The organism is Streptomyces sp. AC627_RSS907, assembly GCF_019049165.1.
The window spans coordinates 1-44,727 of the sequence record NZ_JAGMUE010000070.1 but is presented as its reverse complement, the minus strand read 5'-3'; the positions used below and the strand labels follow the sequence as shown (position 1 = coordinate 44,727).

Annotated in this window: 35 protein-coding genes, 1 tRNA gene, 1 other RNA gene and 1 pseudogene; 27 read left to right on the top strand and 11 right to left on the bottom strand. The window is 73.3% G+C overall.

Annotated elements, in window-relative coordinates:
• Positions 1 to 417: pseudogene (locus tag KUM32_RS17465) on the top strand (hypothetical protein); the annotation flags it as partial.
• 111 nt (positions 418 to 528) lie between these two features.
• Here the strand turns inward: KUM32_RS17465 and KUM32_RS17460 are convergent.
• Positions 529 to 720, bottom strand: a complete 192-nt coding sequence (locus KUM32_RS17460; RefSeq protein ID WP_217142836.1) for a hypothetical protein — start codon at positions 718 to 720, stop codon at positions 529 to 531.
• Between the two features lie 249 nt (positions 721 to 969).
• On the opposite strand from KUM32_RS17460, the gene ftsE reads away from it, so the two are divergent.
• From ftsE to ssrA, 5 genes are all read left to right on the top strand, one after another.
• Complete coding sequence (ftsE, locus tag KUM32_RS17455) at positions 970 to 1,659, top strand: cell division ATP-binding protein FtsE (protein WP_217142835.1); 690 nt, start codon at positions 970 to 972, stop codon at positions 1,657 to 1,659.
• A 29-nt stretch (positions 1,660 to 1,688) separates the two neighbouring features.
• Positions 1,689 to 2,606, top strand: coding sequence for a permease-like cell division protein FtsX (gene ftsX, locus KUM32_RS17450; RefSeq protein ID WP_217142834.1), 918 nt, complete (start codon positions 1,689 to 1,691; stop codon positions 2,604 to 2,606).
• Between the two features lie 68 nt (positions 2,607 to 2,674).
• Positions 2,675 to 3,847, top strand: a complete 1,173-nt coding sequence (locus KUM32_RS17445; RefSeq protein WP_217142833.1) for a S41 family peptidase — start codon at positions 2,675 to 2,677, stop codon at positions 3,845 to 3,847.
• 62 nt (positions 3,848 to 3,909) lie between these two features.
• Complete coding sequence (gene smpB / locus KUM32_RS17440) at positions 3,910 to 4,389, top strand: SsrA-binding protein SmpB (RefSeq protein WP_189231037.1); 480 nt, start codon at positions 3,910 to 3,912, stop codon at positions 4,387 to 4,389.
• Positions 4,390 to 4,516: 127 nt separating this feature from the next.
• Positions 4,517 to 4,917, top strand: a transfer-messenger RNA (tmRNA) gene (gene ssrA / locus KUM32_RS17435).
• A gap of 79 nt (positions 4,918 to 4,996) precedes the next feature.
• Here ssrA and KUM32_RS17430 read toward each other — a convergent pair.
• Together KUM32_RS17430 and KUM32_RS17425 are read right to left on the bottom strand one after the other, a co-directional pair.
• Positions 4,997 to 5,998, bottom strand: a complete 1,002-nt coding sequence (locus KUM32_RS17430; protein ID WP_217142832.1) for a LacI family DNA-binding transcriptional regulator — start codon at positions 5,996 to 5,998, stop codon at positions 4,997 to 4,999.
• A 193-nt stretch (positions 5,999 to 6,191) separates the two neighbouring features.
• Complete coding sequence (locus KUM32_RS17425; RefSeq protein WP_217142831.1) at positions 6,192 to 7,490, bottom strand: MFS transporter; 1,299 nt, start codon at positions 7,488 to 7,490, stop codon at positions 6,192 to 6,194.
• Positions 7,491 to 7,573: 83 nt separating this feature from the next.
• Here KUM32_RS17425 and KUM32_RS17420 point away from each other — a divergent pair, with 83 nt between their 5' ends.
• From KUM32_RS17420 to KUM32_RS17390, 7 genes are all read left to right on the top strand, one after another.
• Positions 7,574 to 8,545, top strand: a complete 972-nt coding sequence (locus tag KUM32_RS17420) for a LysR family transcriptional regulator (protein ID WP_217142830.1) — start codon at positions 7,574 to 7,576, stop codon at positions 8,543 to 8,545.
• 467 nt (positions 8,546 to 9,012) lie between these two features.
• Positions 9,013 to 10,374, top strand: coding sequence for a NarK/NasA family nitrate transporter (locus KUM32_RS17415; RefSeq protein WP_217142829.1), 1,362 nt, complete (start codon positions 9,013 to 9,015; stop codon positions 10,372 to 10,374).
• Positions 10,375 to 10,505: 131 nt separating this feature from the next.
• Complete coding sequence (locus KUM32_RS17410) at positions 10,506 to 11,669, top strand: uroporphyrinogen-III synthase (protein WP_217142828.1); 1,164 nt, start codon at positions 10,506 to 10,508, stop codon at positions 11,667 to 11,669.
• 723 nt (positions 11,670 to 12,392) lie between these two features.
• A complete protein-coding gene (locus KUM32_RS17405; RefSeq protein ID WP_217142827.1) occupies positions 12,393 to 12,983 on the top strand; it encodes an ABATE domain-containing protein in 591 nt (196 codons plus the stop codon).
• Between the two features lie 367 nt (positions 12,984 to 13,350).
• The gene (locus KUM32_RS17400; protein ID WP_217142826.1) at positions 13,351 to 15,672 is read left to right on the top strand and encodes a UvrD-helicase domain-containing protein; all 2,322 of its coding nucleotides are present in this window, start codon (positions 13,351 to 13,353) and stop codon (positions 15,670 to 15,672) included.
• Between the two features lie 470 nt (positions 15,673 to 16,142).
• On the top strand, positions 16,143 to 17,558 hold the full coding sequence (locus KUM32_RS17395; RefSeq protein WP_217142825.1) for an NAD-dependent malic enzyme: 1,416 nt from the start codon (positions 16,143 to 16,145) through the stop codon (positions 17,556 to 17,558).
• Positions 17,559 to 17,910: 352 nt separating this feature from the next.
• Positions 17,911 to 18,192 (top strand): HU family DNA-binding protein, encoded by a 282-nt coding sequence (locus KUM32_RS17390; protein ID WP_003990598.1) that lies wholly within the window; start codon positions 17,911 to 17,913, stop codon positions 18,190 to 18,192.
• 364 nt (positions 18,193 to 18,556) lie between these two features.
• Here the strand turns inward: KUM32_RS17390 and murA are convergent, their stop codons facing one another.
• On the bottom strand, positions 18,557 to 19,903 hold the full coding sequence (murA, locus tag KUM32_RS17385) for a UDP-N-acetylglucosamine 1-carboxyvinyltransferase (RefSeq protein ID WP_217142824.1): 1,347 nt from the start codon (positions 19,901 to 19,903) through the stop codon (positions 18,557 to 18,559).
• 235 nt (positions 19,904 to 20,138) lie between these two features.
• Between murA and KUM32_RS17380 the strand changes: the two genes are divergently transcribed.
• The 7 genes from KUM32_RS17380 (at position 20,139) to KUM32_RS17350 (ending at position 29,445) form a co-directional block, all read left to right on the top strand.
• Positions 20,139 to 20,711 (top strand): YqgE/AlgH family protein, encoded by a 573-nt coding sequence (locus KUM32_RS17380; protein ID WP_217142823.1) that lies wholly within the window; start codon positions 20,139 to 20,141, stop codon positions 20,709 to 20,711.
• Between the two features lie 148 nt (positions 20,712 to 20,859).
• Positions 20,860 to 21,144 (top strand): DUF3039 domain-containing protein, encoded by a 285-nt coding sequence (locus KUM32_RS17375; protein WP_217142822.1) that lies wholly within the window; start codon positions 20,860 to 20,862, stop codon positions 21,142 to 21,144.
• Between the two features lie 176 nt (positions 21,145 to 21,320).
• Positions 21,321 to 22,934, top strand: a complete 1,614-nt coding sequence (locus KUM32_RS17370) for a beta-N-acetylhexosaminidase (protein WP_217142821.1) — start codon at positions 21,321 to 21,323, stop codon at positions 22,932 to 22,934.
• Between the two features lie 241 nt (positions 22,935 to 23,175).
• Positions 23,176 to 24,069: a xanthine dehydrogenase family protein subunit M gene (locus KUM32_RS17365; protein WP_217142820.1), complete on the top strand. Its 894-nt coding sequence runs from the start codon at positions 23,176 to 23,178 to the stop codon at positions 24,067 to 24,069.
• The gene (locus KUM32_RS17360) at positions 24,066 to 26,282 is read left to right on the top strand and encodes a 2Fe-2S iron-sulfur cluster-binding protein (protein ID WP_217142819.1); all 2,217 of its coding nucleotides are present in this window, start codon (positions 24,066 to 24,068) and stop codon (positions 26,280 to 26,282) included. The genes KUM32_RS17365 and KUM32_RS17360 overlap by 4 nt, the downstream gene beginning before the upstream one ends.
• Complete coding sequence (locus KUM32_RS17355) at positions 26,279 to 28,594, top strand: molybdopterin cofactor-binding domain-containing protein (protein WP_217142818.1); 2,316 nt, start codon at positions 26,279 to 26,281, stop codon at positions 28,592 to 28,594. Before KUM32_RS17360 ends, KUM32_RS17355 begins: the two co-directional genes overlap by 4 nt.
• 173 nt (positions 28,595 to 28,767) lie before the next feature.
• Positions 28,768 to 29,445, top strand: coding sequence for an SUKH-4 family immunity protein (locus KUM32_RS17350; RefSeq protein WP_217142837.1), 678 nt, complete (start codon positions 28,768 to 28,770; stop codon positions 29,443 to 29,445).
• Here the strand turns inward: KUM32_RS17350 and KUM32_RS17345 are convergent.
• Positions 29,414 to 29,512: transfer RNA gene (locus tag KUM32_RS17345), tRNA-OTHER, on the bottom strand. The two genes, KUM32_RS17350 and KUM32_RS17345, sit on opposite strands and share 32 nt — an antisense overlap.
• 92 nt (positions 29,513 to 29,604) lie before the next feature.
• Between KUM32_RS17345 and KUM32_RS17340 the strand changes: the two genes are divergently transcribed.
• The 4 genes from KUM32_RS17340 to KUM32_RS17325 all read left to right on the top strand — a co-directional run bounded on the left by KUM32_RS17340 (position 29,605) and on the right by KUM32_RS17325 (position 35,116).
• Positions 29,605 to 31,086 (top strand): MFS transporter, encoded by a 1,482-nt coding sequence (locus tag KUM32_RS17340; RefSeq protein ID WP_217142817.1) that lies wholly within the window; start codon positions 29,605 to 29,607, stop codon positions 31,084 to 31,086.
• A gap of 167 nt (positions 31,087 to 31,253) precedes the next feature.
• Positions 31,254 to 33,050: a DEAD/DEAH box helicase gene (locus KUM32_RS17335; RefSeq protein ID WP_217142816.1), complete on the top strand. Its 1,797-nt coding sequence runs from the start codon at positions 31,254 to 31,256 to the stop codon at positions 33,048 to 33,050.
• Between the two features lie 300 nt (positions 33,051 to 33,350).
• Positions 33,351 to 34,010: an IclR family transcriptional regulator gene (locus tag KUM32_RS17330; protein WP_217142815.1), complete on the top strand. Its 660-nt coding sequence runs from the start codon at positions 33,351 to 33,353 to the stop codon at positions 34,008 to 34,010.
• 326 nt (positions 34,011 to 34,336) lie between these two features.
• The gene (locus KUM32_RS17325) at positions 34,337 to 35,116 is read left to right on the top strand and encodes a S16 family serine protease (RefSeq protein WP_217142814.1); all 780 of its coding nucleotides are present in this window, start codon (positions 34,337 to 34,339) and stop codon (positions 35,114 to 35,116) included.
• A gap of 7 nt (positions 35,117 to 35,123) precedes the next feature.
• Here KUM32_RS17325 and KUM32_RS17320 read toward each other — a convergent pair whose 3' ends face one another.
• From KUM32_RS17320 to KUM32_RS17300, 5 genes are read right to left on the bottom strand one after another with little or no spacing between them, the layout of a single operon-like run.
• Positions 35,124 to 36,092, bottom strand: a complete 969-nt coding sequence (locus KUM32_RS17320; RefSeq protein ID WP_217142813.1) for a glycine betaine ABC transporter substrate-binding protein — start codon at positions 36,090 to 36,092, stop codon at positions 35,124 to 35,126.
• Entirely contained in the window at positions 36,089 to 36,934 is an 846-nt protein-coding gene (locus tag KUM32_RS17315; protein ID WP_217142812.1) for an ABC transporter permease, read from the bottom strand. The genes KUM32_RS17320 and KUM32_RS17315 overlap by 4 nt, the downstream gene beginning before the upstream one ends.
• Positions 36,931 to 38,271: a betaine/proline/choline family ABC transporter ATP-binding protein gene (locus KUM32_RS17310; RefSeq protein ID WP_217142811.1), complete on the bottom strand. Its 1,341-nt coding sequence runs from the start codon at positions 38,269 to 38,271 to the stop codon at positions 36,931 to 36,933. Before KUM32_RS17310 ends, KUM32_RS17315 begins: the two co-directional genes overlap by 4 nt.
• A complete protein-coding gene (locus tag KUM32_RS17305) occupies positions 38,264 to 38,911 on the bottom strand; it encodes an ABC transporter permease (protein ID WP_217142810.1) in 648 nt (215 codons plus the stop codon). The genes KUM32_RS17310 and KUM32_RS17305 overlap by 8 nt, the downstream gene beginning before the upstream one ends.
• Before the next feature lie 26 nt (positions 38,912 to 38,937).
• Positions 38,938 to 39,420 carry an Lrp/AsnC family transcriptional regulator gene (locus KUM32_RS17300; RefSeq protein WP_217142809.1) on the bottom strand — a complete coding sequence of 161 codons (483 nt, stop codon included), beginning with the start codon at positions 39,418 to 39,420 and terminating at the stop codon, positions 38,938 to 38,940.
• Between the two features lie 125 nt (positions 39,421 to 39,545).
• Here KUM32_RS17300 and hppD point away from each other — a divergent pair, with 125 nt between their 5' ends.
• On the top strand, positions 39,546 to 40,691 hold the full coding sequence (gene hppD / locus KUM32_RS17295; RefSeq protein WP_217142808.1) for a 4-hydroxyphenylpyruvate dioxygenase: 1,146 nt from the start codon (positions 39,546 to 39,548) through the stop codon (positions 40,689 to 40,691).
• A 148-nt stretch (positions 40,692 to 40,839) separates the two neighbouring features.
• Positions 40,840 to 42,276, top strand: coding sequence for an FAD-binding oxidoreductase (locus KUM32_RS17290; RefSeq protein WP_217142807.1), 1,437 nt, complete (start codon positions 40,840 to 40,842; stop codon positions 42,274 to 42,276).
• 20 nt (positions 42,277 to 42,296) lie between these two features.
• Here the strand turns inward: KUM32_RS17290 and KUM32_RS17285 are convergent, their stop codons facing one another.
• Positions 42,297 to 42,710, bottom strand: a complete 414-nt coding sequence (locus tag KUM32_RS17285; RefSeq protein ID WP_217142806.1) for an SsgA family sporulation/cell division regulator — start codon at positions 42,708 to 42,710, stop codon at positions 42,297 to 42,299.
• Positions 42,711 to 42,974: 264 nt separating this feature from the next.
• On the opposite strand from KUM32_RS17285, the gene KUM32_RS17280 reads away from it, so the two are divergent.
• A complete protein-coding gene (locus tag KUM32_RS17280; protein WP_217142805.1) occupies positions 42,975 to 44,582 on the top strand; it encodes an RDD family protein in 1,608 nt (535 codons plus the stop codon).
• Positions 44,583 to 44,727 lie beyond the last annotated feature (145 nt).

The window sequence follows — 44,727 nt, the reverse complement described above, 5'->3', positions numbered from 1 at the left end:
GGCTCAGGCAACGGCGGCGGTTCCGGCAACGGCGGTGGCGGCAACGGCGGCGGTTCCGGCGACAACGGTGGCTCCGGCAACGGCGGCGGCTCCGGCAGCGGCGGCAACAGCGGCGGTGCGGCGTCCTCCGGCGGTAACGGCGGCGGCTCCACCGGCGGCGACAGCACCGGCGGCACCACCCCCGACGGCGGCGGCAACGACAACGTCCCCCAGGACGAGGGCTCCTCGGCCCTGACCGACACCGGCGACGAGGCCCCGGCCTCCGACACCACCGCCCAGGGCAGCGGTGACGAGCTCGCCGAGACCGGCGCCGCGGAGACCACGTTCCTGCTGGTCGGCGCCGCCACGATGATCGCCGGCGGCATCGGCTTCCGCCTGCTGCCGCGCATGATGAACGGCCGCGGCGCGGCTGCCTGAGGGTAGTCACCCGCGTACGCACGGCACGTGCGCGAAGGGGGCCCGGAGCGCACATCGCTCCGGGCCCCCTTCCATGCCTTCTCCAGGGGCGCTGAGGCCCCTCTGCGGGCGTCAGACGGTCTGGTGGGCCAGCAGGGCCACCGCCGCGACCAGCACCGCCAGGAGCGCGACCAGCGTCATCGGATTCAGCCCCGCGAAGAAGTTGCCCTGCTGCAGCCGCTCGCGGTTCGCCCGGCACACCGGGCACCGGCCCTCACTCACGGGCGCCGCGCAGTTCGCGCACACCAACCGGTCGTACGTCATGCGCTCGCCCTCCTTGCCACCGGCTCCGTCAGAACAACGCCCGCGACGACGCGAACGTTCCCCTCTCCACTGTGCCAGGTTCCGTGGGGTGCCGCGCGCCTTCCCCCAGGGGCCGCGACCGGGCGGCGGCACCGGACAGGGCGAGGACAAAACGCGCAACTGTCACGCAACCCCGACCGGCGACTGCGGTCCGCTCCCCGCTTCGCGTAGGGTCACGCTCATCTACCCCCGGCGACCCGTGGTGCATCCGTGATCCGATTCGACAACGTCTCCAAGGTCTACCCCAAACAGAGCCACCCAGCCCTCAGGGACGTCTCCCTGGAGGTCGAGAAGGGCGAGTTCGTCTTCCTCGTCGGGTCCTCCGGCTCCGGAAAGTCCACCTTCCTGCGGCTGATCCTCCGCGAGGAGCGGTGCAGTCACGGGCAGGTGCACGTCCTGGGCAAGGACCTCGCCCGCCTGTCCAACTGGAAGGTGCCGCAGATGCGGCGCCAGCTGGGGACGGTGTTCCAGGACTTCCGCCTGCTGCCGAACAAGACGGTCGCCGAGAACGTCGCCTTCGCCCAGGAGGTCATCGGCAAGTCCCGCGGCGAGATCCGCAAGTCCGTGCCGCAGGTGCTCGACCTCGTCGGTCTCGGCGGCAAGGAGGACCGCAGGCCCGGCGAGCTGTCCGGTGGCGAGCAGCAGCGCGTCGCCATCGCGCGTGCCTTCGTCAACCGGCCCAAACTGCTGATCGCCGACGAGCCCACGGGCAACCTCGACCCGCAGACCTCGGTCGGCATCATGAAGCTGCTCGACCGCATCAACCGGACGGGCACCACCGTGATCATGGCCACCCACGACCAGAACATCGTGGACCAGATGCGCAAGCGCGTCATCGAGCTGGAGAAGGGCCGCCTCGTCCGCGACCAGGCGCGCGGCGTCTACGGCTACCAGCACTGACGAGGAACGGAAAGGCTTAACGAGACGCCATGCGCGCCCAGTTCGTGCTCTCGGAGATCGGTGTCGGTCTCCGTCGCAATCTGACGATGACCTTCGCGGTGATCGTGTCCGTCGCCCTGTCGCTGGCCCTGTTCGGCGGGTCGCTGCTGATGAGCGACCAGGTCAACACCATGAAGGGCTACTGGTACGACAAGGTCAACGTCACGGTCTACCTCTGCAACAAGAGCGACGCGAAGTCCGATCCCGCCTGCGCCAAGGGCGCGGTGACCGAGGACCAGAAGAAGCAGATCCTGGCCGACCTCGAAGAGATGAACGTCGTCGAGAAGGTGACGTACGAGTCGCAGGACGAGGCGTACAAGCACTACAAGGAGCAGTTCGGCGACTCGCCGCTGGCCAGCTCCCTCACCCCGGACCAGATGCAGGAGTCGTACCGGATCAAGCTGAAGGACCCGGAGAAGTACCAGGTCATCGCGACCGCCTTCGGCGGCCGGGACGGCGTGCAGTCCGTGGCGGACCAGCGCAGCACCCTGGACAACCTCTTCCAGCTCCTCAACGGCATGAACTGGGCGGCGCGCGCGGTGATGGCGCTGATGCTGGTCGTCGCGCTGATGCTGATCGTCAACACGGTGCGCGTCTCGGCGTTCAGCCGGCGGCGTGAGACCGGCATCATGCGGCTGGTCGGCGCCTCGGGCTTCTACATCCAGGCGCCGTTCATCATGGAGGCGGCGGTCGCCGGGCTCATCGGCGGCGCGGTCGCCTGCGCGTTCCTGGTGACCGCGCGGTACTTCCTCATCGACCACGGGCTCGCCCTGTCCGAGAAGCTGGCCCTGATCGACTTCATCGGCTGGGACGCCCTGTTGACGAAGCTTCCGCTCATCCTGGCCACCAGTCTGCTGATGCCCGCGTTGGCCGCGTTCTTCGCGTTGCGCAAGTATCTGAAGGTGTGACACATGCCAAGAGGGTCGAACGGTTCAGCGGCCGTTCGGCCCTCTCGCGTTGTCCTAGACTCACCGGCATGTCAGGTCGTGACCCGTTCTGTCAGCCCCGCCGCGCACGCCACGGGGCCGCCCTGACCTTGCTGTTCGCAAGTGTTCTCGTCACGGGAGCGGCCACCGGCTCGTTTCCCGAGGACGACCGGAAGTCCCCGTCCGACACGGCACGTTCGGCCGCCCCGGCCGGACACCACGAGGACGTGGCCCGGGCGGCGGCCGAGGCGATGGCCGACGGCGAGTCCCCCACCGTCGCCGCCGAGCGCGCCGTCAGCCGCAGCGGTGACCGCTGGGGCGCCGTCTACTCCCCGGGCGAGTTCGAGGAGTTGGAGGAGTCCCTCGACGGCCGGTACACCGGCGTCGGGCTCTCCGCGCGCCGGGAACGCGACGGCCGCATCGAGGTGACGAAGGTGCGCTCCGGCTCGCCCGCCGCCGACGCCGGGATCCGCGAGGGCGACCGGCTGCGCAGCGTCGACGGCCGGAAGGTCGACGGGCGTCCCGTCACCGAGGTCGTCTCCCTGCTGCGCGGCGACGCCGAGGACGAGCCCGCCGGCACCGTCGTCCGGCTCGGACTGGAACGCGGCACGCGCGCGTGGACCGAGAGCGTACGGCGGGCGCGGCTGTCCACGGACCCCGTGACCGTGCGCACGCTCGCCGACGGGGCCACCGTCGTTGGCGTCGCCTCCTTCACCAAGGGCGTCGGCGCACAGGTGCGCACCGCCGTGGAGCGGGTCCCGGCCGACGCCGGCGTCGTCCTCGACCTGCGCGGCAACGCGGGCGGCCTGGTCGGTGAGGCCGTCACCGCCGCCTCCGCCTTCCTCGACGGCGGCCTCGTCGCCACGTACGACGTCGACGGGGACCAGCGGGCCCTGCACGCCGCACCCGGCGGTGACACCGCCAGGCCCCTGGTCACGCTCGTCGACGGCGGCACGATGAGCGCGGCCGAGCTGCTCACCGGCGCCCTCCAGGACCGCGGGCGGGCGGTCGTCGTGGGCTCCCGCACCTTCGGCAAGGGCTCGGTGCAGATGCCGAGCCGGCTCCCCGGCGGCTCGGTGGCGGAGCTCACGGTCGGGCACTACCGCACCCCCTCCGGCCGGGGCGTCGACGGCACGGGCATCACGCCCGACCTGGAGGTCGACCCGTCGGGCCCGGCCGCGCTGGAGCGGGCGGGGACGGTGCTGAGCGGCCTGGGACGCTAGGGGCCGCGCCGCGTAATCCGCTTTCCCCGGGTCCCCTCCGTAGTGCCAAAATGGGCTGCACTATGGCTAAGGAAAAAGGGCGCAAGCTGATCGCGCAGAACAAGAAGGCGCGGCACGACTACCAGATCCTCGACACCTACGAGGCCGGACTGGTCCTCACCGGGACCGAGGTGAAGTCACTGCGCCAGGGGCGGGCGTCGCTGGTCGACGGTTTCGTGCAGCTGGACGGACACGAGGCCTGGCTGCACAACGTGCACGTGCCGGAGTACAGCCAGGGCACCTGGACCAACCACAGCGCCCGCCGCAAGCGGAAGCTGCTGCTGCACCGCGTGGAGATCGACAAGCTGGAGTCGAAGTCCCAGGAGACCGGGCACACGATCGTGCCCCTCGCGCTGTACTTCAAGGACGGCCGCGCCAAGGTCGAGATCGCGCTGGCGCGCGGCAAGAAGGAGTACGACAAGCGGCAGACCCTGCGGGAGAAGCAGGACCGGCGCGAGGCGGAGCGCACGATCTCGGCGATCCGGCGCAAGCAGCGGGCCTGACCCCGGGAATACGCTGGCACGGGCGTGCGTTGGTCACGTACGATGGCACCTGCACCTCACAGCGGGTGCGAGCCTCGGTGGGGGCCCTCTTCGGAGGTTCCTTCTCGGGGGATTGAAAAATCAACATGGGGATGATCGGTTTCGACAGCGGCTGTCGAAGCAGGGGAAGCGTGTCGAGGAAGCGGCCATGATCTCGTAAACCACAGGCCGAAAAAAATAATCGCCAACACCAAGCGCGATTCCTCCCAGCAGGCCTTCGCCCTCGCTGCCTGATCTCAGGTAGCAGAGCGAGCCTCCTACTAAAGGGAGTGTCAGCCCGGGGCTGTTCCCGACCCGGATCCTGGCATCAGCTAGGGGACTAAACCTTGATCCCGGTCACGGGGTGAAGAGGGAAACCACACAGTGACTGAGCCCGTCGGAGACTTGTCCGCGTGATCTCCGGGGCTGAGAAAATCGCAGCGGACTGCACACGGAGAAGCCCTGGTTCCACACCGTTGGACGCGGGTTCGATTCCCGCCATCTCCACAATTCCCATGTGGGCCAAGGCCCCGTCGCTCAGCGCGGCGGGGCCTTCGTCATGCCCGGACGCCCGTGGTACGGACGCCCGTCACGCCCGTACGGCGGCCGTGCTCGCGCGGATCGTCAGGTGCGGTGCGAGCAGTGTGGTGCGGGGAACGGGAGCGCCCGCGAGCTTCCTCATCACCAGGTCCACCGCCCTGGCGCCGGCCTCGGGGGACGGGACGGCGACCGCGGTGACGGGGACGCGGGCCGCGGCGGCGTGCTCGTCGGGACAGATCGCCGTGACGGAAAGATCGCCGGGCACCCGCGGTCCGAGGCGTTCGAAGGCGTCGATCAGCGGCTCCAGCAGGGACTCGTCGTGGACGACGACGCCGGTCGGCGTGGGCCGGGCGCGCAGCAGCCGTTCGGCGACCCCCCGGGCGGCCTCGGCGGCGGTGCCGGGGGTCGCCCGGCACGGGTGCACGGACGACAGCAGCCCGGCGCGGTCGGCGGCGGCCGTGAAGCCGCTCACCACCGGGTGGGCGAACGCGGCCCGTCGGTCGTACGCCTCCGGCGGCGGCCCCACCAGCGCCACCACGCGGTGACCGAGCCCGGCGAGATGCTCCACGCACACCTCTCCGGCCGCCCGGAAATCGAGGTCGACGCAGGTCAGCCCGTCCGGGTCGGCGGGCAGGCCGAGCAGCACGGCCGGCCGGCCGAGCGTGCGCAGCCACGGCAGCCGAGGGTCGTGCGGCTGGACGTCCATCACGATCAGCGCGTCCGCGCCCGGCCACACACCCCGACCGTCCTCCTCCCGGGTGAGCAGCAGCACGTCGTGGTCGTACGTCCGGGCCGCCGCCACCACGGACGCCGCGAAGCCCATCACCACCGGCAACCGCACGTCGGCGCGCGGCGGAAGGGCCAGCGCCAGCACCCGCGAGCCGCCGTCGCGTGCCCGCGGGTCCGTGGACGGCCGGTAGCCCAGCTCCCGGACGGCGGCCTCGACGCGCCGCCGGGTCGCCTCGGAGATCGGCCGCTTCCCGCTGAGCGCGTACGACACGGTGCTGGGGGAGACCCCGGCCCGCCGCGCCACGTCGGTGATCCGCGCCATCAGCCCGCCTCCGGTGTCACCGCACGATGTGATGCCGTCACCATTTCGGTCCTCCGGGGCCGTCGAGCCGTCGAAGCGCTTCGACGGAGGAAGGTAGGCGGGGGCGGCGGGGTCGTCAATGGGGTGGACGGGACCGATGAGCCGGAGGCGGAGACGGGGGACGGGGTGAGAGGGACGAGGAAGAGGGGCGGGGTCAGCGGCGTCCGTGGGACCGGCCGGGCAGGGGGAGCAGCGTGAGGAGGAGGGCCGCCGCGGCTGCCGTCACCGGTACGCCGTAGCCGGCCGTGGGCGACGCGTGTTCCGCCGTCCAGCCGCCCACCGCGCTGCCGCAGGCGATACCGCCGAGCAGGCCGGTCACCGCGAGGGTCATGCCCTCGTTGAGGCGGCCCTCGGGAGTGCGGTGCTGGACCAGGGTCATGGTGGTCACCATCGTCGGGGCGGTGGCCATGCCCGCGACCAGCAGCGTGGCGGCGAGGAGCGGCAGGGAGCCGGTGAGGGACGCCGCGAGCAGCGGCAGCGTGAGCAGCGCCGTCATCGCGGCGACGCACCACGGCAGGCGGTCCTCGGCCGGCCCGGCCGGCTTCAGCGCGCCGTACAGCAGGCCCGCGGCGCAGGAACCGGCGGCCTGCAGGGCCAGGACCACGCCGGCGGCCGTACGGTGCCCCTGTGCGTCCGCGAACGCGATCGTGACGACCTCCATGGCGCCGAAGACCCCGCCCATCGCCAGGCAGACCGCCAGCAGCGGGGGTATGCCGGGCGCCCGGAGGGGGGCCGCGGTGCGGGGGCGCGGGCGGGCCGGCGGTTCCGTCGAGCGCTGGGCGGTGAAGAGCAGCATGCCGGTCACCAGCAGCACCACGCCGACGAGGGTGCCGGCCTCCGGGAACAGCGTCGTGCACAGGGACGCCGCGAGCACCGGCCCGAGCATGAAGCACAGCTCGTCGGCGGCCTGTTCGAAGGAGTTCGCGGTGTGCAGGGCACCGGGGTCGTCCTTCAGCAGGTGGGCCCAGCGGGCGCGGGCCATGCCGCCGGTGTTCGGCGTCGTGGCGGTGGCGGCGTAGGCGGCGAACAGGGTCCAGTCCGGGGCGCCGTACCGCACGCACAGCAGCAGGGCGAGGGAGCCGAGGGCGGCGACCAGGGTGGCGGGCAGGGCCACCCTGGCCTGGCCGTGCCGGTCCACGAGCCGCGCGGTCCAGGGGGCGACCAGTGCCGTCGCCGCCAGCCCGGTCGCGGTGACGGCGCCGGCCAGGGCGTACGAACCACGGGTGCCGGCGATCATCACGACCGCGCTCACGCTGAACATGCCCATGGGCAGGCGGGCCATGAGGTTCCCGGCCGTGAACGCCCGGGCCCCGGGGGTGGAGAGAAGGCGCCGGTACGGACCGGCCGGCCGGCGCCGGGCGCGCGGGTGGAAGTCGGCGACGACGAGGGTGTCGGCGGTGACGGTGAGGAAGGTGCTCTGCGGGGACGGGCGTTCGGAGGTCGGTTGCGGCATGCGTCCACCGTCCCCCGGGGCCGCTCAAGGGGTCCAACACCTTCGCCGTACCCATTCACGCACAGCTGTTGTAAATTCGCCGGATGCCCGCACCCGCCCCCGTGGACCCCCGCCTCCTGCGGGCCTTCGTCGCCGTCGCCGAGGACCTGCACTTCACCCGGGCCGCCGCCCGTCTGTACGTCGCCCAGCAGGCGCTCAGCCGAGACGTGCGGCGCCTGGAGCGGGAGTTGGGCGTCGAGTTGTTCGTCCGGACCACCCGGCAGGTGACGCTGACGGCCGACGGGGAGCGGCTGCTGCCGTACGCCCGGCGCGTCCTCCAGGCGCAGGACGAACTGCTGGCCGCTTTCGGGCAGGCCCGCCCGCTGCTGGTGGACGTCAACTCCCCGGGCCTGGCCACCGGACGACTGGTGCTGGAGCGGGCCCGCGCGCTCGCGCCGGAGCACGAGTTGATGGCACGTTACGAAAGCGGGCTGACAGGCGCCGCCGGTGAACTGCTCGCCGGCCGACTCGACGCCTCGTTCGGCCGGTTCGCCGGCCTCGCCCCCGCCCTGCGGGCGGGCCTCGGCCACCAGCCGGTCCGCTACGAGCCCATGGCGGTGGTGCTGCCCGGGGGCCACCCGCTGGCCCGGCTCCCGGAGGTGCCGCTCGCCGCACTGGCCGGCGAGACCGTGTACGCCGGGGCCGGCAATCCGCGCACACCCGAGTGGACCGAGCTCGCGCACCGCCTGTTCGAGGGCCGCGGCATCGACGTGGCGCCGCCCGCGCCGCTGGCGGTCGGGGACGAGGAGTTCCAGCGGATCATGGACAAGTCGGGCAACCCGGTCCTCGCCGTGGTGAGCTTCCCGCCCATGGGTTCGACCGTCGTGCGTCCGCTCGTCGACCCCGTGCCGCTGTCGCCGGTGTCCCTGGTCTGGCGCAAGGGGCTGGTGCACCCGGCGTTCGACGCCCTCCGCCGGGCGGTCACCCAGCTCGTGGCCGAAGAACGCTGGCTCCGCATCCCGGCCGGAGCGTGGATCCCGGACGCCGACGCCGCCGTGATGGCGGTCCACGACTGACACGAGGAGAACGTCTCACGCGGAGAACGTCTCACGCGGAGAACGTCTCACGCGGAGAACGTCTGATGTCCGCCCGCGTCGTCTTCCGGCAGTCCTGGGCCTGTCCCGGTGGGCGCGGGGCCCGCGCGCGGTGCCGTGCCGGCGGTCGGTCCGGTGCCTTCGTCCTGGCCGCGGTCGTCCGGGTGCACGACCGCGGCCGTCCGGGTGTGCTCGCCGGCGCCGCCGGGTGCCGGCTTCCGCGGGTGCACGGGCGGCCCGAGGCCCGGTGGAACCCCGACGCGAACCCCCGCTGCGAACCCCCGGCCGCCCCGGCCGCCCCGGCCTCCACAGGCCCGCCCACGACCTCTCACCCGGCCGCCCGGCGGGGTGAGAGCAACGTTCCCTCGCGGTCACCCACAGCCCCACCGGGCCGAAACGCGCCCTTCCTACCTTCGGTGCAACCGAGCCCCGGAGCGCGTGGAGGCGTCATGACAGTCCCTGGCGGCCGCTGGATCCAGCACTGGGATCCCGAGGACGAGACCTTCTGGAAGGAGACGGGGGAGCGGATCGCGCGGCGGAACCTGTTCTTCTCCGTCCTCTCCGAGCACATCGGGTTCTCGGTCTGGACGCTGTGGTCCGTGCTGGTGCTCTTCATGGGGCCCGAGTACGGGCTGACACCGGCCGACAAGTTCCTGCTGACGTCCGTGGTGACGCTGGTCGGGGCCGTCGTGCGGGTGCCGTACACGTTCGCCGTGGCGGTCTTCGGCGGACGGAACTGGACGATCATCTCCGCCGGGCTGCTGCTCGTACCGACCGTCGCGGCCTTCACGGTCATGGAGCCGGGCACGTCCTTCTCCACCTTCCTCCTCGTCGGCCTCCTGGCCGGCATCGGCGGCGGCAACTTCGCCTCCTCCATGACCAACATCAACGCCTTCTTCCCGCTCAGGAAGAAGGGCTGGGCGCTCGGCCTCAACGCCGGGGGCGGGAACATCGGCGTGCCGGTCATCCAGCTCACGGCGCTCGCGATCATCGGGGCGAGCGGCGGGCCGAGGGTGCTGCTCGGCATCTACATCCCGCTGATCCTGGTGGCCGCCGTCCTCGCCGCCCGCTTCATGGACAACCTCGCCTCCGTGAAGAACGACACCGGCGCCGCCAAGGACGCCGCCCGGGACGCCCACACCTGGATCATGGCCGTGCTGTACATCGGCACGTTCGGTTCGTTCATCGGCTACAGCTTCGCCTTCGGGCAGGTGCTCCAGACCCAGTTCGGGCGCACGCCGCTCCAGGCCGCGTACCTCACCTTCATCGGCCCCCTGCTCGGCTCGCTGATCCGGCCGCTGGGCGGCAGGCTCGCCGACCGGTACGGCGGCGCGCGGATCACGCTGTGGAACTTCGTCGCGATGGCCGCCGCCACCGCCGTACTCGTCGCGGCCAGCATGACCGAGTCGCTCGCGCTGTTCGTGGCCGTGTTCGTGGTGCTGTTCGTGCTCAGCGGGCTCGGCAACGGGTCGACGTTCAAGATGATCCCCGGCATCTTCCAGCACAAGGCGCTCGCCGAGGGGCTGGCGGGGGAGGAGGCCGTGGCATACGGGCGGCGGCTCTCCGGTGCCTCCATGGGGCTGATCGGCGCGGTGGGCGCCCTCGGCGGCGTCGCCATCAACCTCGCCTTCCGGCAGTCCTTCCTCTCCGTCGGCTCGGGCACCGGCGCCTTCGTCGCCTTCCTCGCCTACTACGCCGTCTGTTTCGCCGTCACCTGGGCGGTATACCTTCGCCGCCCTGCCGTACGGGCGTCCGACGGCCCGGCGGGCCCGGCGGAGACGAAGGCACCGCTCAGCTACGCCGAGGTGTGACGTAACACTGGTGACATGAGACGGAACCGAGCCTGTCACGCAGCGTTGGCAGGCTCGTTCGGCACGTGACTGGTCACGTGGGTGTGCGGTGGATGTGCACATGGGTGTGAACGATCGGAGCGCGGCGAGCCATGGACGACGAACAGCAGCGACCTGTCCAGCGACCTGACCACGGCCCCCTGGCCGGCTTCACCGTGGGCGTGACCGCCGCCCGCCGGGCCGACGAACTGGGCGCGCTGCTCCAGCGACGCGGTGCCGCCGTCCTGCACGCCCCGGCACTGCGGATCGTGCCGCTCGCCGACGACAGCGAGCTGCTGGCCACGACCAAGCAGCTCATCGACCAGGCACCGGACGTCGTCGTGGCGACCACCGCCATCGGCTTCCGGGGCTGGATCGAGGCCGCCGACGGCTGGGGTCTCGGCGACGCCCTCCTGGGCCGGCTGCGCGAGGTGGAACTGCTCGCGCGCGGGCCCAAGGTCAAGGGCGCGGTACGGGCCGCCGGGCTGACGGAGGAGTGGTCGCCGGCCTCCGAGTCCATGGCCGAGGTGCTGGACCGGCTCCTGGAGGAGGGCGTCGACGGCCGCCGGGTCGTCGTACAGCTGCACGGCGAGCCGTTGCCGGGGTTCGTGGAGGCGCTGCGGGAGGGCGGCGCCGAGGTGGTCGGCGTGCCCGTCTACCGGTGGCTGCCGCCGGAGGACCTCGGGCCCGTCGACCGGCTGCTGGACGCCGCCGTCGCCCGGGGCCTGGACGCCGTGACGTTCACCAGCGCGCCGGCCGCCGCGTCCCTCCTCGCCCGCGCCGAGGAACGCGGGCTGCTGCCCGGACTGCTCGCCGCCCTCGGCCACGACGTGCTGCCGGCCTGCGTGGGCCCGGTCACGGCGGTGCCGCTCCAGGCGCACGGCGTCGACACGGTCCAGCCCGAACGCTTCCGGCTCGGTCCCCTCGTCCAGCTCCTGTGCCAGGAACTCCCGGGCCGCGCGCGTGCCCTGCCAGTCGCCGGGCACCGGATGGAGATCCGCGGGCACGCGGTGCTGGTCGACGGGGAGCTGAGGCCGGTGCCGCCCGCGGGCATGGCCCTGCTGCGCGCGCTCTCCCGGCGGCCCGGCTGGGTCGTGCCCCGCGCGGACCTCCTGCGGGCCCTGCCGGGCGCGGGGCGCGACGAACACGCCGTCGAGACGGCCATGGCCCGCCTCCGCACGGCCCTCGGCGCGCCGAAGCTGATCCAGACGGTGGTGAAACGCGGCTACCGCCTGGCCCTGGACCCGGCGACGGACGCCAAGTACGCGGACACGTGAGGTGGGCACGCCGACCGGATCCCGTCGCGCCGCGCGGGGTGTCCGGCCGGGACGTCCGGTGGGGACGTCCGGTGGGGACGTCCGGCCGAGGTGTCCCGTCGGGGACGGGGTGGCGGGAGCGCGTGTGCGTCGGCCGGTCGTTCTGCGGGCGGGGGCCAGTCGGCGGGCATGGCGGGGGTGCGGATGTGTTTCGGTGGGTCGTTCTGCGGGTGGGGACCAGTCGGCGGGCGCGGTGGCGGGGCGGGTGTGGGTCGGCCGGGGTGTGCGTCGGCCGGTCGTTCTGTGCTGTGGACCGGCCGGCGGGCGCGGTGACGCGAACGGGCGCACCCCTGCCCGTCGTTCCCCCTGCCTCCGGTCGGCGGGCGCGGTGACGCGAACGGGCGCACCCCTGCCCGTCGTTCCCCCTGCCTCCGGTCGGCGGGCGCGGTGACGCGAACGGGCGCACCCCTGCCCGTCGTTCCCCCTGCCTCCGGTCGGCGGGCGCGGTGACGCGACGGACGTGCTCCGGGCGCGCGCGGGTGTGTGGGCAAGGTCCGGTCCGCGCGCGGGAGCTGTGCTGGACGCGGCCCGGGCGCGGGCGTGGGCGCGGGTGCCCACGCGGGAGCGGTGCGAGGGGTTCCGGGCGGGGGAGCGGGCAGGCACTGTAGAGGGTGGCGGAGGGAGCGGCCCACCCGTTCCCCTTTCCGGCCCGCCCCACCGGGCAACCTAGGCGGTGACAGGAACATGGCACTGGGTACGGCCACCGACCCGTACGAGCTGCGGTTCGACACCGGGCGGATCTGTCTGGACCTCATCGCCACCACCCACCCCATGGAACGGCTGGACTCCGTCGAGGTGCTGCGCGCCTGGATCACCGGCTCCGGACTCGTCCCGGCGGGCACCCCGCTGACCCACGCCGACGCCTCCTGGCTGGCCGGCTTCCGCGAACTGCGCCGTGAGACAGCGAGGCTGGTGCGCGGCCGGGCCGGGCCCGGAACCCGTCCGTACGACCTCGCGCTCGCCCGCGTCAACGACCTCGCCGGTGCCGCGCCCCCGGCCCCGCGGGCGGTGCGCGGCGCCGACGGCGCTCTGGTGAGGGAGCTGACCGGTCCGCCGGAGTGCGGGGCACTGCTCGGTGCCGTCGCCCGGGACGCGGTGGACCTGCTCACCGACCCCGTCGCACGGGCGAGTCTGCGGCAGTGCGCGGGCGACAACTGCCCGATCGTGTACGTCGACACCTCCCGCGGGCGCCGCAGGCGCTGGTGCTCCAGTGAGATCTGCGGCAACCGCGAGCGCGTCGCCCGGCACCGCCGCCGCGCCGCCCTGGCCCGCTGACCCGCGCGCACCCGGGTCCTCCGGCTGCTCCCGGTGGCGTGACGGGAAGGTCCGGAGAAACGGGGCGGGGAGGACCGGCAGCCCGGCCGGGTCCGCCTTCGCCGCCTTGCCCGACGGGGCACGGCGGGCGGGAGACGCCCAGCTCCCGGACGGTTCCGGACCGGGGCCACGGCGTCCCGGACGCCACCACCGACCAGGCCGGGAAGCCGCTCCACGGGCACGGCGGCGCCGCCCCCCAGCCCGCCCGGACCGGTCACTCCGCGGTGCTGGCCTGCGCCGGCGAGCGGCTGGTCCAGGCCGACGCGTGGCTTCCGGAGCCCCCTTCGCGTACCTTTGACGGCTGCCCAGCACGTCAGAAGGGGGCCCGGTGGCCGCACAGGCTCAACAGGATTCAGCGGTCGACTCGGTTCACGGCGCCGCGGCGGAAGCCGCACACGACTCCGTGCGGGACCGAGAGACCCGCGTGGAACAGGCACACCTGGACCGGGTGTACCGCCGCCTCGAGGAGAAGATCCACGAGGCGGAGTTCCTCATGCACGACGCCGCACAGCGCGGCCACGTCGGTACGCCCGGTGCGCTGGCCGAGCGCGACGCCCAGGTCTTCCGGGCCGGCATCCACCTCAACCGTCTGAACAACGAGTTCGAGGACTTCCTCTTCGGCCGGATCGACCTGCTCCTCGGCAAGGACGGCAAGAAGGGCCCGGACGGCGCGTACACGGCGGTGGAGCCCGCGGAGGGCGCCCTCCGGCCGGACAACACCGCCGACATCGCCGAGACCCTGCACATCGGCCGCATCGGCGTCCTGGACGAGGACTACGCCCCGCTGGTCATCGACTGGCGGGCGCCCGCCGCGGCCCCGTTCTACCGGTCCACGCCGGTCGACCCGGGCCGGGTCGTGCGCCGCCGGGTGATCCGCTCCAAGGGGCGGCGCGTCCTCGGCGTCGAGGACGACCTCATGCGGCCCGAGATCACGGCGTACCTGGACGGCGACGAGCTGCCCGTCATCGGTGACGGCGCCCTGATGGCCGCCCTCGGCCAGGCCCGCACCCACACGATGCGGGACATCGTCGCCTCCATCCAGGCCGAGCAGGACATGGTGATCCGCGCCCCCGCCGCCTCCGTGACCTACGTCGAGGGCGGCCCCGGCACCGGCAAGACCGCCGTCGCCCTGCACCGGGCGGCGTACCTGCTCTACCAGGACCGGCGCCGCTACGCGGGCGGCATCCTGATCGTCTCGCCCACCCCGCTGCTGGTGGCGTACACCGAGGGCGTGCTGCCCTCCCTGGGGGAGGAGGGCCAGGTCGCCATCCGCGCCATCGGCTCCCTGGTCGACGGCGCCGAGGCCACGCTGTACGACTCCCCGGCCACCGCCCGCGTCAAGGGTTCCTCCCGCATGCTCAGGGTGCTGCGCAAGGCCGCGCGCGGGGCCCTGGAGCCGCAGGACTCGCCGACCCTGCTGCGGGTCGTCGCCTTCGGCCGCCGCCTCGAGCTGGAGGGCGAGGAACTGGCCGCCATCCGCCAGGCCGCCCTCGGCGGCACCGCGCCCGTCAACCTGCTGCGCCCCCGCGCCCGCAGGCTGCTCCTGGACGCCCTGTGGGAGAAGTCCGGCGCCGGCGCCCGCCACACCGACCCCGAGCTGGCCGCCGAACTGCGGTCCTCCTTCGACGAGGACGTCACCTCCGAGGACTCCTTCACCGCCTTCCTGGACGCCTGGTGGCCGGAGCTCACCCCCGGCGCCGTGCTGGCGGCCATGGCGGACGAGCGGCGCCTCGGCCGCTGGGCCCGGCGCGTCCTCAACCCCGGCGAGATCCGCAAGGTGGCCCGTTCGCTGCGGCGCGAGGGCCACTCCGTGCACGACATCGCCCTGCTCGACGAGCTCCAGGCCATCGTCGGCACCCCGGCCCGCCCCCGCAAGCGGCGCGAGCTCGACCCGCTGGACCAGCTCACCGGCCTGGAGGAGCTGATGCCGCAGCGCGAGGAGACCCAGCGCGAGCGCGCCGAGCGCCTCGCGCAGGAGCGCACCGAGTACGCGCACGTCATCGTCGACGAGGCCCAGGACCTCACCCCCATGCAGTGGCGGATGGTCGGCCGCCGCGGCCGGCAGGCCACGTGGACCGTCGTCGGCGACCCGGCCCAGTCCTCCTGGTCCGACCCCGACGAGGCGGCGGCGGCCCGCGACGAGGCCCTGGGCAGCCGTCCGCGGCGCCGCTTCCAGCTCACGGTGAACTACCGCAACCCGGCCGAGATCGCCGCCCTGGCGGCCAAGGTGCTCGCCCTCGCCATGCCGGGCTCCCCGTCGCCGACGGCCGTGCGGTCCACGGGCGTGGAGCCGGGCTTCGTGGTGGTGCGGGACTCTCTCGCCGAGACGGTCCGGGAGGAGGCGGCCCGGCTGCTGGACCTCGTCGACGGCACCGTCGGCGTCGTGGTCGCCATGAACCGCCGGGAGGAGGCCCGGCGCTGGCTGGCCGGACTGGGGGACCGGGTGGTGGCGCTGGGCAGCCTGGAGGCGAAGGGCCTGGAGTACGACGCCACCGTCGTCGTCTCGCCGGCCGAGATCGCCGACGAGTCGCCCGCCGGGCTGCGGGTGCTGTATGTCGCCCTGACCCGGGCGACCCAGCAGCTGACGGTCGTCTCGTGCGAGCGGGACGAGCCGGACGCCGCGGGGGTGCCGGACCTGCTCCGCGACTGAGGCACCCGGATGTGCGAGAGGCCCGCGCCGTCGTCGGACGGCGCGGGCCTCTCGTGCGTCTGAGTGGCACCGACCCGCCATGCTCGCCTCGCGGCAAGTGGTCGCTCGTAGCGACGAAGGTTGGGCCCGGGGGCTTGGATCGAGCCGGTGCCACATCCAAGGTAACAAACGATTCCCGCAAGACAATTCCCGTGCCCGGAGGTCCGTACCCGGGGGTCCGTTCGCGGGCCGGTGCGCCCCTCCCGTCGTCCCTCCCGTCGTCCCTTCCGGCGCCCTGTCCCGGTCGCCCCTTCCGCCGGTGGCCAACTTCTCGTATGGTGGAAGTTGTTTTCCGAAAGAGTCCCACTCTCCGGTTGGACGGCGCGCGAACAAAAGGTTCGCAATCCAGGGCGGCTACCGCGTACTCGGTGGTAGGTGCGACGATCGGACGGCACAGCACAGCTACACGGTGAAAGCAGAGGAAGTCGGCCATGGCAACGGCGCCCAGCGTCTCCTACTCGATGACGGTCAGGCTGGAGGTGCCCGCGAGCGGAACCGCAGTCTCGCAGCTCACCACCGCCGTGGAGTCCTCCGGAGGCTCGGTCACCGGCCTCGACGTCACGGCCTCCGGCCACGACAAGCTCCGGATCGACGTCACCATCGCGGCCGGTTCGACCTCGCACGCCGACGAGATCGTGGAGCAGCTGCGCGGTATCGAGGGTGTCAGTCTCGGCAAGGTCTCCGACCGCACCTTCCTCATGCACCTCGGCGGCAAGATCGAGATGGCGTCGAAGCACCCCATCCGCAACCGCGACGACCTCTCCATGATCTACACGCCGGGCGTGGCCCGCGTCTGCATGGCGATCGCCGAGAACCCCGAGGACGCCCGCCGCCTCACCATCAAGCGCAACTCCGTTGCGGTCGTGACCGACGGCTCGGCGGTGCTGGGCCTCGGCAACATCGGCCCGAAGGCCGCGCTGCCGGTCATGGAGGGCAAGGCGGCCCTGTTCAAGCGCTTCGCCGGCATCGACGCCTGGCCGCTGTGCCTCGACACCCAGGACACCGACGCGATCGTCGAGATCGTCAAGGCCATCGCCCCGGGCTTCGCCGGCATCAACTTGGAGGACATCTCCGCCCCCCGCTGCTTCGAGATCGAGGCCCGGCTGCGCGAGGCCCTCGACATCCCCGTCTTCCACGACGACCAGCACGGCACGGCGATCGTCGTCCTCGCCGCGCTGACCAACGCCCTGCGGGTCGTGGGCAAGGGCATCGAGAACGTGCGGGTCGTGATGTCCGGCGCCGGCGCGGCCGGTACGGCCATCCTCAAGCTGCTGCTCGCCGCGGGCGTGAAGAACGCCGTCGTCGCCGACATCCACGGCGTCGTGCACTCCGGACGCGCCGACCTGGTCGACGCCGCGCCCGGGTCCGCGCTGCGCTGGATCGCCGACAACACCAATCCCGAGGGTCTCACCGGCACCCTGAAGGAGGCCGTGCACGGCGCCGACGTCTTCATCGGCGTCTCCGCCCCCAACGTCCTGGACGGCGAGGACGTGGCCGCCATGACCGAGGACGCGATCGTGTTCGCGCTCGCGAATCCGGACCCCGAGGTCGACCCGGCGGTCGCCCGCCGGACCGCGGCGGTCGTCGCCACCGGCCGCTCCGACTTCCCGAACCAGATCAACAACGTCCTGGTGTTCCCGGGTGTGTTCCGCGGTCTGCTGGACGCCCAGTCCCGCACCGTCAACACCGAGATGATGCTCGCCGCCGCGCAGGCCCTCGCGGACGTGGTGACCGAGGACGAGATCAACCCCAACTACATCATCCCCAGCGTCTTCAACGACAAGGTCGCCGGTGCCGTCGCGGGCGCCGTGCGGGAGGCGGCCAAGTCCGCCGGAGCCGCGTCCTAGGCCCGGAGACACGGGGCAGCGGCCCCCCGCAGCGGTTGTGAGGATCGCCACGGCGGGCCGCCGTACCGGCGCGTCGTGGGATGGCGGGCCTCTCCTCGCCCTCTAGGGTGGCGCAAGGCTCAGGCCCTCTCGGCGTGTGACTCCCAAGGGTGTTCTCACGACTCCTGGGGGTGCCGGATTGGCTTTACCGCCGCAGGTGGAGGCAGGATGCCTCCCTGGGCGCGAGGGTCTGACGACCGACCCGGGTCCGGGGAGTGTCCGAGGCCCCTGGCAGCATCGGCATCGCTGTGCCCATCATGCGGCTCCGCCGCGTGGCACGCCTCAATGGCAAGAAGAACACGGGAGTAACAACATGAACCGCAGTGAGCTGGTGGCCGCGCTGGCCGACCGCGCCGAGGTGACCCGCAAGGACGCCGACGCCGTGCTGGCCGCGTTCGCCGACGTCGTCGGCGACATCGTCTCCAAGGGCGACGAGAAGGTCACCATCCCCGGCTTCCTGACCTTCGAGCGCACCCACCGTGCCGCTCGCACCGCCCGCAACCCGCAGACCGGCGAGCCGATCCAGATCCCGGCCGGCTACAGCGTCAAGGTCTCCGCGGGCTCCAAGCTCAAGGAAGCCGCGAAGGGCAAGTAAGCGCTCCGCTTCGAGCGCCGGGTGACTGCGGGCCGCCTCGCGGCTCGCGGGTCGTCCGTGGCCGGCCGCGCACGCGCGGCGGAGCCGCGGTCGACACGGACCCGCGCCCCCTGAGGGGGCGTCCACCACACGCCGATGGGGCGGTCACCCGAATCCGGGTGACCGCCCCATCGGCGCTTCCGCAGCGTCCTGCCGGCTCCCGCCGGGCCGGGCGCTCCGCCCGACGGCGGAGCTGACCAGGCGGCCGGCCGAGTGCCCCGCCGGGCGGCTCGGCCTTCGCCCCGGCACCACTGGCTTCTCCGTGCCGCCCCTGCCCGGGAGGCGGTGGACGACCCCCGGGCAGGCGGTGGAGGTGATCAGACGGTCAGCCGAGCGCCTTGCCGGGCAGTTCGACCTTGGCCCCCAGCTCCACCAGCTTCTCCATGAAGTTCTCGTAGCCCCGGTTGATGAGGTCGATGCCGTGGACCCGGGACGTGCCCTGCGCGGCGAGGGCGGCGATCAGGTACGAGAAGCCGCCGCGCAGGTCGGGGATGACCAGGTCGGCGCCCTCCAGCCTGGTCGGCCCGGAGACCACGGCCGAGTGCAGGAAGTTGCGCTGGCCGAAGCGGCAGTGGGAGCCGCCCAGGCACTCGCGGTACAGCTGTATGTGGGCGCCCATCTGGTTGAGCGCGGAGGTGAAGCCGAGGCGGGACTCGTAGACCGTCTCGTGGACGATGGACAGGCCGGTGGCCTGCGTCAGGGCGACCACCAGGGGCTGCTGCCAGTCCGTCTGGAAGCCCGGGTGCACGTCCGTCTCCAGGGCGATGGACTTCAGCTGGCCGCCCGGGTGCCAGAAGCGGATGCCCTCGTCGTCGATCTCGAAGGCGCCGCCCACCTTCCGGAAGGTGTTCAGGAACGTCATCATCGAGCGCTGCTGCGCTCCGCGGACGTAGACGTTCCCCTCGGTCGCCAGCGCCGCGGACGCCCAGGAGGCGGCCTCCAGGCGGTCCGAGAGGGCACGGTGGGTGTAGCCGCCGAGCTCGTCCACACCGGTGATGCGGATCGTGCGGTCGGTGTCCATCGCGATGATCGCGCCCATTTTCTGCAGGACGCAGATCAGGTCCTCGATCTCCGGCTCCACGGCCGCGTTGGACAGCTCCGTGACGCCCTCGGCGAGCACGGCCGTCAGCAGCACCTGCTCGGTCGCGCCGACGGACGGGTACGGCAGCCGGATCTTCGTGCCGCGCAGCCGCTGCGGGGCCTCCAGGTACTGGCCGTCCGCCCGCTTCTCGATCTTCGCGCCGAACTGCCGCAGCACCTCGAAGTGGAAGTCGATGGGCCGGCCGCCGATGTCGCAGCCGCCGAGGCCGGGGATGAAGGCGTGGCCGAGACGGTGCAGCAGCGGGCCGCAGAAGAGGATCGGGATGCGCGACGAGCCCGCGTGGGCATCGATGTCGGCGACGTTCGCGCTCTCCACGTGGGAGGGGTCGAGGACCAGCTCGCCGGGCTCCTCGCCCGGACGGACCGTCACCCCGTGCAGTTGCAGCAGGCCGCGTACGACCCGCACGTCGCGGATGTCCGGCACGTTGCGCAGTCGGCTCGGCGCACTGCCCAGCAGGGCCGCCACCATGGCCTTCGGCACGAGGTTCTTCGCACCGCGGACCCGGATCTCGCCCTCCAGCGGGGTTCCGCCGTGGACAAGCAGTACGTCATCAGCGCCGTTGACGGTCATGAATCTCGCGTTCCGTGGGGTTGGGCAGGGGCCAGGAGGGAAAGGGTAGTCGCCTTGTACCCCCCGTCTGTAAGCCTGTGCGTGGTAGGCCGACGTCATGGATTCGTCACAACACGGGGCGTTCCCCCTCGCGTACGCGGGGTCACGGCCGAGGGGGCGTGCGCGGAGTGCGCGTTCACCCCCGTGCCCCCGATTGCCTCCCCACGGGAGGGGAACATGCGGGATCATGTCTGGCATGACCGAGGTGTCCTCGCTCACAGGGCGGCTGCTCGTGGCAACGCCCGCCCTGGCGGACCCGAACTTCGAGCGTGCGGTGGTGCTCCTCCTCGACCACGACGAGGAGGGCTCCCTCGGCGTCGTGCTGAACCGCCCCACGCCGGTCGACGTGGGCGACATCCTGGAGGGCTGGGCGGCACTGGCCGGCGAACCCGGCGTCGTCTTCCAGGGCGGCCCCGTGTCGCTGGACTCCGCCCTGGGCGTCGCCGTCGTGCCCGGCGGAGCGGCCGGCGAGCGGGCACCCCTGGGCTGGCGACGGGTGCACGGCGCGATCGGCCTGGTGGACCTGGAGGCCCCGCCGGAGCTGCTGGCCCCCGCGGTGGGCGCCCTGCGGATCTTCGCCGGGTACGCCGGCTGGGGCCCGGGCCAGCTGGAGGACGAGCTGACGGACGGCGCCTGGTACGTGGTCGAGTCGGAGCCCGGCGACGTCTCCTCGCCGTTCCCGGAGAGGCTGTGGCGCGAGGTCCTGCGCCGCCAGCGCAACGAGCTGGCGATGGTGGCGACGTACCCGGACGACCCCTCGCTCAACTGAGCGCCCGGCCGGTCGCCCGGCCGAGTGCCCGCCCGACCGCTCGGCCGCCCGACCGCTCGGCCGCCCGACCGCTCGGCCGCCCGGCCGGTCGAGCGATCACCCGGTCCGTGTGAGCTCGCGAACCCCGGCTTTCAGTACCCTGGCATGCATGAGCACTCTCGAGCCCGAGCGCGGGACTGGTACGGGGACCCTCGTAGAGCCGACGCCGCAGGTGTCCCACGGTGACGGCGACCACGAGCGCTTCGCCCATTACGTCCAGAAGGACAAGATCATGGCGAGCGCCCTCGACGGCACCCCCGTCGTGGCGCTGTGCGGCAAGGTGTGGGTACCGGGCCGTGACCCGAAGAAGTACCCCGTGTGCCCCATGTGCAAGGAGATCTACGAGTCCATGAGCGGCGGCGGAGACGAGGGCAAGGGCGGCGACAAGAAGTAGCAGCCCCGCCCGACCGAGAGTTCCGACGGCCCCCGGAGCGTGCCCGCGCGCGCTCCGGGGGTCATCGCGTTGTCGCCGCCGACGGCGCCGCTGGTCTTCTTCCGTACCCGTGCTACGACGACTCGTCTCCGGCCGCGACTCAGCGGTGAAGGACCACCCTTGAAGGTAGGACTGACGTGACGGACCTGATTCCCCGGCCTCGGCAACTGACGCTCCGGGAAGGCGGTTTCCTCGGCCTCGGCCCGGACACCAAGCTGGTGGCGGGTGACGGCACCGAGCGCACCGAACGCTGGTTGCGCGCCACGGTGGGAGCGGCCACCGGCCTGCCGTTCGCGCCCGGGGCGGGGGGTGACGACGTCGTCCGCCTGTCCCTCGACGGTGAGCTGGCCCCCGAGGGCTACCGCCTCGACGTCACTCCGGCCGGTGCGCACCTCGCGGGCGGTGACCCGGCCGGCCTGTTCTGGGGCGCCCAGACGCTGCGGCAACTGCTCGGACCGGACGCCTTCCGGCGCGCGCCGCTGCCCGGCACCCGGTGGCGGCTGCCGCTGGGCCGGGTCCAGGACGCGCCCCGCTTCCCCTGGCGCGGCCTGATGCTGGACGTCGCCCGGCATTTCATGCCCAAGGAAGGCGTCCTGCGCTACCTGGACCTGATGGCGGCCCACAAACTCAACGTCCTGCACTTCCACCTGACCGACGACCAGGGATGGCGCGTCGAGATCAGACGCCATCCGAAGCTCACCGAGACCGGCTCCTGGCGGGCGCGCACCAAATTCGGCCACCGGGCCTCACCGCTCTGGGAGGACAAACCCCACGGCGGCTACTACACCCAGGACGACATCCGGGAGATCGTCGCCTACGCCGCCGAACGGCACATCACCGTCGTCCCCGAGATCGACGTACCCGGACACTCGCAGGCCGCCATCGCCGCGTACCCGGAACTCGGCAACACCGACGTCGTCGACACCGCCTCCCTGACCGTCTGGGACACCTGGGGCGTCTCCGAGAACGTGCTCGCCCCCACCGACCACACCCTGCGCTTCTACGAGGGCGTCTTCGAGGAGGTCCTGGAGCTCTTCCCCTCCGAGTTCATCCACGTCGGCGGCGACGAGTGCCCCAAGGACCAGTGGCGGCGCTCGGCCACCGCGCAGGCCCGCATCGAGGAACTCGCGCTCGCCGACGAGGACGGACTCCAGGCCTGGTTCGTCCAGCACTTCGACACCTGGCTCGCCGAGCGCGGGCGCCGGCTCATCGGCTGGGACGAGATCCTGGAGGGCGGACTGGCCGAGGGCGCGGCCGTGTCCTCCTGGCGCGGGTACGCGGGCGGGGTCGCCGCCGCGCGCGCCGGACACGACGTCGTCATGTGCCCCGAGCAGCAGGTGTACCTGGACCACCGTCAGCACGGCGGCGAGGACGAACCCGTGCCGATCGGCTTCGTGCGCACCCTGGAGGACGTCTACCGGTTCGAGCCGGTTCCCGGGGAGTTGACGCCGGAGGAATCCGCACACGTGCTCGGCACCCAGGCGAACGTGTGGACCGAGGTGATGGAGAACCAGGCGCGCGTGGACTACCAGACGTTCCCGAGGCTCGCCGCGTTCGCGGAGGTCGCCTGGAGCGCCCTCCCCGCCCCGGCCGACCGGGACTTCGCCGACTTCGAGCGGCGGATGGCCGTCCACTACCGGCGGCTCGACGCCCTGGGCGTCGCCTACCGGCCGCCCGCCGGCCCCCTGCCCTGGCAGCGGCGGCCCGGCGTGCTCGGCCGGCCGATCGACGGTCCTCCGCCGAACAGGTAGGGAAAAGCGCCGAAACGCCACGGAAGCGTGGCAACTCGCGTACGTCGCACGTACCACCGATCGATGGATGTCCCGTGCGAAAACGGGCCATGTCACTGGTGAGGTGGGTGAATGCCTCCTAGCGGACCCCCGCGTTCGAGTCCTGCGAAGATGTGCCAGAGTTGCCACGTCCACCCTGTCAGGCCGTACGGTACGGCCACATGGGCGGGACCAGGTGGGACAGCGGGAAGGGGCAGTCGGTTTGACCACGCACGCACCGCAGGCGGCGCAGGCCGTCACGCTGCCCACGACACTGGACGAGGCCGTGGCGGCACTCGCCGCCATGCCCACCGCCGTGCCGGTCGCGGGCGGCACGGACCTGATGGCCGCCGTCAACTCCGGGCAGCTCAGGCCGGCCGCGCTGGTCGGCCTCGGCCGGATCAGCGAGATCCGCGGCTGGCAGTACCAGGACGGCCACGCGCTGCTCGGCGCGGGACTCACGCACGCCCGCATGGGCCGCCCCGACTTCGCCGCCCTCATCCCGGCGCTCGCGGCCGCCGCGCGCGCCGCCGGACCGCCGCAGATCCGCAACGCGGGCACCCTGGGCGGCAACATCGCCTCGGCCGCCCCCACCGGCGACGCGCTGCCGGTGCTGGCCGCCCTGGAGGCGACGCTGATCATCGCCGGCCCGGACGGGGCCCGCCGGGAGATGCCGGTGTCGCACCTGCTGGCAGGCATGGAGATGCTCCGCGCGGGCGAGCTCATCGGCTACGTGCGCGTGCCGCTGCTGCACGCGCCCCAGGTCTTCCTGAAGGCGACCGGCCGGACCGGACCGGGCCGCGCGACGGCCTCCGTGGCGCTGGTCCTCGACCCCGCCCGGCGCGGGGTGCGGTGTGCCGTCGGCGCGATCGCGCCGATGCCGCTGCGGCCCCTGGAGGCCGAGGAGTGGGTCGCCGGGCTCATCGACTGGGACAACGGCCGCGCGATCGTCCCGGAGGCCCTGCACGCCTTCGGCGAGTACGTCGCCGCCGCCTGCATCCCCGACGCGGCCCCGGCCGAGGACGGTTCCGTACCGCAGCTCCCGCCGGCCGTACTGCACCTGCGGCGCACCGTCGCCGCGCTGGCCCGACGAGCACTGGGGAGGGCGCTGTCGTGACCGACGACCAGCACGGAGAGGGCACGGAGGGCACGCCCCGCGGCGGCGGACGCTGGGACCCGCTGCCCCAGGGCGACTACGACGACGGTGCCACCGCCTTCGTGAAGCTGCCCGAGGGCGGCGTGGACGCGCTCTTCGCCTCCGCGGACAGCCCGCTCGCCGCGCCCGGACACGGCTATGTGCCGCCGCAGATCACGGTCGCGCCCGCCACCGGCACCGACCCGGCGGCCACCGGCACGTGGGGCATGCCGTCCGCACCCGTCGACGGCGCCCAGTGGCACGTCCCGGACACCGGCCCGCAGCAGGGCGGTCAGCAGCCCGGCGGCCACGGCGCTCAGCAGCCCGGCGACCACGGCGCCCAGGGGCACGGCGACCACGGCGGACAGGGGCACGGGCACGGCGGGCACCCCGAGTACGGGGCCCAGTACCCGCAGCAGGACCCGTACGGGCAGGCCGCGCAGGACCCGTACGGGCAGGCCGCACCGTACGACGCGCACGCGACGCAAGACGACCGGTTCACCTACCGGCCCGGGGCCACCGCCCAGTGGGACTTCTCCGGTGCCGCGGAGGGCACGGGCCCCGCGCCCTCCGCCGCCGCGCCCGGCCAGGACGTGACCGGGCAGTGGTCCATTCCCGTCGCCGACGGGGATCTGCCGGACGAGTCGGGCGAGTTCACCACCTCGTCGCTGGCCGGGCAGTGGGGCGGCACCGCACCGGCCACCCTGCCCGGCGGCGCCCCCGCGCCCTGGGCGACCCAGCCGGCCGGACAGCCGTGGGGCGACCCCGCGGCGCAGACCGGCCCGGGCGGCGAGGACCGGCAGGGCGCGGCCCCGCGCGCGTCCGGGCCCGCCGTCGGTCCGTACGCGGAAGCACCCGTCGGACCCGACGTGGCGGCAGGCTCCGCCGCACCGGTGGCCGACGAGACGGTGACCGGCGAGCCCGAGGGGGCCGAGGAGGCCCCTGAGGGGCCCGCTGAGCCCTCGGTGGGTGCGCGTGGGGATGTGGAGTCGCAGTCCGGCCCGGGAGCCGCTGAGGGACCCCTGGCGGGCTCCCTCCCGGAGGCCTCCGAGGCGCCCGTGACGGGCTTCCCGGAGGCCGCTGAAGAACCCGCGACGGACTCCGTCCCGGAGGCCTCCGAGCCGCCCGTGGCGGGCCCCGCACCCGAGGGATCCGGGGACCCCGCGGCGGACCCGGCCCCGGCCGCCGCGACCGGCCCGGGAGCCGCCGGCGGCCCCGTGGAGGGCTCCGGCCCGCGGGCCGGACGGGACGGGGCGCCGCACCCCGGGCACGAGCGCGAGCCCGGTCGGGGGCATGAGCAGGGGCGGGAAGCGGGTCACGAACCCGGCCGTGAGCAGGGCCAGGACGCGGGTCACGAGCCCGGCCGTGAGCAGGGGCGGGAAGCGGGTCACGAGCCCGGCCGTGAGCGGGGGCAGGAGCAAGAGGCGGAGCCCCGGGCCGGCCTCGACGCGGACCCCGGGCCCGACCCGGCCGCCGACGCCCGGGAGCGGCCCTCCACCGGCCCGCACGAGGAGCACCCCCTCGCCTCCTACGTGCTGCGCGTCAACGGCGCCGACCGGCCCGTCACCGACGCCTGGATCGGCGAATCGCTGCTCTACGTGCTGCGCGAACGGCTCGGCCTCGCCGGCGCCAAGGACGGCTGCTCGCAGGGCGAGTGCGGCGCCTGCAACGTGCAGGTCGACGGGCGGCTGGTCGCCTCTTGCCTGGTCCCGGCCGTGACCGCCGCCGGCAGTGAGGTGCGTACGGTCGAGGGCCTGGCCGCCGACGGGCAGCCGTCGGACGTGCAGCGGGCGCTCGCCCGGTGCGGCGCGGTGCAGTGCGGCTTCTGCGTGCCCGGCATGGCGATGACCGTGCACAACCTCCTGGAGGGCAACCCGGCGCCGACCGAACTGGAGGCCCGGCAGGCCCTGTGCGGCAACCTCTGCCGCTGCTCCGGGTACCGGGGCGTGCTGGAGGCGGTCAGGGAGGTCGTCGCCGAGCGCGAGGCGCACGCCGCCGCCGACACGCCCGGGACGGAAGCCGACGAGCCCCGCATCCCGCACCAGGCGGGTCCGGGCGCGGGCGGCGTCAACCCGGCGGCGTTCGAGTTCCCGGAACCGCCCGGCACGCCGGACCCGCCCGGACCGCACTCCCAGGGCCCGCACGAGCAGCCCTATGGTGACCAGCCCCACCGCCAGGACGGAGGCCACGCGTGAGCAACGACGCCGCGACTGCGGAGGCCGAGGGAGCCGTCGAGCCGGCCCTGGCCCCGGAGCCGGTCCCGCACGGCCTCGGCGCGTCCCTGCCGCCCGCCGACGCACGCGCGAAGACGGAGGGCACCTTCCCGTACGCCGCCGACCTGTGGGCCGAGGGCCTGCTGTGGGCGGCCGTCCTGCGCTCCCCGCACCCGCACGCGCGCATCGTGGCCATCGACACCACCCACGCGCGGGAGATGCCCGGCGTCCGCGCGGTCGTCACCCACGAGGACGTACCCGGCACCCCGCTGCACGGGCGGGGCAGGGCCGACCGGCCGGTGTTCGCCTCCGAGGTCGTACGCCACCACGGCGAGCCCATCGCCGCCGTCGCCGCCGACCACCCGGACACCGCGCGGATGGCCGCCGCCGCCGTCATCGTCGAGTACGAGGTGCTCGACCCGGTCACCGACCCCGAGCAGGCCTTCGAGGCCGAGCCGCTGCACCCCGACGGGAACCTGATCCGGCACATCCCGCTGCGCCACGGAGACCCGGACGCGGCCGGCGAGGTCGTCGTGGAGGGCCTGTACCGCATCGGCCGCCAGGACCCGGCCCCCATCGGCGCCGAGGCGGGCCTCGCGGTGCCGCGCCCCGACGGCGGCGTGGAGCTGTACGTGGCCTCCACCGACCCGCACGGCGACCGCGACACGGCCGCCGCCTGCTACGGCCTGCCACCCGAACAGGTGAAGGTCGTCGTCACCGGGGTGCCCGGTGCCACCGCCGACCGGGAGGACCGGGGCTTCCAGCTGCCGCTCGGCCTGCTGGCGCTGAAGACCGGCTGCCCGGTGAAACTGGCCGCCACGCGCGAGGAGTCCTTCCTCGGCCACGTCCACCGGCACCCCACCCTCCTGCGCTACCGCCACCACGCGGACGCCGAGGGGCGGGTGGTGAAGGTCGAGGCGCAGATCCTGCTCGACGCGGGCGCCTACGCCGACACCTCCTCCGACGCGCTGGCCGCCGCGGTCGCGTTCGCCTGCGGCCCCTACGTCGTCCCCAACGCCTTCATCGAGGGCTGGGCCGTACGCACCAACAACCCGCCGTCCGGCCATGTGCGCGGTGAGGGCGCCATGCAGGTGTGCGCCGCGTACGAGGCGCAGATGGACAAGGTCGCCAGGAAGCTCGGCCTGGACCCCGCCGAGGTGCGGCTGCGGAACGTGCTGGCCACGGGCGACGTGCTCCCCACCGGCCAGACGGTCACCTGCCCGGCCCCGGTCGCCGAACTCCTGGAGGCTGTACGGGACTTCCCGCTGCCCACCCTGCCCAAGGACACTCCCGAGGACGAGTGGCTGCTGCCCGGCGGCCCCGAGGGCGCGGGCGAACCGGGCGCGGTGCGCCGGGGCGTGGGTTACGGCATCGGCATGGTGCACATGCTCGGTGCCGAGGGCGCCGACGAGGTCTCCACGGCCACCGTGAAGGTCCAGGACGGCGTGGCGACGGTGCTGTGCGCGGCCGTCGAGACCGGCCAGGGCTTCACCACGCTGGCCCGGCAGATCGTGCAGGAGACGCTCGGCGTCGACGAGGTGCACGTGGCGCCCGTCGACACCGACCAGCCCCCGGCCGGCCCGGGCTGCCGGGGCCGCCACACCTGGGTGTCGGGCGGCGCGGTGGAGCGGGCCGCCAAGATGGTCCGCACCCAGCTCCTCCAGCCCCTCGCGCACCAGTTCGGGATGTCGACCGAGCTGCTCCAGATCGCCGACGGAAAGATCACCTCGTACGACGGCGTGCTGTCGACCACCGTCGCCGAGGCGCTGGACGGCAAGGAACTGTGGGCCACCGCCCAGTGCCGCCCGCACCCGACCGAGCCGCTGGACGAGGCCGGCCAGGGCGACGCCTTCGTCGGCATGTCCTTCTGCGCGATCCGCGCGGTGGTGGACGTCGACATCGAGATCGGCTCGGTACGGGTCGTGGAGCTGGCCGTCGCGCAGGACGTGGGCCGGGTGCTGAACCCGGCCCAGCTCACCGCCCGGATCGAGGCGGGCGTGACCCAGGGCGTCGGCATCGCGCTGACGGAGAACCTGCGCACCCCGCGCGGCCTGGTCCGCCACCCCGACCTGACCGGCTACGCCCTCCCGACCGCGCTGGACGCACCGGACATCCGGATCGTGAAGCTCGTCGAGGAACGCGACGTGGTCGCCCCCTTCGGCGCGAAGGCGGTCAGCGCGGTGCCGGTCGTGGCCTCCCCGGCGGCCGTCGCCTCCGCCGTGCGCGCGGCCACGGGGCGCCCGGTGAACCGGCTCCCGGTCCGTCCGCAGGCCGCGGTGGTGACCGGCGGCTGAGCCGCCCGCGCGCGTGGGGCAACGGGTGAGGTGCCCGGTGCGTCCTACGAGGAGAACGGCCTGCGCGCACGGGCGCGTTGTCAGTGGCGGCGCGTAGGCTCCGCAGGAGTGGGAACGGCAGCCGTCGGCGCACGGGCGGACACACATGCACGGGGGAGACGATGCACGCGGTGATGCACGCGGTCACGAGCGGGACGACGAGCACGCACGGTCCGGCGGCGCCGGACGTCCCGGGGGTGCCGTCGCTGGTGACGTGGGTCCGCCTCGCGACGTCGGTGGAGGACCCGTCGTGGACGCGCGGCGCCGCCCGGTGGGCGCAGGGGGGCTGTGACAGGCCGTCGCTGTGGAACACCTCCGCCCTGATGAGCTGCCTGCTCCTGGCGGCGGGCCGCACGGCGCCGAGACCTTTCCCGGACCTGCCGGCGCGCTTCCTGGACCGTGAGTTCGGCCGCAGCCGGGTGACGCGGTTCGAGGACGTCGACTTCCCGGGGACCCTTCGCCACGAACCCACCCGCCGTTTCCTGCGGCAGACGGGCCTGCCCGAGGACGCCCATCCCTTCCGGCTGGACCGGGACACGGACGACCTGCCGCTGCCGACGCTGACCGAGTACTGCGACGAGTTCCCCGGGCACCGGGCCCCCGACCGCGCGGCTCACCTCATACGCCTGGGCCGGCTGACGGGCGGGGACCACGTGGTCGTCGACGGCACGACGGGCGCCGTCCTGACCTGGCGGGCGCCCGACGGCACCCTCCGCCCCCTGACGTCGGACGTCTCGGCCCTCGCCCTCACCCTCTGGGCGCTGCGCCGCGCGACACTGCTGGAGGCCGTGGCGGGGATCGAACCCGCGTAACTCCCCGCGAGCGGAGCTCGCTGACGGACGCAGTGCGGGCGAGCCCCTCACGCCGTTCACGTACGCCCGGCCGCGCCGGTGGTCGTACGACCAAGGTCCCGGTCCGTGACCGCCTCCCGACAGGGGTCACCGTGAGCTGCGGCCCTTACTCTGGCGACCATGACCGTCCCTGAACCGCGCGACACCGATGTCGCCGACACCGTCGTCCCCGACACCGTCGTCCCCGACTCCGACTCCGGATCCGACCGCACCGCGCCCGCCGACGCGACCGTGCTGAGCCGCGGCTACCGGGCGCTGAGCATCGGCATCGTCTCCGTCGTCGTACTGATCGCCTTCGAGGCGACGGCGGTCGGCACCGCGATGCCGGTGGCGGCGCGGGAGCTGGACGGGGTGTCGCTGTACGCGTTCGCGTTCTCCGGGTACTTCACGACGAGCCTGTTCGGGATGGTGCTCTCCGGCCAGTGGTCGGACCGGCGGGGCCCGTTGACGCCGCTGACCGGCGGGATCGCCGCCTTCGCGGTCGGACTGGTGCTGTCCGGGACGGCCGGCGCGATGTGGCTGTTCATCCTCGGGCGGGCCGTGCAGGGGCTCGGCGGCGGCCTGGTGATCGTCGCGCTGTACGTCGTCGTCGGGCGGGCCTACCCGGAGCGGCTGCGGCCCGCGATCATGGCGGCGTTCGCCGCGGGCTGGGTCGTCCCCTCCGTCGTCGGCCCGCTCGCCTCCGGAGCGGTGACCGAACACCTCGGCTGGCGCTGGGTGTTCGTCGGCATCCCGGTGCTGGTGGTGTTCCCGCTGGCCCTCGCGCTCCCGCAGATACGCAGCCGCGCCGCCGGGCCGGTGGGCGGGGCGGACGCGCCCGCGTCCTTCGACCGCCGCCGCATCCGCCTCGCCCTCGCCATCTCGCTGGGCGCCGGCCTGCTCCAGTACGCCGCCCAGGACCTGCGCTGGGTCTCCCTGCTGCCCGGCGCGGTGGGCGTGGCGCTGCTCGTCCCGGCCGTCCTCGGGCTGCTGCCGCCCGGCACCTACCGGGCGGCGCGAGGCCTGCCGTCCGTGGTCCTGCTGCGCGGTGTCGCCGCGGGCTCCTTCGTCGCCGCCGAGTCCTTCGTGCCCCTGATGCTGGTCACCCAGCGGGGGCTCAGCCCCACGATGGCCGGCTTCTCGCTGGCCGCGGGCGGGGCGACCTGGGCCCTGGGCTCGTGGGTGCAGTCCCGGCCGCGCCTGGAAGCGCACCGTGAGCGTCTGATGACCCTCGGCATGGCCCTGGTCGCGGCGGCCATCGTCACGGCGCCCAGTGTGCTGATCGACGCCGTGCCCGCCTGGACGGTGGCCGTCGCCTGGGGCTTCGGCTGCTTCGGGATGGGCCTGGTGATCTCCTCCACCAGTGTGCTCCTGCTCAAGCTCTCCGCCCCCGAGGAGGCCGGCACCAACTCCGCCGCCCTCCAGATCTCCGACGGCCTCTCCAACGTGATCCTGCTCTCCGCCGGCGGAGCCGCCTTCGCCGCCCTCGGCGGCGGCACGGTCAGTCACGCGGCCACGGAGGCCTCCGGCTCCCACCCGGCGGCCTTCGCGGCGGTGTTCCTGCCCATGGCGGCGGTGGCGCTGGTGGGCGCGTGGGTCGCGACCCGGGTGCGTGAGCGGTGAGCGGCGAGGCGGCCCGGCCGCGGTGATCGCGGGGCGGTCCCGGCGGCTGTGACGTCCGTCCCACCCGGGGGCGACCCGCCCAGGTGCGGGCGTCGGCCGCGTCGGGGCGCCGGTAGGGTGGCCCGGTTGTCATACGTGGCCGAGCCGTTCTACCCCCTTCGGAGACCGTGACTACCACCGCCAGCTCCAGCACCTCGCACCACCTCTCCCCGGCCTTCCCCGGCCGCGCCCCGTGGGGCACCGCCAGCAAGCTGCGGGCCTGGCAGCAGGGGGCGATGGAGAAGTACCTCCAGGAGCAGCCCCGGGACTTCCTGGCGGTCGCCACCCCCGGCGCCGGCAAGACCACGTTCGCGCTGACGCTGGCGTCCTGGCTGCTGCACCACCACGTCGTGCAGCAGGTGACCGTGGTCGCGCCGACCGAGCACCTGAAGAAGCAGTGGGCGGAGGCCGCGGCGCGGATCGGGATCAAGCTGGACCCCGAGTACAGCGCCGGGCCCCTCAGCCGGGAGTACCAGGGCATCGCCGTCACCTACGCGGGCGTCGGCGTGCGCCCCATGCTGCACCGCAACCGCGTCGAGCAGCGCAAGACCCTCGTCATCCTCGACGAGATCCACCACGCCGGTGACTCCAAGTCCTGGGGCGAGGCCTGCCTGGAGGCGTTCGAGCCGGCCACGCGGCGCCTCGCGCTGACCGGTACGCCCTTCCGGTCCGACACCAACCCGATCCCCTTCGTCACGTACGAGGAGGGCAACGACGGCATCCGCCGCTCCGCCGCCGACTACACCTACGGCTACGGCTCCGCGCTCGCCGACGGCGTCGTCCGCCCCGTCATCTTCATGAGCTACAGCGGCAACATGCGCTGGCGCACCAAGGCCGGCGACGAGATCGCCGCCCGGCTCGGCGAGCCCATGACCAAGGACGCCGTCAGCCAGGCCTGGCGCACCGCGCTGGACCCGCGCGGCGAGTGGATGCCCGCCGTGCTGCGCGCCGCCGACCAGCGGCTCACCGAGGTCAGGAAGGCCATCCCGGACGCCGGCGCCCTCGTCATCGCCGCCGACCAGGACTCCGCCCGCGCCTACGCCAAGCTGATCCGCGAGATCACCGGCACCAAGGCCACCGTCGTGCTCTCCGACGACACCGGCGCGTCGAAGAACATCGACGACTTCAGCGCGGGCACCGACCGGTGGATGGTCGCCGTCCGCATGGTGTCCGAGGGCGTCGACGTGCCCCGCCTCGCGGTCGGCGTGTACGCCACGACGATCTCGACGCCGTTGTTCTTCGCCCAGGCCGTCGGACGCTTCGTCCGGTCGAGGCGGCGCGGCGAGACCGCCTCCGTGTTCTTGCCGACCGTGCCCGACCTGCTCACCTTCGCCAACGAGATGGAGCGCGAGCGCGACCACGTCCTCGACAGGCCCAAGAAGGAGGGCGAGGAGGACCCGTACGCCGAGTCCGAGAAGGAGATGGACGAGGCGAACCGGGAGCAGGACGAGGACACCGGCGAGCAGGACATGCTGCCCTTCGAGGCGCTGGAGTCCGACGCCGTCTTCGACCGGGTCATGTACAACGGCGCCGAGTTCGGCATGCAGGCCCACCCGGGGAGCGAGGAGGAGCAGGACTACCTCGGCATTCCGGGGCTGTTGGAGCCCGACCAGGTGCAACTCCTGCTCCAGAAGCGGCAGGCCCGGCAGATCGCGCACAGCCGCAGGAAGCCGGACGACGAGGCCGACCTGCTCGAACTGCCCGCCGAGCGGCGCCCGGTCGTCTCCCACAAGGAGCTGATGGAGCTGCGCAAGCAGCTCAACACCATGGTCGGCGCCTACGTCCACCAGAGCGGCAAGCCGCACGGCGTGATCCACACCGAGCTGCGCCGCGTGTGCGGCGGCCCGCCCAGCGCCGAGGCCACCGCGGGGCAGTTGCGCCAGCGCATCGCCAAGGTGCAGGAGTGGGCGACGCGGATGAAGTGACGCCCGGGGACCGAGGTCACCCCGCGAGCGCTGTACGTATCCGGACAAACACAGGTAGTCCCTACCGGTCGCCGCCCGGATTCTGGACGGAGCCTTCCGCTGAGCGAACCTGGTCGCTACTGTCCCGCTACGCACGCCCCGTGGCAGCGCTGCCGCGGAGCGCAGCCGTGAAGCGACTGGGCCCGGGCAGAAGGCCGGGCCGTCAGCCGATCGGCGGCCTCTGAAGCGCGTCATTGACGGGACTCGGTGACGCAACCGCCGCGAGGGGGCCGCCGACCTCACCACTAAGGAGTGGGCGTCGTGACCGCGGAGACCTCTCAGACGCTCGATCGGGGACTGCGGGTCCTCAAACTGCTGGCCGATACGGACCACGGGCTGACCGTCACCGAGCTATCCCACAAACTGGGCGTGAACCGCACTGTCGTGTACCGGTTGCTCGCCACGCTGGAACAGCACGCACTGGTACGCCGGGACCTGGGCGGACGCGCCCGGGTCGGACTCGGGGTGCTCGGACTGGGCCGCCAGGTGCACCCGTTGGTGCGCGAGGCGGCGATGCCCGCGCTGCGGTCGCTGGCCGAGGACATCGGAGCGACGGCCCACCTGACGCTGGTGGACGGGGCGGAGGCGTTGGCCGTGGCCGTCGTCGAACCGACCTGGACGGACTACCACGTGGCTTACCGGGCGGGGTTCCGGCATCCGCTGGAGCGGGGGGCCGCGGGGAAGGCGATCCTCTCCGCCCGGCGGTCGCTGCCCGTCGGCGGCGGCGAGGAGGGCGGGCCCGGATACACCCTGACCCACGGCGAGTTGGAGGCCGGGGCCTGCGGGGCGGCCGCGCCGCTGCTCGGGGTGACGGGGGTGGAGGGCAGCGTCGGGGTGGTGATGCTGGCCGACGTGGTGCCGGAGCGGGTGGGGGCGCGGGTGATGGACGCGGCGCGGGAGGTGGCGGAGGCGTTGCGGTGAGCGGGCGTGTGTGACGCGCCGTGCGGCGGCGCGGGCCCGGCGCCGCGGGGTGCCGCTGCGCCCACCGTGCCGCCCCGGGGTACTCCTCAGGCCGTTCAGGCACGGGGGAGGCACCACTGACCGCAGCCACGGCGGCGCGGCTGCCGGCCACGGCCCGGGGTGGCTGCTGCCCGCGGCCCGGGGCGGCAGGTGACTGTCCGCGGGCGGGGTGGCGGTGCTGCCCTGCCCGGGCGCGGTGCCGCCCCGCCCGGGCGCGGTGCCGCTCGCGCTGGAACGCGGTACTGCCCGTAGCCGGGGCGGCAGCGGCCTCGCGTTAGATTGGCCTCGTGCTCTCTCGTCTCACGCGCCCCCAGTTCCTCGCAGTCTGCGGCCTGCCCGTCGTGGCGTTGCTCGCCACCGCGGTGTTCGCGCCGTTGCCGTTCTCCGTGGCGCGGCCCGGGCTGACGGCCGACGTGCTCGGGAGCCACCGGGGCGCGCCGGTGATCACGGTCAAGGGGGCGCCGACCCACGCCACGAGCGGGCAGCTGCGGATGACCGCGATCGAGGCGACCGGCCCGGAGGCGGACATCCGCCTCGGTGACGTGCTCGACAACTGGTTCGACACCGAGCGGGCGGTGATGCCGCGCGACGCCGTCTACCCGAGCGGCGACGACCTCAAGGAGATCGAGAAGCACAACGAGGAGCAGATGAAGGAGTCCCAGGACTCGGCGATCACGGCCGCGCTGGGCTACCTGCACCTCAAGGACTCGGACGTCGACGTCACCCTGCGCCTGAAGCGTGTCGGCGGCCCCAGCGCCGGTCTGCTGTTCTCCCTCGGCATCATCGACAAGCTGGGCCCCGACGACCTCACCGGCGGCCGGGTCATCGCCGGTACCGGCACGATCACCGCCGACGGCGAGGTCGGTGCCGTGGGCGGCGTGCCGTTGAAGACGCAGTCCGCCCGGCGGGACGGGGCCACCGTCTTCCTGGTGCCGAAGGCGGAGTGCTCACAGGCTCAGGCCCAGCTGCCGAAGGGGCTCAGACTGATCCCGGTCACCACCCTGAAGGGCGCGGTCGCGTCGCTCCGGGCGCTGGAGTCGGGCAAGGGCGAGGTCCCCGCCTGCTGAGTGCCGCTCAGCCCTCCTTCACGAAGCCCTTCTCCACCATCCAGTCCAGCGCCACCTGGTGCGGGTCCTCCCCGTCCACGTCGACCTTCGCGTTCAGCGTCCGCGCGACATCGTTGGTCAGCGCCTTGGTGACCGGGGCGAGGAGGGGGGCGATCGCCGGCCACTTCTTCAGGGTGGCCGTGCGGACCATGGGCGCCGCGTTGTAGTTCGGGAAGAACGTCCGGTCGTCCTCCATCACCACCAGGTCCATGGACTTGATCCGCCCGTCGGTGGTGTAGACCTCGCCGTACGTGCAGGCGCCCTTCGCGGTCTGGGTGTAGATGATGCCGGTGTCCATCTGCGTGATGTTCCGGGCCGGGACGTTCGTCCCGTACGCCTTCTGCAGCCCCGGCAGCCCGTCCGCGCGGTTGGCGAACTCGCCCTCCACGCACAGCGTCACCGCGCCGGGGTCCTTCTTCGCCAGCTCGGCCACCTCGGACATGGTCGACGTGCCGTACCTGCTGTGGTTGGCCTGGTTCGTCGCCAGCGCGTAGGTGTTGTTCATCGACGCCGGCGGCAGCCAGGTCAGCCCCTTCCTCGCATCGGCCGCGCGCACCGCCTCCCACTGCTGCCGCGGGTCGGGGATCGGCCGGCTGTTGCCCAGGTACGTGATCCAGGCGGTGCCCGTGTACTCGTACGTGGCGTCCGCGTCGCCGTTCTCGACCGCCGCGCGGGTGCCGACGGAGCCCTGGATGCCGGTGCGGTCGAGCACCTCGGCGCCGGCCGCCTCGAAGGCGATGCCCATGATCGCGCCGAGGATCAGCTGCTCGGTGAACTGCTTGGAGGTGACGGTGAGATCGGCGCCCTCCAACGGCCGGCCCTTCCCGATCGAGCCGGGCTCGACGTCGTCGACCATGGGGGAGCCGCTGGTCAGACCGCAGCCGGCGAGCACCACCAGGACCGAGGCGGCCGCCGGCAGACACGTACGCCGTCTCATGTCGCCGCTCCCAGACCGCGCGGGCGCAGCAGCAGCTCGGCGAGCGAGGCCAGCCAGTCCACCAGCAGCGCGAGGGCGACGGTGAGGATCGAGCCGAGCACCAGCACCGGCATGCGCTGACTGGTGATGCCGGTGGTGATCAGCACGCCCAGGCCGCCGCCCCCGCCGAAGGTCGCCAGGGCCGCCGTCCCGACGTTCAGCACCAGGGCCGTGCGCACGCCGGCCAGGATCAGCGGGACGGCCAGCGGCAGCTCCACGCGCGTGAGCACGCCCAGCGGGGACATGCCGATGCCGCGGGCCGCCTCCAGCAGCGTCGGGTCGTTCGCCTTGAGGCCGGCGATGGTGTTGGAGAGCACCGGCAGGATGGCGTAGACGATGATGCCGATCAGGGCGGACCTGCGGCCGATGCCCAGCCAGATCACCAGCAGCGCCAGCAGGCCGATCGCCGGGGTGGCCTGCCCGATGTTGGCGAGGGCCATCGCCACCGGCGTGACCTTCCGGAACATCCGGCGGGTGAGCAGGACGCCCAGCGGGATGGCGATGATCAGCACGAAGAAGGTGGAGATCACCGTGAGCTGCACGTGCTGCCACAGGGCCTTGGAGACCTGGCCGTGGGACAGGGCGTTCTCGCTCAGCGTGTCCAGATCGGCCTGCCGGAACCACAGCCAGGTCGCCAGCAGTACGGCGACCAGGACCGCGGGCAGGAAGGTCAGCTTCTGCCAGGTGACCCGCCGCCTGGTGGCGGCCGGGGACGGCGGGGGAGCCTCCTGCTCCTCGTCGTCGTCGTGGACGAGCCCGTTGTCGTGGTCGCCGTCGGGCCGCCGGCCGGAAGCGGTGCTCACGCCTTCGCCTCCCCTCCGAAGCCTCCGGTGCCTCCCGGGCCTCCGAGGCCGCCGGGGCCCTTGCGGCCTTCGGGGTCCTCGAAGTCCGCGGTGCCCTCCTGCTCGGAGTGCGTCTGGCCGGCCCGGGCCTCCTCCAGGTCGTGCCGGTGCTCCAGCGCGTCCAGCCGGTCGGCCTCCAGCAGTTCGTGCACGGAGTTCATCAGCGTCTCCATGTCGACGACGCCCTCGTACTCCCCGCGCCGCCCGGTGACCGCGACCCGTCCCGTGTTGTCGGTCAGCACCGCCTCCAGCGCGTCCCGCAGCGTCGCGTCCCTGGTCACCGTGTCGTGCACCAGCGTCCCGGCCCGCGCCAGCGAACCCCTGGCCCGCATCAGGTCGCCGCGCCGGAGCCACTTGTAGGGCCGGCCGCGCCGGTCGAGGAGCAGGATCTCGTTGGTGCCGGCCTCCCGCAGCCGGTCGAAGATGTGCTGGAGCGGGTCCTCCACGGTCACCGTCGGGTAGTCGGTGATCCCCACGTCCCGGACGCGGGTCAGGTTCAGCCGCTTCAGGGCCGCCCCGGCGCCCACGAAGCCGGAGACGAAGTCGTCCGCCGGGTTGGTGAGGATGGCCTCCGGGGTGTCGAACTGCGCGATGTGGGACCGTTCGCGCAGCACGGCGATCCGGTCGCCCAGCTTGATCGCCTCGTCGAAGTCGTGGGTGACGAAGACGATCGTCTTGTGGAGTTCGCGCTGGAGCCGGATCAGCTCGTCCTGGAGGTGGTCCCGGGTGATCGGGTCGACCGCGCCGAACGGCTCGTCCATCAGCAGCACCGGCGGATCGGCCGCCAGCGCCCGCGCCACGCCCACCCGCTGCTGCTGGCCGCCGGAGAGCTGACGCGGATAGCGGCCGTGGAACTCCGCGGCGTCCAGCCCGACCAGGTCGAGCATCTCCTCGACGCGCGAGCGGATCCGGGACTTCGACCAGCCGATCATCTTCGGTACGAGCGCGATGTTCTGGGCGACCGTCATGTGCGGGAAGAGGCCGGAGGCCTGGATCGCGTAGCCGACCTTGCGGCGCAGCTTCACCGGGTCGATGTCGGTGACGTCCTCGCCGCCGATGCGGATGCGGCCGCTGCTGGGCTCGATCAGCCGGTTGATCATCTTCAGGGTGGTGGACTTCCCGCAGCCGGAGGGGCCGACGAAGATGACCGTCTCGCCCGCCCTGATCTCCATGGACACGTTGTCGACGGCCGGCTGCGGGGTGCCGGGATAGCGCTTGGTGAGGGAATCCAGCTCGATGGCCGCCCCGGTGGCGGCGCTGTCACCGTTCGCGCGAGCGGGCTCGGTCGTCTCAGGCACGGATCCCCCTCGGAATGGTCAGCCGCCCGAGCAGGACGTAGGCGGCGTCGAACAGCAACGCCAGGACGATGATCCCGAGCGTGCCCGCGAGGACCTGGTTGAGCGCGTTCTTGCTGCCCAGCGAGGCGATCCCGCGGAAGATCTCGTTGCCGAGGCCCGGGCCGGAGGCGTAGGCGGCGATCGCGGCGATGCCCATCAGCATCTGCGTCGACACCCGGATCCCGGTGAGGATCGGCGGCCAGGCCAGCGGCAGCTCCACCTTCAGCAGCCGGGCCGGACGCGACATCCCGATGCCCGTGGCCGCGTCCACCAGCGCCGGGTCCACGCCGCGCAGACCGACGATCGCGTTGCGCACGATCGGCAGCAGCCCGTACAGGGTCAGCGCGGTCACCGTCGGCGGCACGCCCAGGCCCACGATCGGGATGAGCAGGCCGATCATGGCCAGCGACGGGATGGTCAGGACGGTCGACGTGGTCAGGGTCGCCAGGTTCCCGGCCCACTCGCTGCGGTAGGTGACCACGCCGATCAGCACCCCGAGCAGCGTCGCCACGACCATGCACTGGAAGACCGCGCTGGCGTGCTGGTAGGCGTCGGTGAGCAGCTGCTGGTGGCGGCTGCCCAGGAACTCCCAGAAGTTCACCGCCGCTCACCTCCGGTCCGCCGGTCTCAGTCGCTGCCGCCCTGGTCGCGGGCCGCCTGCTCCACCAGCGGGATGATCCGCAGCGGAACGGGGTTCTCCATGACGATCGCCGTGGCGGCCCGCACGATGCCATCAAAACCGACAACCCGGTCGATCACCCGTTGGAGATCCGCGTTCGAGCGGGCCACCAGCCGGCACAGCATGTCCCCGGTGCCCGTCGTGGTGTGCAGCTCCAGCACCTCCGGCACGGTCGCCAAGTGCGCCCGTACGTCCGCCCCTTGGCCCTGCCGGATCTCCAGCGTCGCGAACGCGGTCACCGGGTAGCCGAGCGCCGCCGGGTCCACCTGAGGACCGAAGCCGCGGATGACTCCGTTCGACTGAAGGCGGTCGAGCCGCGCCTGCACGGTGCCGCGCGCCACTCCCAGCCGCCGGGACATCTCCAGCACCCCGATCCGCGGCTCCCGGGCCAGCAGGCCGATGATCCGCCCGTCCAGTCGGTCGATCCCCATCCCCGCACCCTCCCGGCTGGTCATCCTGTACACATCGCCCGGCCCCACCGGCGTATCACTGGTCAGGTTGCCCAGCGAATGCGCGAACTATTGCGCACCTTGCGGACCCGGGAGACCCTGCGGCTATGACGCAGACCACACACCACACTCCCGACACCGCCCGGCAGGCCGACCCCTTCCCGGTCAAGGGAATGGACGCGGTCGTCTTCGCCGTGGGCAACGCCAAACAGGCCGCGCACTACTACTCCACCGCCTTCGGCATGAAGCTGGTCGCCTACGCGGGACCCGAGAACGGCAGCCGCGAGACCGCGAGCTACGTCCTGGAGAACGGCTCCGCCCGTTTCGTCCTCACCTCCGTCATCAAGCCCGCCACCGACTGGGGCCGCTTCCTCGCCCAGCACGTGGCCGAGCACGGCGACGGCGTCGTCGACCTCGCCATCGAGGTCCCGGACGCGCGCGCCGCCCACGCCTACGCCGTCGAGCACGGCGCCCGCTCGCTCGCGGAGCCCCACGAGGTCAAGGACGAGCACGGCACCGTCGTCCTCGCCGCCATCGCCACCTATGGCGAGACCCGCCACACCCTCGTCGAGCGCACCGGCTACGACGGCCCCTACCTGCCCGGCTACGCCGCCGCCGACCCGATCGTCGAGCCGCCCGCGCAGCGCACCTTCCAGGCCGTCGACCACTGCGTCGGCAACGTCGAGCTCGGCCGGATGAACGAGTGGGTCGGCTTCTACAACAAGGTCATGGGCTTCACGAACATGAAGGAGTTCGTGGGCGACGACATCGCCACCGAGTACAGCGCGCTGATGTCCAAGGTGGTCGCCGACGGCACCCTCAAGGTCAAGTTCCCGATCAACGAGCCCGCCGTCGCCAAGAAGAAGTCGCAGATCGACGAGTACCTGGAGTTCTACGGCGGCGCCGGCGTGCAGCACATCGCGCTGAACACCAACGACATCGTGCAGACCGTGCGCACGATGAAGGCGTCAGGCGTCCAGTTCCTGGACACGCCCGACTCGTACTACGACACGCTCGGCGAGTGGGCGGGCGAGACCCGCGTCCCCGTCGAGACCCTGCGCGAGCTGAAGATCCTCGTCGACCGCGACGAGGACGGCTACCTGCTGCAGATCTTCACCAAGCCGGTCCAGGACCGCCCGACCGTCTTCTTCGAGCTCATCGAACGGCACGGCTCGATGGGCTTCGGAAAGGGCAACTTCAAGGCCCTGTTCGAGGCGATCGAGCGCGAGCAGGCCAAGCGCGGCAACCTCTGACCGTCCGCGGCCGGCCACCGGGGCGGGCCCTGCCCGCAGGACTCGCCCCGCTCCCCTCCCGGTCAGGGCCCCGGCGACCACCCGGGGCTCGCGCCGGGTGCCGCCGACGGGTTCACACCGGTCGGCCCCGGGTGCGAACCTGTGATCCATGAGCCGTATCGAAGCGCCTCGTGACGAGGACGACGCAGCCCTCGGGGCCGGCGCGGCCACGGCGGTCCCCGGCACCCTCGTCGACCGGCTGCTCGCCGGACTGCCCGCCGGGGCCGTCCTCACCGACCCCGACGTCACGGCCTCCTACGCCAACGACATGGCGAGCTTCTGCCCGGCGGGCGCCCCCGCGGTGGTCGTCCTGCCGCGCACCGTGGAGCACGTCCAGCACGTCATGCGCACCGCCACCGAGCTGCGCGTCCCGGTCGTCCCGCAGGGCGCCCGCACCGGCCTGTCCGGCGCGGCCAACGCCACCGACGGCTGCGTCGTGCTGTCCCTGACCAGGATGGACCGCATCCTGGAGATCAACCCGGTCGACCGCGTCGCCGTCGTCGAACCGGGCGTCGTCAACGCCACGCTGTCGCGCGCGGTCGGCGAGCACGGGCTGTACTACCCGCCCGACCCCTCCAGCTGGGAGACGTGCACGATCGGCGGCAACATCGGCACCGCCTCCGGCGGCCTGTGCTGCGTCAAGTACGGGGTGACCGCCGAGTACGTCCTCGGCCTGGACGTCGTCCTCGCCGACGGCCGCCTGATGACCACCGGCCGCCGCACCGCCAAGGGCGTCGCCGGGTACGACCTCACCCGCCTGTTCGTCGGCTCCGAGGGCTCCCTCGGCATCGTCGTACGGGCCGTCCTCGCCCTGCGCCCGAAGCCGCCCGGGCAACTGGTGCTGGCCGCCGAGTTCGCCTCCGCGTCCGCCGCCTGCGACGCGATCTGCCGGATCATGGAGGGCGGGCACGTGCCGTCCCTCCTGGAGCTGATGGACCGCACGACGGTCAAGGCCGTGAACGACCTCGCCCACATGGGCCTGCCGGAGACCACCGAGGCCCTTCTGCTCGCCGCCTTCGACACCGCGGACCCCGCCGCCGACCTCGCCGCCGTCGGCGCGCTGTGCGAGGCCGCGGGCGCCACACAGGTGGTCCCCGCCGACGACGCGGCCGAGTCCGAACTCCTCCTCCAGGCGCGGCGCCTGTCGCTCACCGCGCTGGAGGCCGTCAAGGGCACGACGATGATCGACGACGTGTGCGTGCCCCGGTCCCGGCTCGGCGACATGCTGGAGGGCATCGAGCGCGTCGCGGCGAAGTACGGCCTCACTATCGGGGTCTGCGCCCACGCGGGCGACGGCAACACCCACCCCACCGTCTGCTTCGACGCGGCGGACCCCGACGAGTCCCGGCGGGCCCGCGAGTCCTTCGACGAGATCATGGCCCTCGGCCTGGAACTCGGCGGCACCATCACCGGCGAGCACGGCGTGGGCGTGCTGAAGAAGGAGTGGCTGGCGCGCGAGATCGGACCGGTGGGACTGGAGATGCAGCGGGCCGTCAAGCAGGTCTTCGACCCGCTGGGCATCCTCAACCCGGGCAAGCTCTTCTGACCCGCTCCGCTCCGCGCCCCTCACCGGGCGAGCAGCTCGGCCAGACCGTCGTCGATGCCGAGACGCCCGCCCTCCGTCCCCGGCGGCACCGCTCGCAGGCTCCGCTCCAGCCAGGCCGACACCTGTGCCGTCGGCGCCTCCAGGAGGGCGTCGCCGTCCGGGCTGCTCAGCGCCATCAGGACCACACCGCGGCCCGCCGCCTTCGACGGCCACACCCGCACGTCCCCGTCCCCGCACGGCCGGAACACGCCCTCCACCAGCAGGTCGCGGGCGAACGTCCAGTGCACCGGCTGGAAGGAGTTGATGTGGAAGATGACGTGGACGGCGTAGGGGTCGTCGCTGTGGTAGCCGAGCAGGGCCGGCACGGGGACGGCGTGCTCGGGGGACAGGATGAGCCTCATCTCCAGCTCGCGCTCCACGACGGTGGGGTGCATGGCGGGTGTCCTCTCTCGTACGGATGACGTACGGGTCCGTCCGGCCCGCCGGACGCGGGCCCGCACGAGGGAGAGCGGCGGGGGCCGCCGGCGTTACGCGGGTTCGCGGAACTTTTTCTCCCCGGCTCCGTCCCGGGTGTGAAGGTCTGTGCACGAGGGGGCCCGAAAGGGGCGGGTCCGGCGGGACCGGCGGTGCGGATTGCGCCCGTCTGGTAGATGTTGAGGCCCCCTTATCAACCCCCGAGCAGATACGGGACGACGGACATGAGCGCCCCAACCCCGGCCCCCGGCGACGACAGGCCCCGCGAAGGGTATTACCCGGACCCATCCATTCCTGGATACGTCCGGTACTGGAACGGCGCATCCTGGATGCCGGGCACGAGCAGGCCCGCACCCAAGGACGGCGAGCCGCTCGCGCCGCCGCCCGGCGCGCGGGCCTCCGTGGAGGAGACCGGTCCGCACTTCTTCGACGAGGACCCGGTCGAGGAGCCGCCGCACGCCGCCGCGTCCCCGCACGCCGGCCGGCCGGAGGCCGCCTCGTCCTGGGGCGCCGACCGCTCCCGCGAGCCCGGCTTCACCGACGACCCGAACCACCGTGTCGCCTGGCCGGACCCCGCCCAGGGCCCCGACCCGAGGGTCCCGCACGCGCGGGCGGCCGGGGGAGCGGCGGCCGTGACCGGCCCTGCCGAGGGCGGCACCGCCGACACCGGCCGCCCGGGGTCCGGAAGGGGATCCGCCGGTGAGGGGGCCGCGAATGATCCCCGGGCCGGGGCCGGGGGACCGAGTGGTGCCGGCCCCAGCGCCGGTGCCGGTGGAGCGTCCGGTGCGGGGACGGCCGGGGACGCTCCCGGCGGGCCCCGTGCCGCGTCGGCGGACGGCTCGGCGGGGACGGCGTCCGGCGACGCGGAGGCCGGGTCCGGCAACACCTTCGTCTTCCGGCGCCCGACGGAAGGGGCCCAGGGGGGCGCTCCGGCCTCGGACGGCACCGTCACCGACGACGGCACCCTCACCTTCCGCCCGGTCCCGCGCGCCGCCGGCCCGGACGCCGGGAAGGCCGTACAGGCCCCGGGGGCCGGTGCGCCGACCGCCCTCTCCGGCCCGCAGCAGCCGGGCGGCGTGAACGGCCCGGCCGTCCCCCACCAGGTCGCCGCCCCACAGCCGGCCGCCCCGCTCCCGGCCGCCCCGCCACCGGTCGCGCCACAGCCGTCCGTGCCACAGCCCTCCGTTCCACTGCCGGCCGCCTCGGCCCCGGTGACGGCCGGTCCCGGCGGCGGTCAGTCCTCCTGGGCACAGCAGGTGCACCGGCTCGCAGGCGGCGACGAGCAGCCCGTCGCGCCCTGGAAGCCGCCGGTCGAGGACGTGTTCCAGGCCGCCGCCCGGCGTCAGGCGGCGGCCCGCCCCGCCGGGCTCGGCAAGCGGCTGGCCGCGCGGCTGATCGACACCGTCGTCCTCGCCGGCGTCACCGCCGTGGCCGCCGTACCCCTCGGTGCCAAGGCGATCGACCACGTCAACGACAAGATCGACGAGGCCAAGCTCTCCGGCGAGACCGTCACGGTCTGGCTGCTCGACGCCACGACGGCCACGTACCTGGGCATCGTGCTGGCCGTCCTGCTGCTCTTCGGCGTGGTCTACGAGGCGCTGCCCACCGCCAAGTGGGGCCGCACCCTGGGCAAGAAGCTGCTGGGTCTCGAGGTACGGGACATCGAGGCCCACGAGCCCCCGTCCCTCGGCGCGTCCGTGCGCCGCTGGCTGGTCTACAGCGTCCCGGGTCTCCTGGCCGTCGGTGTCGTCGGTGTGGCGTGGTGTCTCTTCGACCGCCCGTGGCACCAGTGCTGGCACGACAAGGCGGCCCGTACGTTCGTGGCGCACTGACCGCCCGGACGCCGGGCGCGGTGCGGCCTCCCCGCGGGGAGGCGGCCACCGCCCGTCTCCCCCACGGGACCTGACGCCACGGCGGCCTCGCCGCCCGCCCACCCACGACCCCACAGAACCGTCCCACCCGACCGAACCCCCACCC

Bases quoted from the DNA above. Each gene is read 5' to 3' on its own strand.
- KUM32_RS17460 (WP_217142836.1), bottom strand. From the start codon at position 720: ATGACGTACGACCGGTTGGTGTGCGCGAACTGCGCGGCGCCCGTGAGT.
- ftsX (WP_217142834.1), top strand. From the start codon at position 1,689: ATGCGCGCCCAGTTCGTGCTCTCGGAGATCGGTGTCGGTCTCCGTCGC.
- KUM32_RS17445 (WP_217142833.1), top strand. From the start codon at position 2,675: ATGTCAGGTCGTGACCCGTTCTGTCAGCCCCGCCGCGCACGCCACGGG.
- smpB (WP_189231037.1), top strand. From the start codon at position 3,910: ATGGCTAAGGAAAAAGGGCGCAAGCTGATCGCGCAGAACAAGAAGGCG.
- KUM32_RS17430 (WP_217142832.1), bottom strand. From the start codon at position 5,998: ATGGCGCGGATCACCGACGTGGCGCGGCGGGCCGGGGTCTCCCCCAGC.
- KUM32_RS17425 (WP_217142831.1), bottom strand. From the start codon at position 7,490: ATGCCGCAACCGACCTCCGAACGCCCGTCCCCGCAGAGCACCTTCCTC.
- KUM32_RS17420 (WP_217142830.1), top strand. From the start codon at position 7,574: ATGCCCGCACCCGCCCCCGTGGACCCCCGCCTCCTGCGGGCCTTCGTC.
- KUM32_RS17415 (WP_217142829.1), top strand. From the start codon at position 9,013: ATGACAGTCCCTGGCGGCCGCTGGATCCAGCACTGGGATCCCGAGGAC.
- KUM32_RS17410 (WP_217142828.1), top strand. From the start codon at position 10,506: ATGGACGACGAACAGCAGCGACCTGTCCAGCGACCTGACCACGGCCCC.
- KUM32_RS17405 (WP_217142827.1), top strand. From the start codon at position 12,393: ATGGCACTGGGTACGGCCACCGACCCGTACGAGCTGCGGTTCGACACC.
- KUM32_RS17395 (WP_217142825.1), top strand. From the start codon at position 16,143: ATGGCAACGGCGCCCAGCGTCTCCTACTCGATGACGGTCAGGCTGGAG.
- KUM32_RS17390 (WP_003990598.1), top strand. From the start codon at position 17,911: ATGAACCGCAGTGAGCTGGTGGCCGCGCTGGCCGACCGCGCCGAGGTG.
- murA (WP_217142824.1), bottom strand. From the start codon at position 19,903: ATGACCGTCAACGGCGCTGATGACGTACTGCTTGTCCACGGCGGAACC.
- KUM32_RS17380 (WP_217142823.1), top strand. From the start codon at position 20,139: ATGACCGAGGTGTCCTCGCTCACAGGGCGGCTGCTCGTGGCAACGCCC.
- KUM32_RS17375 (WP_217142822.1), top strand. From the start codon at position 20,860: ATGAGCACTCTCGAGCCCGAGCGCGGGACTGGTACGGGGACCCTCGTA.
- KUM32_RS17350 (WP_217142837.1), top strand. From the start codon at position 28,768: ATGCACGCGGTCACGAGCGGGACGACGAGCACGCACGGTCCGGCGGCG.
- KUM32_RS17340 (WP_217142817.1), top strand. From the start codon at position 29,605: ATGACCGTCCCTGAACCGCGCGACACCGATGTCGCCGACACCGTCGTC.
- KUM32_RS17320 (WP_217142813.1), bottom strand. From the start codon at position 36,092: ATGAGACGGCGTACGTGTCTGCCGGCGGCCGCCTCGGTCCTGGTGGTG.
- KUM32_RS17300 (WP_217142809.1), bottom strand. From the start codon at position 39,420: ATGGGGATCGACCGACTGGACGGGCGGATCATCGGCCTGCTGGCCCGG.
- hppD (WP_217142808.1), top strand. From the start codon at position 39,546: ATGACGCAGACCACACACCACACTCCCGACACCGCCCGGCAGGCCGAC.
- KUM32_RS17290 (WP_217142807.1), top strand. From the start codon at position 40,840: ATGAGCCGTATCGAAGCGCCTCGTGACGAGGACGACGCAGCCCTCGGG.
- KUM32_RS17285 (WP_217142806.1), bottom strand. From the start codon at position 42,710: ATGCACCCCACCGTCGTGGAGCGCGAGCTGGAGATGAGGCTCATCCTG.
- KUM32_RS17280 (WP_217142805.1), top strand. From the start codon at position 42,975: ATGAGCGCCCCAACCCCGGCCCCCGGCGACGACAGGCCCCGCGAAGGG.